The sequence below is a fragment of the Microbacterium phycohabitans genome (assembly GCF_032464935.1).
GTDB lineage: Bacteria > Actinomycetota > Actinomycetes > Actinomycetales > Microbacteriaceae > Microbacterium > Microbacterium phycohabitans.
In genome coordinates, this window is record NZ_JAWDIT010000003.1 from 399,504 (window position 1) to 454,521 (window position 55,018).

The 55,018-nt window shown below is 70.9% G+C and carries 57 protein-coding genes and 2 tRNA genes (1 of these 59 running past the window's edge); 19 read left to right on the forward strand and 40 right to left on the reverse strand.

Translation table 11 applies throughout. The features are described from left to right. Positions 1-46: 46 nt before the first annotated feature. Both RWH44_RS10500 and RWH44_RS10505 read right to left on the reverse strand, forming a co-directional pair. The gene (locus RWH44_RS10500; RefSeq protein ID WP_316004529.1) at positions 47-556 is read right to left on the reverse strand and encodes a DUF6993 domain-containing protein; all 510 of its coding nucleotides are present in this window, start codon (positions 554-556) and stop codon (positions 47-49) included. 62 nt (positions 557-618) lie between these two features. Continuing rightward, a complete protein-coding gene (locus tag RWH44_RS10505; protein ID WP_316004530.1) occupies positions 619-1,164 on the reverse strand; it encodes a single-stranded DNA-binding protein in 546 nt (181 codons plus the stop codon). A 217-nt stretch (positions 1,165-1,381) separates the two neighbouring features. Between RWH44_RS10505 and RWH44_RS10510 the strand changes: the two genes are divergently transcribed. Then, positions 1,382-1,639, forward strand: coding sequence for a hypothetical protein (locus tag RWH44_RS10510; RefSeq protein WP_298872418.1), 258 nt, complete (start codon positions 1,382-1,384; stop codon positions 1,637-1,639). Between the two features lie 52 nt (positions 1,640-1,691). Here RWH44_RS10510 and yczR read toward each other — a convergent pair whose 3' ends face one another. Beyond that, complete coding sequence (yczR, locus tag RWH44_RS10515; protein WP_316004531.1) at positions 1,692-3,110, reverse strand: MocR-like transcription factor YczR; 1,419 nt, start codon at positions 3,108-3,110, stop codon at positions 1,692-1,694. A 61-nt stretch (positions 3,111-3,171) separates the two neighbouring features. Between yczR and yczE the strand changes: the two genes are divergently transcribed. Next, on the forward strand, positions 3,172-3,780 hold the full coding sequence (gene yczE, locus RWH44_RS10520) for a membrane protein YczE (protein ID WP_316004532.1): 609 nt from the start codon (positions 3,172-3,174) through the stop codon (positions 3,778-3,780). A 50-nt stretch (positions 3,781-3,830) separates the two neighbouring features. On the opposite strand, the gene RWH44_RS10525 is transcribed toward yczE, so the two are convergent. Further along, positions 3,831-4,040 carry a methyltransferase gene (locus RWH44_RS10525; protein WP_315995558.1) on the reverse strand — a complete coding sequence of 70 codons (210 nt, stop codon included), beginning with the start codon at positions 4,038-4,040 and terminating at the stop codon, positions 3,831-3,833. A gap of 104 nt (positions 4,041-4,144) precedes the next feature. On the opposite strand from RWH44_RS10525, the gene RWH44_RS10530 reads away from it, so the two are divergent. From RWH44_RS10530 to RWH44_RS10555, 6 genes are all read left to right on the forward strand, one after another. Then, positions 4,145-4,220 (forward strand) — tRNA-Arg (locus tag RWH44_RS10530). Between the two features lie 35 nt (positions 4,221-4,255). After that, positions 4,256-4,882, forward strand: a complete 627-nt coding sequence (gene orn, locus RWH44_RS10535; RefSeq protein WP_298872407.1) for an oligoribonuclease — start codon at positions 4,256-4,258, stop codon at positions 4,880-4,882. Between the two features lie 36 nt (positions 4,883-4,918). Beyond that, positions 4,919-4,994: transfer RNA gene (locus RWH44_RS10540), tRNA-His, on the forward strand. A 171-nt stretch (positions 4,995-5,165) separates the two neighbouring features. Then, positions 5,166-5,513 carry a metallopeptidase family protein gene (locus RWH44_RS10545; RefSeq protein WP_316004646.1) on the forward strand — a complete coding sequence of 116 codons (348 nt, stop codon included), beginning with the start codon at positions 5,166-5,168 and terminating at the stop codon, positions 5,511-5,513. Further along, positions 5,510-5,812: an ATP-dependent Clp protease adapter ClpS gene (gene clpS, locus RWH44_RS10550; protein ID WP_437127284.1), complete on the forward strand. Its 303-nt coding sequence runs from the start codon at positions 5,510-5,512 to the stop codon at positions 5,810-5,812. Before RWH44_RS10545 ends, clpS begins: the two co-directional genes overlap by 4 nt. Beyond that, positions 5,809-6,291, forward strand: coding sequence for a DUF2017 family protein (locus RWH44_RS10555; RefSeq protein WP_316004534.1), 483 nt, complete (start codon positions 5,809-5,811; stop codon positions 6,289-6,291). Before clpS ends, RWH44_RS10555 begins: the two co-directional genes overlap by 4 nt. A 71-nt stretch (positions 6,292-6,362) precedes the next feature. Here RWH44_RS10555 and RWH44_RS10560 read toward each other — a convergent pair whose 3' ends face one another. From RWH44_RS10560 to gatC, 6 genes are all read right to left on the reverse strand, one after another. After that, positions 6,363-6,956: a nucleoside/nucleotide kinase family protein gene (locus RWH44_RS10560; protein WP_316004535.1), complete on the reverse strand. Its 594-nt coding sequence runs from the start codon at positions 6,954-6,956 to the stop codon at positions 6,363-6,365. Beyond that, positions 6,931-7,251 (reverse strand): hypothetical protein, encoded by a 321-nt coding sequence (locus RWH44_RS10565; RefSeq protein WP_076675934.1) that lies wholly within the window; start codon positions 7,249-7,251, stop codon positions 6,931-6,933. Before RWH44_RS10565 ends, RWH44_RS10560 begins: the two co-directional genes overlap by 26 nt. A 63-nt stretch (positions 7,252-7,314) precedes the next feature. Then, a complete protein-coding gene (locus RWH44_RS10570; RefSeq protein ID WP_316004536.1) occupies positions 7,315-8,571 on the reverse strand; it encodes a DNA polymerase IV in 1,257 nt (418 codons plus the stop codon). Positions 8,572-8,812: 241 nt separating this feature from the next. After that, a complete protein-coding gene (gatB, locus tag RWH44_RS10575) occupies positions 8,813-10,330 on the reverse strand; it encodes an Asp-tRNA(Asn)/Glu-tRNA(Gln) amidotransferase subunit GatB (protein ID WP_316004537.1) in 1,518 nt (505 codons plus the stop codon). Beyond that, complete coding sequence (gene gatA, locus RWH44_RS10580) at positions 10,330-11,850, reverse strand: Asp-tRNA(Asn)/Glu-tRNA(Gln) amidotransferase subunit GatA (RefSeq protein ID WP_316004538.1); 1,521 nt, start codon at positions 11,848-11,850, stop codon at positions 10,330-10,332. Before gatA ends, gatB begins: the two co-directional genes overlap by 1 nt. Continuing rightward, positions 11,847-12,146, reverse strand: a complete 300-nt coding sequence (gene gatC / locus RWH44_RS10585; RefSeq protein ID WP_298872388.1) for an Asp-tRNA(Asn)/Glu-tRNA(Gln) amidotransferase subunit GatC — start codon at positions 12,144-12,146, stop codon at positions 11,847-11,849. Before gatC ends, gatA begins: the two co-directional genes overlap by 4 nt. Positions 12,147-12,228: 82 nt before the next feature. On the opposite strand from gatC, the gene RWH44_RS10590 reads away from it, so the two are divergent. Then, positions 12,229-13,908: a long-chain-fatty-acid--CoA ligase gene (locus RWH44_RS10590; protein ID WP_316004539.1), complete on the forward strand. Its 1,680-nt coding sequence runs from the start codon at positions 12,229-12,231 to the stop codon at positions 13,906-13,908. 211 nt (positions 13,909-14,119) lie between these two features. On the opposite strand, the gene ligA is transcribed toward RWH44_RS10590, so the two are convergent. From ligA to RWH44_RS10605, 3 genes are all read right to left on the reverse strand, one after another. Further along, positions 14,120-16,609 carry an NAD-dependent DNA ligase LigA gene (ligA, locus tag RWH44_RS10595; protein ID WP_437127285.1) on the reverse strand — a complete coding sequence of 830 codons (2,490 nt, stop codon included), beginning with the start codon at positions 16,607-16,609 and terminating at the stop codon, positions 14,120-14,122. Between the two features lie 122 nt (positions 16,610-16,731). Further along, positions 16,732-17,829 carry a tRNA 2-thiouridine(34) synthase MnmA gene (gene mnmA / locus RWH44_RS10600; protein ID WP_316004541.1) on the reverse strand — a complete coding sequence of 366 codons (1,098 nt, stop codon included), beginning with the start codon at positions 17,827-17,829 and terminating at the stop codon, positions 16,732-16,734. Positions 17,830-17,838: 9 nt separating this feature from the next. Beyond that, the gene (locus tag RWH44_RS10605) at positions 17,839-19,050 is read right to left on the reverse strand and encodes a cysteine desulfurase family protein (RefSeq protein WP_316004542.1); all 1,212 of its coding nucleotides are present in this window, start codon (positions 19,048-19,050) and stop codon (positions 17,839-17,841) included. A 47-nt stretch (positions 19,051-19,097) separates the two neighbouring features. Between RWH44_RS10605 and glgX the strand changes: the two genes are divergently transcribed. The 3 genes from glgX (at position 19,098) to glgB (ending at position 25,485) form a co-directional block, all read left to right on the forward strand. After that, complete coding sequence (gene glgX, locus RWH44_RS10610; protein WP_316004543.1) at positions 19,098-21,197, forward strand: glycogen debranching protein GlgX; 2,100 nt, start codon at positions 19,098-19,100, stop codon at positions 21,195-21,197. A 185-nt stretch (positions 21,198-21,382) separates the two neighbouring features. Beyond that, positions 21,383-23,350: an alpha-1,4-glucan--maltose-1-phosphate maltosyltransferase gene (locus RWH44_RS10615; protein WP_316004647.1), complete on the forward strand. Its 1,968-nt coding sequence runs from the start codon at positions 21,383-21,385 to the stop codon at positions 23,348-23,350. Further along, positions 23,347-25,485 carry a 1,4-alpha-glucan branching protein GlgB gene (gene glgB, locus RWH44_RS10620; protein ID WP_316004544.1) on the forward strand — a complete coding sequence of 713 codons (2,139 nt, stop codon included), beginning with the start codon at positions 23,347-23,349 and terminating at the stop codon, positions 25,483-25,485. The genes RWH44_RS10615 and glgB overlap by 4 nt, the downstream gene beginning before the upstream one ends. 146 nt (positions 25,486-25,631) lie before the next feature. On the opposite strand, the gene RWH44_RS10625 is transcribed toward glgB, so the two are convergent. Then, a complete protein-coding gene (locus tag RWH44_RS10625; protein ID WP_316004545.1) occupies positions 25,632-26,582 on the reverse strand; it encodes a tetratricopeptide repeat protein in 951 nt (316 codons plus the stop codon). Continuing rightward, positions 26,579-28,384: a DUF8094 domain-containing protein gene (locus RWH44_RS10630; protein ID WP_316004546.1), complete on the reverse strand. Its 1,806-nt coding sequence runs from the start codon at positions 28,382-28,384 to the stop codon at positions 26,579-26,581. The genes RWH44_RS10625 and RWH44_RS10630 overlap by 4 nt, the downstream gene beginning before the upstream one ends. A gap of 174 nt (positions 28,385-28,558) precedes the next feature. Between RWH44_RS10630 and RWH44_RS10635 the strand changes: the two genes are divergently transcribed. Next, a complete protein-coding gene (locus RWH44_RS10635; protein ID WP_316004547.1) occupies positions 28,559-29,635 on the forward strand; it encodes an AI-2E family transporter in 1,077 nt (358 codons plus the stop codon). A 2-nt stretch (positions 29,636-29,637) separates the two neighbouring features. On the opposite strand, the gene RWH44_RS10640 is transcribed toward RWH44_RS10635, so the two are convergent. The 9 genes from RWH44_RS10640 to rpsB form a co-directional block, all read right to left on the reverse strand. Further along, the gene (locus RWH44_RS10640; protein ID WP_316004548.1) at positions 29,638-30,360 is read right to left on the reverse strand and encodes an alpha/beta hydrolase; all 723 of its coding nucleotides are present in this window, start codon (positions 30,358-30,360) and stop codon (positions 29,638-29,640) included. Then, positions 30,360-30,647: an Rv1322 family protein gene (locus RWH44_RS10645; protein WP_298872361.1), complete on the reverse strand. Its 288-nt coding sequence runs from the start codon at positions 30,645-30,647 to the stop codon at positions 30,360-30,362. The genes RWH44_RS10640 and RWH44_RS10645 overlap by 1 nt, the downstream gene beginning before the upstream one ends. A gap of 9 nt (positions 30,648-30,656) precedes the next feature. Continuing rightward, the gene (locus RWH44_RS10650) at positions 30,657-31,385 is read right to left on the reverse strand and encodes an aggregation-promoting factor C-terminal-like domain-containing protein (protein WP_316004549.1); all 729 of its coding nucleotides are present in this window, start codon (positions 31,383-31,385) and stop codon (positions 30,657-30,659) included. 49 nt (positions 31,386-31,434) lie between these two features. Continuing rightward, positions 31,435-32,010: a DivIVA domain-containing protein gene (locus RWH44_RS10655; RefSeq protein WP_298872358.1), complete on the reverse strand. Its 576-nt coding sequence runs from the start codon at positions 32,008-32,010 to the stop codon at positions 31,435-31,437. Next, a complete protein-coding gene (locus RWH44_RS10660; RefSeq protein ID WP_316004550.1) occupies positions 32,007-33,053 on the reverse strand; it encodes a phosphatidate cytidylyltransferase in 1,047 nt (348 codons plus the stop codon). Before RWH44_RS10660 ends, RWH44_RS10655 begins: the two co-directional genes overlap by 4 nt. Before the next feature lie 5 nt (positions 33,054-33,058). After that, on the reverse strand, positions 33,059-33,613 hold the full coding sequence (gene frr, locus RWH44_RS10665) for a ribosome recycling factor (protein WP_076675969.1): 555 nt from the start codon (positions 33,611-33,613) through the stop codon (positions 33,059-33,061). 75 nt (positions 33,614-33,688) lie between these two features. Next, positions 33,689-34,408, reverse strand: a complete 720-nt coding sequence (gene pyrH, locus RWH44_RS10670) for a UMP kinase (protein WP_298872351.1) — start codon at positions 34,406-34,408, stop codon at positions 33,689-33,691. Positions 34,409-34,545: 137 nt separating this feature from the next. Then, positions 34,546-35,373 (reverse strand): translation elongation factor Ts, encoded by an 828-nt coding sequence (tsf, locus tag RWH44_RS10675; RefSeq protein ID WP_298872348.1) that lies wholly within the window; start codon positions 35,371-35,373, stop codon positions 34,546-34,548. A 149-nt stretch (positions 35,374-35,522) separates the two neighbouring features. Further along, complete coding sequence (gene rpsB / locus RWH44_RS10680; protein WP_316004551.1) at positions 35,523-36,416, reverse strand: 30S ribosomal protein S2; 894 nt, start codon at positions 36,414-36,416, stop codon at positions 35,523-35,525. A 315-nt stretch (positions 36,417-36,731) separates the two neighbouring features. Between rpsB and RWH44_RS10685 the strand changes: the two genes are divergently transcribed. Continuing rightward, the gene (locus tag RWH44_RS10685; RefSeq protein ID WP_316004552.1) at positions 36,732-37,247 is read left to right on the forward strand and encodes a murein hydrolase activator EnvC family protein; all 516 of its coding nucleotides are present in this window, start codon (positions 36,732-36,734) and stop codon (positions 37,245-37,247) included. A gap of 110 nt (positions 37,248-37,357) precedes the next feature. Here the strand turns inward: RWH44_RS10685 and RWH44_RS10690 are convergent, their stop codons facing one another. From RWH44_RS10690 to RWH44_RS10735, 10 genes are all read right to left on the reverse strand, one after another. Continuing rightward, positions 37,358-37,999: a DUF3060 domain-containing protein gene (locus tag RWH44_RS10690; RefSeq protein ID WP_316004553.1), complete on the reverse strand. Its 642-nt coding sequence runs from the start codon at positions 37,997-37,999 to the stop codon at positions 37,358-37,360. A 332-nt stretch (positions 38,000-38,331) separates the two neighbouring features. After that, positions 38,332-39,354, reverse strand: coding sequence for a tyrosine recombinase XerC (locus RWH44_RS10695; protein WP_316004554.1), 1,023 nt, complete (start codon positions 39,352-39,354; stop codon positions 38,332-38,334). Positions 39,355-39,502: 148 nt separating this feature from the next. Next, a complete protein-coding gene (dprA, locus tag RWH44_RS10700) occupies positions 39,503-40,687 on the reverse strand; it encodes a DNA-processing protein DprA (RefSeq protein WP_316004555.1) in 1,185 nt (394 codons plus the stop codon). Beyond that, on the reverse strand, positions 40,684-42,210 hold the full coding sequence (locus tag RWH44_RS10705; protein WP_298872333.1) for a YifB family Mg chelatase-like AAA ATPase: 1,527 nt from the start codon (positions 42,208-42,210) through the stop codon (positions 40,684-40,686). Before RWH44_RS10705 ends, dprA begins: the two co-directional genes overlap by 4 nt. Beyond that, the gene (locus tag RWH44_RS10710) at positions 42,207-42,569 is read right to left on the reverse strand and encodes a YraN family protein (RefSeq protein WP_316004556.1); all 363 of its coding nucleotides are present in this window, start codon (positions 42,567-42,569) and stop codon (positions 42,207-42,209) included. The genes RWH44_RS10705 and RWH44_RS10710 overlap by 4 nt, the downstream gene beginning before the upstream one ends. A 93-nt stretch (positions 42,570-42,662) precedes the next feature. Next, positions 42,663-42,986, reverse strand: a complete 324-nt coding sequence (locus RWH44_RS10715) for a DUF2469 family protein (protein WP_055836674.1) — start codon at positions 42,984-42,986, stop codon at positions 42,663-42,665. 246 nt (positions 42,987-43,232) lie between these two features. Then, positions 43,233-43,886, reverse strand: coding sequence for a ribonuclease HII (gene rnhB / locus RWH44_RS10720; protein WP_316004557.1), 654 nt, complete (start codon positions 43,884-43,886; stop codon positions 43,233-43,235). Further along, positions 43,883-44,656, reverse strand: a complete 774-nt coding sequence (gene lepB / locus RWH44_RS10725; RefSeq protein WP_316004558.1) for a signal peptidase I — start codon at positions 44,654-44,656, stop codon at positions 43,883-43,885. The genes rnhB and lepB overlap by 4 nt, the downstream gene beginning before the upstream one ends. A gap of 139 nt (positions 44,657-44,795) precedes the next feature. After that, complete coding sequence (gene rplS, locus RWH44_RS10730) at positions 44,796-45,143, reverse strand: 50S ribosomal protein L19 (RefSeq protein ID WP_058231655.1); 348 nt, start codon at positions 45,141-45,143, stop codon at positions 44,796-44,798. Between the two features lie 184 nt (positions 45,144-45,327). Then, entirely contained in the window at positions 45,328-45,831 is a 504-nt protein-coding gene (locus RWH44_RS10735) for an MFS transporter permease (protein WP_316004559.1), read from the reverse strand. Between the two features lie 111 nt (positions 45,832-45,942). On the opposite strand from RWH44_RS10735, the gene map reads away from it, so the two are divergent. After that, complete coding sequence (map, locus tag RWH44_RS10740) at positions 45,943-46,725, forward strand: type I methionyl aminopeptidase (protein WP_298872320.1); 783 nt, start codon at positions 45,943-45,945, stop codon at positions 46,723-46,725. Between the two features lie 298 nt (positions 46,726-47,023). Here map and trmD read toward each other — a convergent pair whose 3' ends face one another. Genes trmD through rpsP form a run of 4 tightly spaced genes read right to left on the reverse strand, consistent with a single transcriptional unit; the run spans position 47,024 to position 49,008 of the window. Continuing rightward, on the reverse strand, positions 47,024-47,713 hold the full coding sequence (gene trmD / locus RWH44_RS10745; protein WP_298872318.1) for a tRNA (guanosine(37)-N1)-methyltransferase TrmD: 690 nt from the start codon (positions 47,711-47,713) through the stop codon (positions 47,024-47,026). 1 nt (position 47,714) lies between these two features. Continuing rightward, complete coding sequence (gene rimM / locus RWH44_RS10750) at positions 47,715-48,359, reverse strand: ribosome maturation factor RimM (RefSeq protein ID WP_298872316.1); 645 nt, start codon at positions 48,357-48,359, stop codon at positions 47,715-47,717. Next, positions 48,359-48,589: an RNA-binding protein gene (locus RWH44_RS10755; protein WP_056230892.1), complete on the reverse strand. Its 231-nt coding sequence runs from the start codon at positions 48,587-48,589 to the stop codon at positions 48,359-48,361. Before RWH44_RS10755 ends, rimM begins: the two co-directional genes overlap by 1 nt. 5 nt (positions 48,590-48,594) lie before the next feature. After that, entirely contained in the window at positions 48,595-49,008 is a 414-nt protein-coding gene (rpsP, locus tag RWH44_RS10760) for a 30S ribosomal protein S16 (protein ID WP_115917985.1), read from the reverse strand. A gap of 232 nt (positions 49,009-49,240) precedes the next feature. Here rpsP and RWH44_RS10765 point away from each other — a divergent pair, with 232 nt between their 5' ends. Together RWH44_RS10765 and RWH44_RS10770 are read left to right on the forward strand one after the other, a co-directional pair. After that, positions 49,241-50,404 carry a glutamate--cysteine ligase gene (locus RWH44_RS10765; protein WP_298872307.1) on the forward strand — a complete coding sequence of 388 codons (1,164 nt, stop codon included), beginning with the start codon at positions 49,241-49,243 and terminating at the stop codon, positions 50,402-50,404. 49 nt (positions 50,405-50,453) lie between these two features. Further along, positions 50,454-51,197 (forward strand): SGNH/GDSL hydrolase family protein, encoded by a 744-nt coding sequence (locus RWH44_RS10770; RefSeq protein WP_316004560.1) that lies wholly within the window; start codon positions 50,454-50,456, stop codon positions 51,195-51,197. A 109-nt stretch (positions 51,198-51,306) separates the two neighbouring features. On the opposite strand, the gene ffh is transcribed toward RWH44_RS10770, so the two are convergent. After that, the gene (gene ffh, locus RWH44_RS10775; protein WP_316004561.1) at positions 51,307-52,851 is read right to left on the reverse strand and encodes a signal recognition particle protein; all 1,545 of its coding nucleotides are present in this window, start codon (positions 52,849-52,851) and stop codon (positions 51,307-51,309) included. Positions 52,852-52,980: 129 nt separating this feature from the next. Beyond that, entirely contained in the window at positions 52,981-53,526 is a 546-nt protein-coding gene (locus RWH44_RS10780; protein ID WP_298872299.1) for a TetR/AcrR family transcriptional regulator, read from the reverse strand. Positions 53,527-53,589: 63 nt separating this feature from the next. Between RWH44_RS10780 and lipB the strand changes: the two genes are divergently transcribed. Both lipB and lipA read left to right on the forward strand, forming a co-directional pair. Continuing rightward, positions 53,590-54,228: a lipoyl(octanoyl) transferase LipB gene (lipB, locus tag RWH44_RS10785; RefSeq protein WP_316004562.1), complete on the forward strand. Its 639-nt coding sequence runs from the start codon at positions 53,590-53,592 to the stop codon at positions 54,226-54,228. After that, positions 54,225-55,018, forward strand: the 5' portion of a protein-coding gene (gene lipA, locus RWH44_RS10790; RefSeq protein ID WP_316004563.1) for a lipoyl synthase. It continues 241 nt past the right edge of the window; 794 of the gene's 1,035 nt are visible here — the first part of the coding sequence; it begins with the start codon at positions 54,225-54,227; its stop codon lies off the right edge, out of view. The genes lipB and lipA overlap by 4 nt, the downstream gene beginning before the upstream one ends.

The following is a 55,018-nucleotide window of genomic DNA, read 5'->3' on the forward strand; positions in this document are numbered from 1 at the left end:
GACCCCGCGGACCGACGTGACGATGGCGCAGCGGCCGCTGCCGGGTTCACCAATCGATGGCGCGGGTTCGCCCGATGAGGCAGCCGCCGGAGCTCAACCCGGGCAGAACCGTCGTCACGGGATCGCCGATCGAAGGGCCCACCTGCCCGACGAGGCACTCCTCGCCCACCCGCACGGCGAATTCGATGCTCTCCGCCGCGTTGCCGATGGTGGACTCATCGGAGGTGACCTGCATCGCGGCCTTGTCGAAGCCGGCCGCCACCAGGGCATCGATGTATGCGCGTCCCGACGCGGGGTTCGACCCCGTCCACACCGACGCCACGGTCTGCGAGAACAGCGGGAGGCGCTGCGCGGCCTCGCCCGCGGAGGAGGCCGCCGGGGTCGACGAGGCGTCGGCCGCGGGGGCGGTCGCCTCACCGCGCGGAGCTGCCGTCGGGGACGACTCGCCACTGCCCGTGTCGGTTCCCGGAGCGGGCGTACCGTCCGTGCACCCCGCGAGGCCGAACGCGGCCACGAGCGTCAGAGCGGCGAGGGATCGTCCGAGGAAGCGAGACACGCCGTCGAGTCTACGGACCCGCCCCGCGCGCTCCCGGTGGATCGGCCTCTCCGCCTCGAGGTTCAGAACGGAGCAGCGTCCGCGGGCACCTCGACGCCGCCGAGCTCCCCCGCGCCCACGACGAGCTCCGACCGTGCGGGCTCGGTTCCCCGGTCCGCGATGACGGCAGGCGCCTCGAGGGGAGCCCCCGGTACGGTCCATCCCCCACCGTCCCTCTCGTCGCGCGGCGCGGGTTCGGCCGTCTGCTGCGGCTTCGCGGCGCGTTGGAACACCGATACGCCCCAGCGCAGATCGTGGCCGATGGCATCCGCGACGACGTCGGCGCTCACGCCGCGCTTGCTCTCGGTCTCCCACTCCCGGAGACGCAGTCGGCCGCTCAGGATCACTCGCTCGCCTTTCTGGAACGAGCGCAGAGCGTGGGCGCCGAGATCGCCGAAGACCGAGATGGCGTAGAAGTTCGTGTGCCCGTCCACCCATTCGCCCTTCTCGCGGTCGAACCTCCTCTCGCCCACGGCGAGGCGGAAGGCGGCGACCGGTCCGCCCCCGCGGGTGGTGCGCTGCTCGAGGTCGCCGACGATGTTGCCGACCAGGGTGATGTGATCGCTCATGATGTGTCCTCTCGATGGGGCATTCCGATGTGTCGTGACGCTCCGGCATCCGTGTGCCCGACGGATGCCGGAGCCGTGCTCAGCGTCCCGCGATGGGGAGGGACGGCGGGGGCGCCATCACCGGTTCGGTGGATGGATGCCGCATCGGACGCACTGGGGAGGACGGGTGGCGTTCCCGCGCCGGGGCGATGTCGGAGGTCGGTCGTACCGTGTCCGCATGAGCACCGCACTGTGGAACGACCTCGCTCCGGCACCGCGCTCGGCCGGGTGGGGCGCGGCGACGCACGTCGCCGCCGGTCTGTGGCGCATCGCCGACCCGCGAGGCATCGTGGTGGGCCACATCCGTGCCATCGCGGCCGACGGCGGATGGCGCTACACGGCCGAGCGCTTCCACACCGCGTCGGGGAGTTTCCGGCGGCTCGGGGAGTTCTGGTCGTCGAGCGACGCCGTCGAGTGCCTGCGCTACGCGCGATGAGCCGCATGGCGGCGCTCGGGGGCACCCCGGGGGCGACGAGGCCGCAGCCCGGTCACACCACCGTGGCGAAGTCCTCCCGTGCGGGCACCGTGCGCCCTCCCCGCACGTCGTCCCACGCCGCGCGGAGGATCTCCACGGCGCGTTCGAGCGTGGCGGGCGGAGCGGTGAAGGGGACGCGCAGGCGACGGTCGTGTCCGCCTTCGACCGCGAAGCGGGAGCCGGCCGAGAGAGCCAGCCCGCGCGAACGCGCGTTCATGACCAGCGGGGTGCTCAGCGGCTCCCCGATGCCGACCCACACCGATACGCCGCCGCTCACCCGGGGGACGTCCCACTCCGGGAACGTATCGATCAGCGCGGTCCGCAGGGCGTCGCGTCCCGCACGCAGCAGTTCTCCCCGCTGCCGGGCGATCTCATCGAGCCGCGGCACCAGGCGCGTCGCGATGGCCTGCTCGAGCTCCGGCGTTCCGAGATCGTGCACGGGGCGCCCGCTCGCGAGGCGGCGGATGATGTCGGGAGCGGCGCGCACCCATCCCACGCGCAGACCGCCCCAGACCGTCTTCCCCAGCGACGCGACGCGGATGATGCGCTCGTCGTCCGGGAAGGGTGCGGCATCCCCCTGGCGGTCGATGTCGAGCTGTCCCGTGGTCTCGTCGAGCACGAGGAGCGTTCCGGCACTGCGGGCTCCCGACACGAACGCGTCGACCTCGCGCTCGTCCATCGAGCGTCCGGTCGGATTGTGGAAGTCGGGCATGAGGTAGGCCAGCGACGGCAGGGCCCGCGCGAAGCTCTGCTCGGCACGCTCGACGTCCCATCCGTCATCCGAGTCGACGGGCACCCCGATCAGGCGTGCTCCGACCCGACGGAAGGCGTCGGCCGCGTGGGGGTAGGTCGGCGTCTCGAGCATGACCCGGTCGGCCCGACCGATGAGCACGGAGGCGATCAGGTGGATGGCGCTCTGCGCGCCCGTCGTGACGAGGATCTGGTCCGGTGAGGTCGCGAGCCCTCGATCCGCGTAGTGATCCGCGATGGCCGCGCGCAGTGTGGGATCGCCCACGACGTCGTATCCGATTCGGGAAACCAGCGCGGGGGCCTGGGCTGCGGCCTCGGCGATGACGGCGGGAAGCCCCGGCCATGCCGCGGGACTGGCCTGTTGCAGGTCGATGCTGTCGGCATCCGCGTCGAGTCGGCCGGGGTCGCTCCGCCGGAGCGGGAGGGTCACGCTGCCGCTGCCGCGGAGGCTCGCGATGTGGCCCGTCTCGCGCAGACTCCGATAGGCCGCGGCCACCGTGGTGCGACTGAGCGACAGCGCGGCGGCGAGCTCCCGCTCGGCCGGCAGGGCGGTCGAGGGGGCGAGACGATTGTCCAGGCACAGCAGGCGCACGCCGTCGGCCAGCGCCTCGTAGGCCGGGCCGCTTCCGCGCCAGCCGCCCAGGGCCGCTGCGAGGGCGCGGGCGGAGATGCGGGAGTCCATGCGGCCACCGTAGCGCAATTGGCCTCTACGCCAAAGTCCAATCCGATGATTGGATTGCCACATGTTCTCCCGCGTCACCCGCCTCCTCGTCGGACTCGTCCTCTACGGCACCGGAGCCGCCTTCACCGTCGCCGCCGGCCTCGGCGTCGACCCCTGGACCGTCTTCGCCCAGGGCATCTCGCGAGTGACGGGCGTCGGCATCGGATGGGTCACGAACATCGTCGGGCTCGGCGTCCTGCTCCTGTGGATCCCCCTGCGCCAGAAGCCGGGCGTCGGCACGATCGCGAACATCCTGCTGGTCGGAACCAGCCTGCAGCTGGCCCTCGCCCTCCTGCCGCACCCCGATGTCCTCTGGCTCCAAGCCCTCATGCTCGTCACCGGCGTGGTGCTGGTGGCGGTGGCATCCGGGCTCTACATCGGAGCGAACTTCGGCCCCGGACCCCGAGACGGACTGATGACCGGACTGCACGGGCGCTTCGGGTGGCCGATCTGGGCGTGCCGGCTCACCGTCGAGGGCACGGTGTTCGTGCTGGGGTGGCTCCTGGGCGGCACCGTGGGCATCGGCACCGTGATCTTCGCGCTGGGCATCGGGCCCCTCGTTCACATCGCGATGCCGCTGCTGGCGACTCCCCGTCCCGCGCCGCGCCTGCGGCCCGACGCACGGGTCTGAGACGAGCGCCCCGCCCGCGGCGGATGCCGAGCGGGCGGGGCGTCGCGCGGTCAGTGCTCCCGGAACTCCGGGCGGTCGCTGCCGGGCTTGAGGTGCGCATGCAGCGCGCTCTTGGCGATGTCCATCGACGGGTAGACGCCCAGCCTCTCGTCCTTGCCCGTCATGTGGACGCTGTAGCCCTCGGCATCCTTCTGGATGGTTCCGACGACACCCACCGGGCCGTAGGCCACCCAGAGTCGTCGCGTCGCGGTGTCTGACATGAGTGCTCCTTCGCTCTCGTTCGCCCGGAGGCTACGCCCGCTCGAGCGCCCGCGCCAGGGGCTGGTGCGACGTCGAGGGTGCGACCGATATCCTGGATCGACGACCCCCAGTAGCTCAGTGGATAGAGCAGCGGCCTTCTAATCCGCCGGTCACACGTTCGAATCGTGTCTGGGGGACCAGACCCGGTGTCGCACCCCCTCAGTAGGATGTGGGGATGGTAAACGCCTCCGAGAACGACCGGCTCGTCTGGATCGACTGCGAGATGACCGGGCTCGACCTCGGCGTCGACGAACTCGTCGAGATCGCCGTCGTCATCACCGACTTCGAGCTGAACGTGCTCGACCCGGGCTTCCAGATCGTCATCAAGCCCGACGATTCCGCTCTGGCCAACATGGGCGAGTTCGTCACCGAGATGCACCGGTCGTCGGGGCTCCTCGACGAGATCCCGAACGGCGTCAGCCTCGCGGATGCCGAGTTCCAGACGCTCGAATACATTCAGCGCTTCGCGCCGGTCGAGGGCAAGGCGCCGCTCGCCGGCAACACCATCGGCACCGACCGCATGTTCCTCGCGAAGTACATGCCCCGCGTCGACCGTTGGCTGCACTACCGCAACGTCGACGTGTCGAGCATCAAGGAGCTCTCGCGCCGCTGGTATCCGCGCGCCTACTTCCAGGCCCCCGCGAAGAACGGCGGCCACCGCGCCCTCGCCGACATCCGCGAGTCGATCCGCGAGCTCGCGTACTACCGCGCCGCCGTGTTCGTGCCCCAGCCCGGTCCCACCAGCGACGAGGCGAAGGCCGTCTCGGCGTCGGCCGTGTCGTCGTTCGCTCTCGACGTGTGACATAATCTTTCAGTTGTCTTCTTCCGAGGACACATGGTGGCTATAGCTCAGTTGGTAGAGCACCGCGTTGTGGTCGCGGGGGCCGCGGGTTCAAGTCCCGTTAGCCACCCCAACACCCACAGAAGCCCGGCCGAGATCGCGCCGGGCTTCTGTGTTTCCGGATGCCGGCTCCCCCGCGCCCGTAGAATCGTCGGGTGGACGCTGCCCGCGCGGATGCGGCATCCGCCCACCGCTTCGACCCCCGGGAGGCCACGTGAACGACGACGTCGATGCGCGTCCCGCGATGGTCATGACGCCCGACGCGTTCGAGCAGCTCGTCGTCGATGAGCTCGACCGGCTTCCGGATGACATGGTCGAAGGCCTCGACAACGTCGTGTTCGTCGTCGAGGACCGCCCCGAGGACGGCTCGCTCGACCTGCTGGGGCTCTACGACGGGTGGGCGCTCACCGAGCGCGACCGATACGGCGTCGGAGAACTGCCCGACCGCATCATCGTCTACCGCGAGTCGCACCTCGCCGCCTGCGCCGACGAGGACGAACTGCGCGACGAGATCCACACCACACTCGTGCACGAGATCGCGCACTTCTACGGCATCGACGACGACCGCCTGCACGAACTCGGGTGGGCATGATGGCGCACACCGCCTCTCCCGACCTCGACGTCGATCACGAACGAAGCCTCGACGCGCAACCGCCGTCCTCCTGGCAGACGGTCGTCTGGAACGACCCCGTCAATCTCATGAGCTACGTGTCCCACGTCTTCCGCACGTACTTCGGCTTCGACGCCGCGACCGCCCACCGCCTCATGATGGCCGTGCACCACGACGGGCACGCCGTGGTCGCGCGCGGCCCGCGCGAGGTCATGGAGGCCCACACGCAGGCCATGCACGATTACGGCCTCTGGGCCACCGTCAGGAAGGACCCCTCGTGAGCGAGCGGATCGTCGTCCTCGAGATCAGCGGTCTCGAAGCCCTCCACCTCGCCGGGATCGTCGGGCAGTTCCGCGACCTTCTCGCCGACTCCCGCACCGACGACGACCCGGCCGTGGCCCGGCTCATGCCCGACGCGTATCCCGACGACGAGGCCGCCAGCCGCGAGTTCCGCAGGCTCACCGGGGGCGATCTGATCGAGCGGCGTTCGCAGGATGCCGCGACCGTGCTGCAGACGCTGGGGGCCGACGGCGGTGAACCGACGCCCGCGGGCGATCCGGACGCGACCATTGCCGTCGCCCTAGGCGAAGGCGAAGCCCTCGCGTGGATGCGCACGCTGTCGGCGGTGCGCCTCGTGCTCGCCACGAGACTCGGCATCCGCGACGAGGACCACCACCAGCCCGATGACCCGCGCTTCGGGGTGTACGACTGGATCGGCTACCGCCTCGACGGACTCATCGCCGCTCTCGAACGTCCCTGAGCCGCTGTCGGTGCCGGTGCCGGTGCCGAGACAGGCGCCGGTGCACGTGGGGCGCCGGTGTCGGCGCGGGATCAGGGGATGCGCACGCGCACGTCAGCGCGTTCGGCGGGGCTGTGTTCCTCGATGTGGGCGTCCTCCTGGAGCGCCCATCGCTGCCAGTGCGGACGGTACGTGTCGCCGTCGCGTGACAGTGCCCGGTGCCGGCGCGAGGGCGTCGGCGCTTCGACCCAAACCGACACGTCGACGAGCCGCGCCACCTCCGGTGTGAGAATCCCCGCTCCCTCGACGACCAGCGGGAGCGAGGGGTCCACCGCGTACGCCTCGGCACGCGTCCCGGCCTCCCAGTCCCAGCGCTGCCACACCCCGAGGAGTCCTCGGGCGTGCGGCAGCAGGATCGTCTCGCGCGCGTAGTGCACTCCCTCGGCGAGGCCGTCCCATCCCGGGTAGACGTCGTCGAGAGCGACGAGCTGCACCCGACCGCGCCCGGGCCACGCCGAGACGAGCCGCCGCGCGAGCGAACTCTTCCCCGCCCCGCTGCGCCCGTCGATGACGACCGCGGGGTTCGACGCGCCGACCGCGACGATACGCGCCGTCACCGCGGCGACCGCCGCGGCGAGGGCCTGGTCGACCGGGTCCGCGTTACTTCTTGAGGGCGCGGATGACACGGCTGAGCGCGCGACCGGCGACCCACACGAACGGGATGCCGACGGCGAGCAGCGAGACGAGGTTGGGGTCGAACCGGAGGTCGTCGCCGCGGCGGATGTAGGCGCCGAGCGGGAGTGTGTAGCCGCCTCCGCCACCTCCGCCGTTGCCCTGCTCGTCCGAGCCGCCGCCGTAGCCGGCCCAGGTGAGCGCGACGGGGACGATGCGCACACCGTCGACGTCCTGCTGCTCCCCGTACGCGGAGGTGACGCCGAAGCTGGTGGCCTGCTTGCCGAGTTCCAATGCGATGTTGGGCATGAGCCCACCGTAGCCGCCCGCGCGGCCGCGCCGCAGGGGCGTTGCGCGCGCCGGACGAGCGTGTCAGTGGTCGTACGACGGGCGCGGGTTGGTCGGCAGCGCGCCTCCCCCGCGAGAGGGCCCCAGCAGCGAGCCCCGCGTCACGGCCCCGCGACCGAAGCGTGCGGCCGCCCCGTCGAGGGCACCCTCCACGCGACGCCATTCCGCATCGTCGTCCCAGAGCGTCGCGGCCATCGCGGCAGGCTTGAGCTTCTCGCCGCGAACTCCCACGAGCCGCACCGCCTGCCGCCGATCGATCGAGTCGAACAGTTCGATCGCGGCATCCCCGATGCGCTGGCCAACGGAGGTCGGCTCGGTCAGGGTGCGCGAGCGGCTGAGCGTGGTGAAGTCGGAGAAACGCACCTTGATCGAGATCGTCGACGCCTCGTACTGCTGCGCGCGCAGACGCGCGCCGACCCGGTCGGCGAGACGCCGGAGCTCCACGTGCAGCGTGCGGGTGTCGGAGATGTCGGAGTGGAAGGTCTCCTCGTGGCCGACGCTCTTCTCGGAGCGGCCGGTATGGACCTCTCGCGCGTCGATCCCCCGCGACAGATGCCAGATGCGCTCCCCCATCGCCGTCCCCAGGACCTGATCGAGAGCGTGGCGCGGGGTGTCGAGGATGTCGGAGATGAGGCGGATGCCACGCGACTCCAGCGCCTCCGCCGCCTTCGGCCCCACGCCCCACAGCGCGCGCACCGACCGGGGCCGGAGGAACTTCTCGGTGTCGGCCGCGGCCACGATGAGCAGCCCGTCGGGCTTGGAGATCGTGGATGCCATCTTCGCGACGTGCTTAGTGGCGGCGACGCCGATGCTGCAGGTGAGACCCGTCTCGGCCTTGACCCGGGCGCGGAGATCGCGGGCGATCGTCCCGGGACTCCCCCACAGGCGCCGCGCGCCTCGCACGTCGAGGAACGCCTCGTCGATCGAAAGGGGCTCGACCAGCGGCGTGACGTCGTGGAAGATCGCCATGACCTGACGCGACATCTCGGTGTACCGGTGGTACGGCGGATTGACCACGATCGCCGTGGGACACAGGCGCAGCGCGATCGCCACCGGCATCGCGGACTTCACGCCGTAGCGGCGCGCCTCGTACGACGCACTCGAGACGACGCCGCGCCCCTCGGACCCGCCGATGATCAGGGGCTTACCGGCGAGCGAGGGGTCGTCGAGCACGGCGACCGAAGCGAAGAACGCGTCCATGTCGACATGCAGGATGCCGGTCCCGGTGTCGTCGGCGTCGGGGCGCGAGACGATGCGCCCCGTGCCGTCTCCGCGTCCCATGGCATCCATTCTCCCCCGGACCTCCGACATCGAGCCCGCCCGCGACGCCACCCCGCGCACAACCTCCGCGATGCGCACATCCTCCGCCGGAACCGCACGAACCCGACGGAGCTTGCGCGCATCGCTGACCTCGCGCGCGCCCCGCCGCGCTTCGCCCGACGGTCGGAGGAACCGGCCGGATACGACGGATGCCACGACCCCGGCGGCGCGGAACCGCCGGGGTCGTGGCATCCGGTATCGACTACTGCGCGGCGGCGCGCTCCAGCACCAGCTCGCGCACGCGGGCGGCGTCGGCCTGGCCCTTCATGGCCTTCATGACCGCGCCGATGACGGCGCCGGCGGCCTGGACCTTGCCGTCGCGGATCTTCGCGAGCACGTCGGGCTGGGCGGCCAGCGCGTCGTCGATCGCGGCGATGAGCGCTCCGTCGTCCGAGACGACGGCGAGACCACGGGCGTCGACGACCTCCTGCGGGGTGCCCTCACCGGCGATGACGCCCTCGAGCACCTGGCGCGCGAGCTTGTCGGTCAGCGTCCCGGCATCCACCAGCTTCTGCAGCGCGGCCACGTTCTCGGGCGAGACGAGGTCGGCGGCGTCGCGCTCCTGCGCGTTGGCGACGCGGGTGATCTCACCCGTCCACCACTTGCGGGCGGAGGCGGGCGCGGCCCCGGCGGCGATCGTGTCGGCGACCGCGTCGAGCAGTCCGCCGTTGGCGACGTCCTGGAACTCCAGGTCGGTGAAGCCCCACTCGGACTTCAGCCGGCGACGGCGCGCGGCCGGCGGCTCGGGGAGCGCGGCGCGCAACTCCTCGATCAGTTCGGGCGCGGGGACGACCGGGAGCAGATCGGGCTCGGGGAAGTAGCGGTAGTCGTCGGCATCCGACTTCGGACGACCCGGCGAGGTGCGCCCGGTGTCTTCGTGCCAGTGCCGCGTCTCCTGCGTGATGGTGCCGCCCTTCGCGAGGATCGCGGCCTGACGCTGGATCTCGTACCGCACCGCGCGTTCGACCGAACGCATCGAGTTGACGTTCTTGGTCTCGGTGCGGGTGCCGAGCTTCTCCTGGCCACGGGGACGCAGCGAGACGTTCGCGTCACAGCGGAGGTTTCCGCGCTCGAGCTTGGCCTCGGAGATTCCGAGGCCGCGCACGATGTCGCGGATCGTCGCAACGTACGCCTTCGCGAGCGCGGGGGCGGAGTGCTCCGCACCGAAGATCGGCTTGGTCACGATCTCGACGAGAGGAACGCCGGCGCGGTTGTAGTCGACGAGCGAGTACTCCGCACCCTGGATGCGACCGGTCGCCCCACCCATGTGGGTGAGCTTGCCGGCGTCTTCTTCCATGTGCGCGCGCTCGATCGGGACAGTCACGATCGTGCCGTCCTCGAGCTCGACCTCGACCGAACCCTCGAAGGCGATCGGCTCGTCGTACTGCGAGATCTGATAGTTCTTGCCGAGGTCGGGGTAGAAGTAGTTCTTCCGCGCGAAACGGCTGGACGGCGCGATGGAGCAGCCGAGGGCGAGGCCCAGGCTGATCGAAGAACGGATCGCCTCGGCGTTGACCACCGGGAGGGCGCCCGGCAGCCCCATATCGACCGGCGCGACAAGGGTGTTGGGTTCTGCGCCGTGGTTCGCCTCGTTGGCGGGGTTGGGCGCCGCGGAGAACATCTTGGTGGCGGTGTTCAACTCGACGTGCACCTCGAAACCGAGGACGGGCTCGAACATCTCGAGCGCCTCGTCGAAGTCCATGAGTGCGTCTTTGGCCATTAGAGCGACGCTCCGTTCGTGAGAGAGGGCGCCTTGTCGAGCAGCGGACCGCCCCACTGGTCGATCAGCACCGCTTCGAGGGCCGCCCCGACCCGGTAGAGCCGGGCATCCTCGCGGGCGGGGGCGAGGAACTGGATGCCGACCGGCAGGCCGTCCTCCTCGGCGAGGCCGCTCGGGATCGAGATGCCCGGGACGCCCGCGAGGTTCGCGGGGATCGTCGTGACGTCGTTGAGGTACATCTGCAGCGGGTCGTCGATCTTCTCGCCGAGACGGAACGCGGTGGTCGGCGCCGACGGCGTGGCGATGACGTCGACGTGCGCGAAGGCGGCGTCGAAGTCCTGCTGGATGAGCGTGCGCACCTTCTGGGCGCTGCCGTAGTAGGCGTCGTAGTACCCGGCCGACAGGGCGTAGGTGCCGAGGATGATGCGGCGCTTGACCTCGGGGCCGAAGCCGGCGTCGCGCGTCGCGGCCATGACGTTCTCGACCGTCGGGGTGCCCTGCGGAGTGACCCGGAGGCCGAAGCGCACCGAGTCGAACTTGGCCAGGTTGCTCGACGCCTCGGCGGGGAGGATCAGGTAGTACGCGGCGACGCCGTACTCGAAGTGCGGGGCGCTGATCTCGACGATCTCGGCACCCTGCGCCTGCATGGCCGCCAGCGAGGCGCGGAAGGAGTCCGACACGCCCTTCTGGAAGCCGCGGTCGTCGAGCTCGCGGATGACGCCGACCTTGAGACCCTTGAGGACCTCGCCGGTCGCCCCTTCGCGGGCGGCGGCGGCGAACGAGGGCCACGCGTCGGAGAGCGAGGTGGAATCGTTCGCGTCGTGCCCGCCGATCACGTCGTGCAGCAGACCGGCGTCGAGCACCGTGCGGGTGACGGGACCGACCTGGTCGAGGCTGGATGCCAGGGCGATCGCGCCGTAGCGGCTGACCCCGCCGTACGTGGGCTTGACGCCCACCGTGCCGGTGACGTGGGCGGGCTGACGGATCGAGCCACCCGTGTCGGAGCCGAGGGCGAGCGGCGCCTCGAAGGCGGCGACGGCCGCGGCCGACCCGCCACCGGAGCCACCGGGGATTCGGTCGAGGTCCCAGGGGTTGCGGGTCGGGCCGTAGGCGGAGAACTCGGTCGAGGAGCCCATCGCGAACTCGTCCATGTTGGTCTTGCCCAGCGGCACGAGGCCGGCAGCACGCGAGCGCGCGACGACGGTGGCGTCGTAGGGCGACATGTACCCCTCGAGGATCTTCGATCCGCTCGTGGAGGGCATGTCGGTGGTGACGAGAACGTCCTTGACCGCGAGCGGGACGCCGGCGAGTTCGTGCAGCTGCTCGCCCGCGGCGCGGCGGCGGTCGATGTCGGCCGCGACCTCGAGGGCGCGATCGCTCACGTGGAGGAACGCGTGCACGTCGCCGTCGACGGCGGCGATGCGATCGAGGTGCGCCTGGGTCGCCTCGACGCTCGACACCTCGGACGAGGCGAGCTTGGCGGCCAGGTCGGCGGCGGTGAGGCGGGTGAGATCGGTCACTGCTCTTCTCCCAGGATCGCGGTCACGCGGAATCGTCCGTCGGCCTGGTCGGGTGCGTTCTGCAGCACCTGCTCACGCGTCAGCTGCTGCTGCACGACGTCGGGGCGGAAGACGTTCTCGAGCGGGATCGGGTGGCTCGTGGCCGCCACGTCGGGCGTCGCCACCTCGGACACCTTCGCGATGTTGTCGACGATGGCATCCAGCTGGCCGGTGAGGCTCTGGACCTCCTCGTCGTTCAACTGGATCCGGGCGAGCACACCGAGATGGCGCACGAGATCAGGAGTGATTTCAGACACCCCCCGAGTCTAGTTCGCACACGGTCTCCTCCCCGTCGCGCGTCGCCTGGCCCCGACCGGAGCACCGTCCTAGGCTGGCCGGGTGACGAGCTTCGATCCGCCGCGCCCCTGGACCTCGAGCTATGCCGCGGGGGTGCCCGAGGATCTGGAGCCCCAGACGGGCTCGCTCCTCGACATCGTCGACGCGTCCACCCGCGACTACCCCGATGCCCCGGCCCTGCAGTTCTTCGGACGCGAGACCACCTACGCCGAAATGTCGGAGCAGATCTCTCGCGCCGCCGCGGCCCTCTCCGCACACGGCGTGCGCGCGGGCGATCCGGTGGCCCTCGTGCTGCCCAACTGCCCCCAGCACATCGTGGCGTTCTATGCGGTGCTGCGTCTCGGGGCGGTCGTCGTCGAGCACAACCCGCTCTACACCCCTCGCGAGCTGCGCAAGCAGTTCGAAGACCACGGGGCGAAGCACGCGGTCGTGTGGAGCAAGGTCGTCCCGACCGTGCAGGAGTTCCCCGCCGACCTGCGCCTGACCACCCTCATCTCCGTCGACGTGACCCGCGCGATGCCGTGGACCACGCGGCTCGCTCTGCGTCTGCCCGTCGCGAAAGCCCGCGAGTCCCGTGCCGCCCTGCACGCCCCCACCAAGGGCGCGGTGCAGTGGGACGACGTCGTGCGCCACGCCCCGCTCGCCGCCTCGCATCCGCGTCCCGTCGCCTCGGACCTCGCGATCATCCAGTACACCAGCGGCACCACCGGCACTCCCAAGGGCGCCATGCTCACCCATGCCAATCTGCTGGCCAACGCCGCGCAGGCGCGGGCATGGGTTCCGCAGATCGTGCGCGGCGAGGGGTGCGTCGTCTACGCGGTGCTGCCGATGTTCCACGCCTACGGCCTCACGCTCTGCCTCACCTTCGCGATGTCGATGGGCGCGCGGCTCGTGCTGTTCCCGAAATTCGACGCCGATCTCGTGCTCGCGGTGACCAAGAAACACCCGGCGACGTTCCTGCCCCTCGTTCCCCCCATCGCGGAGCGGCTGCTCGCCGCGGCCGAGGCCCAAGGCGTCTCCCTCGAAGGAACCGACGTCGCGATCTCGGGCGCCATGGCTCTGCCGCACGACCTCGTCGTCCCGTTCGAGAAGGCCACCGGCGGCTACCTCGTCGAGGGGTACGGCCTGAGCGAGTGCTCCCCCGTCCTGATGGCGAACCCCGTTGCCGACAACCGCGTCGCCGGAACGGTCGGTCTGCCGCTGCCCGGTACCGAATGCCGCGTCGTCGACCCCGACGACCCCCGCACCGATGTCGAGCGAGGCGAGCTCGTCGTGCGCGGACCCCAGGTGTTCTCCGGCTACTACGGCAAGCCCGAGGAGACCGAGGCGGTGTTCGTCGACGGCTGGTTCCGCACCGGCGACATCGTCACGATCGACGAGGACGGCTTCGTCCGCATCGTCGACCGCATCAAGGAGCTCATCATCACGGGCGGCTTCAACGTCGCCCCCACCGAGGTCGAGAACGTGCTGCGACAGCACCCCGGTGTCGCCGACGTCGCCGTCGTGGGTCTGCCGAGCGAGCACTCCGGTGAGGAGGTCGTCGCGGCCGTCGTGCCGACCGTGGCCGGCGAGCTCGACGTCGAAGCGGTCCGGGCGTTCGCGCGTGGCATCCTGACGCCGTACAAGGTGCCCCGTCGCATCATCGTCGTCGACGACCTGCCGCGCTCGCTCATCGGCAAAGTCCTGCGCCGCCAGGTGCGGGAGCAGTTGCTCGCGGACTGAATCGCGCTCACCTCGCCCCCGCCCGCGGCGCGCGCCCGGACCACGAGGCGGCGTCGTGCGGACGACGTCGTCGGTTATGGCATGCGCCGACTGGTGTGCCAGGAGGGGCGCGGCGCGGTCGGTGATCCGAGAACAAGGGATAGCCGCAGCGCCCGCCGTGCGACCGCACGCCGCCCGACCGCCTGAGGCGAGGGGCCCCGCCCGCCGCGCGTCACGCGGTCGGCGGGGCCTCCCCCTCGCCGCTCGCCGTCGGAGTGCCGGCGGGCGGGCCGTCGCCCGACTCCGTATCGCCGGCCTCCGCACCGTCGAGCGCCGCGGGCCCCTGTTCGACGAGGATCTTGAACTGCGCCGCATCCAGGATGCGCAGCCCCAGGTCCTCGGCCTTCGCGAGCTTCGAGCCGGCACCCGGGCCGGCGGCGACGAAGTCGGTCTTCTTCGACACGCTCGACGCCGCCTTGCCGCCGGCCGAGATGATCGCCTCCTGGGCCCCCTCGCGCGTGTAGCCGTCGAGGGAACCGGTCGCGACGACCGTGAGTCCGGCGAGGACGCCTCCCGCAGCGGCCGCAGCGCCGGGCCCCGGGTGACCGGGAGTCGCGAAGCGCACGCCGGCGGCCTGCCAGCGTTCCACGATCGCGCGATGCCAGTCCACCTCGAACCAGTCGATCACCGCGTCGGCGATGATGCCCCCGACCCCTTCGACGGCCGCGAGCTCCTCGCGCGAAGCTGCCCGGATGGCATCCAGCGATCCGAACCACTGCGCGAGCGCCCGCGCGGCGACCGGACCCACGTGACGGATGTTCAGCGAGACGAGCAGGCGCCACAGGTCTTTCGTCTTGGCCTTCTCGAGCTCGGCCACCAGCTTGGTCGCCTGCTCCGAGGGCCGCACCTCGCGGAAGTCCTTCCGGATGCCGCGTCGCCGGCGCTCCGCGGGATCGAGGTCTTCGGTACCCGGGGGGTAGGTGGCTGGTCCGAGCTTCTGGAACGGGGCACGCCGCACGAGCTCGCCCGTGTCGGGGTCGACCTTGCGCTCGCCCGTCTCGGAGTCGCGGACGACGACCTCGATGGGCACCAGCTCGTCGATGGTGAGGGCGAACAGCCCGGCTTCGGTGTCGAGGGGCGGGTGCTCGGGGACCTCGGGCTGCGTGAGGGCGGCGGCCGTGACCTCGCCGAGCGCCTCGATGTCGAGGGCACCGCGCGAGCCGATGTGCTCGACGCGGCCGCGCACCTGCGCGGGGCACGATCGCGCGTTCGGGCACCGCAGGTCGATGTCGCCCTCTTTCGCCGGGCGCAGCGGCGTGCCGCACTCGGGGCAGTCGGCGGGCATGACGAAGGCCCGCTCGCTGCCGTCGCGCAGCTCGACGACGGGACCGAGAACCTCGGGGATGACGTCGCCCGCCTTGCGCAGCACGACCGTGTCGCCGATGAGCACGCCCTTGACCTTCACGACGTCCTGGTTGTGGAGCGTCGCCTGCCGCACGACGCTGCCGGCCACCTTCGCGGGCTCCATCACGGCGAACGGGGTCGCGCGACCGGTGCGGCCCACCGACACGACGATGTCGAGCAGCTTCGTGTTGACCTGCTCGGGCGGGTACTTGTACGCGATGGCCCAGCGCGGGGCGCGGCTCGTGGCGCCGAGCTCGTCGTGGAGGGCCAACTCGTCGACCTTGACGACGACGCCGTCGATCTCGTGCTCCACGTCGTGGCGGTGCTCACCGTGGTGCGCGACGAACTCGAGCACTCCCTCGATCGAGGTCTCGACCCGGCTGTACGGCGAGGTCGGCAGTCCCCACCCCTTCAGCAGGTCGTAGATCTCGCTCTGCGCCGCCACCGGCGGGTCGGGCCATGCGCCGATGCCGTGGACGTACAGGGCGAGGGACGCGATACGGGCGAGCCCCGCTTCGAGTTCGAGCCCGGTCTTCTTCTCGATCTGCTGCCGCAAGCCGCCGCTCGCCGCGTTGCGCGGGTTGGCGAAGGCCGGGAATCGACGCGCGGCCGCCAGCTCGGCCTTCTCTTCGTCGAACGCCCGCCCCCCACGTCGTCCCGCGGAACGCTCGCGCGCTTCGGCGATCGCTCGCTCGCGGTACTCCCCCTGCAGTCGGTTGAGGTTCTCGAAGGCGGCGACGGGGATGAACACCTCGCCGCGCACCTCGACGAGGGGCGGATGCCCCTCACCCGACAGCTCGCGAGGGATTCCCGCCACCCGCAGCGCGTTGTCGGTCACGATCTCGCCGACACGACCGTCGCCGCGGGTCGCCGCCGAGGTCAAAACCCCGTTCTCGTAGCGCAGGTTGATCGCGAGACCGTCGATCTTCAGTTCACTCAACCACTGCACAGGCCGCGCGGCCGAGGCCTGCGTCTTCACCGCCCAGTCGCGCAGTTCGTCGGGCGAGAACACGTTGTCGAGGCTCAGCATGCGCTCGGCGTGCTCGATCGTCACGAGATCGGTCGCCTCGGCCGCGCCGACGGACTGCGTCGGGCTGTCCTGCCCCTGCAACTGCGGATAGCGACGCTCCAGCGCCTCGAGCCGATACATCCACCCGTCGTACGTGGCGTCGTCGACGAGTTCGGCGTCACGCCCGTAGTACGCGTCGCGCGCGTCGAGCACGCGCTGGGCCAGATCGGTCCATTCTTCTCGCGCCGCGTCGAGGGAGAGATCGGGGAGCTCAGTCACGGCATCCAGCTTAGGGAGGGGCTCCGACATCGCCCGCGGACTTGCCCCCGGCGGATCCGCGCGTCATGGGCAGGGGCGCCCCCGGCTGCGGGAACCCCCGCTCCGCGCGGACCGACACCCGTCGAAACGCGCAGAAGCGTCGCCTGCGGACATCAGACCTCGACCGGAACCGCCGACACCGTCCGGTCGATCGTGAACTGGCCGATCACGCGCGTCCCGTCGTACAGCACGGCGGTCTGCCCCGGCGCGACGCCGTCAAACGGCGTCTCGGGTCGCACCGTCAGCACGCCCTCGGCCAGCACGGCCTCGGCGGGCACGGGGTCGGCGTGGGCGCGGATCTGCACGTGGCACGCGAACGTCGTCGCCGACGGCGCTCGACCCGCCCACGTGAAGCGCTCCCCCGCGATCTCGCTGCAGGCCAGGGCCTCCTTCGGCCCGACGACGACCGTGTTGTTCACGGGACGCACCTCGAGCACGAAGCGCGGCTTGCCGTCGGATGCCGGGACCCCCAGCTGCAGCCCGCGTCGCTGCCCCACGGTGAAGGCGTGCGCGCCCTCGTGCGTGCCCACGACGGCACCCGTGCGGTCGAGGATGTCGCCGCGCTCGGCGCCGACCTTGTCGGCGAGCCAGCCGCGCGTGTCACCGTCGGGGATGAAGCAGATGTCGTGGCTGTCGGGCTTGTGCGCGACGGTGAGTCCCCGCGCCTCGGCCTCCGCCCGCACGACCGCCTTCGAGGGGGTCGACCCGAGCGGGAAGTACGTGTGCGCGAGCTGCTCGGCCGTCAGAACGCCGAGCACGTATGACTGATCCTTCGCGGCATCCGAGGCCCGATGCAGCTCGCGCCCCTCGGGCGTGTCGACGAGCGTGGCGTAGTGGCCGGTGCAGACCGCGTCGAAGCCGAGTTCGATCGCCCGCTCGAGAAGGGCGGCGAATTTGATCTTCTCGTTGCACCGCATGCAGGGATTGGGGGTGCGCCCTGCGCGGTACTCCGCCACGAAGTCGTCGATCACGTCGTCGCGGAAGCGCTCCGAGAAGTCCCAGACGTAGAACGGCATCCCGAGCTTGTCGGCGGCGCGACGCGCGTCCATCGCGTCCTCGATCGTGCAGCAGCCGCGGCTGCCCGCGCGCAGCGTTCCCCCGGCCCGCGAGAGCGCGAGGTGCACGCCGACCACGTCGTGACCGGCCTCCACCGCGCGGGCCGCGGCCACCGCGGAGTCGACGCCACCGCTCATCGCCGCCAGAACTCGCATGGTCCCAGTCTACGAACGCCCCGCTGAGCGGGCGCTCGATGTGCCCGACCCCGACCGGGCGCCGGATGCCACGGCCCGCGCGTAGGCGTCGGGAAGCCGGGCGAGCACGGCCTCGACGTCGTCGAGCGTGGAGGTGTGTCCAAGGGTGAAACGCAGCACGGATCGCGCCGCGCGGTCGTCGAGGCCGAGGGCGAGGACCACGTGCGACGGCTCCGCCACCCCGGCCTGGCAGGCCGACCCTGTCGATACCGCGACCCCCGCCATGTCGAGCAGGAACAGCAGCGTCTCACCAGCGGCATCCGGGAAGAGCACGTGCGCGTTGCCGGGCAGCCGGTTCGCGGGGTCTCCCAGGAGGCGCGCGGCGGGGATGGCGTCGCGGATGCCGCGCACCAGGCGGTCGCGCAGAGCCGCGAGACGCACGCTCTCGCTCTCGCGTTCCGCCTCGGCCGCCCGTGCGGCGGCGGCGAAGGCCGCCGCACCCGCGACGTCCTGCGTGCCCGCGCGGAGCCCTCGCTGCTGACCTCCGCCGTGCAGGAGCGGGGTCGGCGCGGCGTGCCGCGAGACGACAGCGGCCCCCACGCCGACGGGACCCCCGACCTTGTGCGCCGACACCGACAGCGCGACCAGTCCCCCGCCGGCCGAACCGGGCCCGCGCCAGGCCGCGAAGTCGACCGGCACCTGCCCGAGCGCCGACACCGCGTCGAGGTGCAGGGGGACTCCGGCGGCGGATGCCGCGGCGGCCAGGCCCGCGGCATCCTGGATTGTTCCGACCTCGTTGTTGGCCACGAGGGCGGTCGCCAGAGCAGCGCCCGGCAGGGCGTCGGCGAAGGCGTCGGGGGCGATGCGCCCGAGGGAGTCCAACGGCACGGCGCGGACGTCGGCGTCCTGCGTCGAGGAGAGCCATCCGACGACGTCGAGGGTCGCGTGGTGCTCGCCATCGGGCAGCACCACCGCGCGGGTACCGTGCGCGCGCGCCCACCAGAGGCCCTTCAGAGCGAGGTTGGCTGCCTCCGTGCCGCCCGAGGTGAGCACCACCTCGATGCTCTGGCATCCGAGGATCTCGGCGAGGCCGTCACGCGCGTCTTCGAGAAGGCGACGCGCGTCCTGACCGGCGCCGTGGATCGACGAGGGGTTGCCGAGCACCTCGTGTGCGGCGAGCCAGGCCTCCCGCGCTTCTGCGCGAAGAGGCGTCGTCGCTGCGTGATCGAGGTAGACCCGCATCCGCCACCCTCCCGGTTCCGCCGTCCGTCTTCACTACCCTAAGACGCATGGTCCGACCCGAGACTGTCCTGCCCGCCCGCCGCCCCGCCCGCCCGGGGCTGCTGAGTCCCACCCTCGACGACCTCGGCGTGCGCCTCGGTCCCGACGGCGGAACCCTGCGCGTGTGGTCGGGAGCCGCCGACGCGATGCAGCTGCTCGTCTTCGACGACGTCGACCTCGACTGGGCCACCGAGACCATCACGATGACCCCCGTGGGCGGCGGTGTCTTCGAGGCGTCGACGCCGCTGCTTCGACCGGGGGCGCGGTATGCCATCCGCGTCGGCGGACCGCACGGTCCGGGACACACCTTCAACCCGCAGTCGCTGCTCATCGAGCCGTACTCGCGCGGTCTCGTCTCGGGCAGCTTCGGCGACTGGCGCTCGGTCGTCGTCGACGGGTCGTTCGATTGGGGCTCCTCGGCGAAGCCCCGGGTGCCGATGGACCGCACGGTGATCTACGAGGGACACGTGAAGGGCCTGACGAAACGGCATCCCTTCATCCCTCCCGCCCTGCACGGCACTTACGCGGGACTCGCGCATCCCGCCATGATCGATCACCTGCTCTCGCTCGGTGTCACCAGCGTCGAGCTGCTGCCCGTGCACGCCTTCGCCACCGAGCCGCGCCTGCTGCAGCTGGGCCTGACGAACTACTGGGGTTACAACTCCCTGAACTTCTTCACCCCGCACGCGCCGTACGCGACGGCCGCCAGCCGCGCCGAGGGCCCCGACGCGGTGCTGCGCGAGTTCAAGGGCATGGTCAAGCTGCTGCACGAGGCCGGACTCGAGGTGCTGCTCGACGTCGTCTACAACCACACCGCCGAGGAGGGCATCGGCGGACCCCGCACGAGCCTGCGCGGTATCGACAACCGCGCCTACTACCGCCAGACCGCCGAGGGCGTCTACATCGACGAGACCGGCTGCGGCAACGCGGTGAACACCTCGACGGATGCCGCGGCCCGGCTCGTGCTGGACTCCCTGCGCTACTGGGCGGAAGACGTGCAGATCGACGGGTTCCGCTTCGATCTCGCCGTGACGCTGGGTCGCGACGCGCAGCACTCCTTCACTCCCGATCACCCGCTGCTCACGGCCATCCGCGACGACGAGCGGCTGGCGGGCACGAAGCTCATCGCCGAGCCGTGGGATGTCGGCATGGGCGGGTGGCAGACGGGCAACTTCGGCCCGGGATGGCTCGAGTGGAACGACCGCTACCGCGATCGCGTGCGCAACTTCTGGCTCAGCGACATCGACTACGCGCGCCGGGCCGACACCGCCCCGGTCGGCGTCGGCGGATTCGCCACACGCCTCGCGGGCTCGTCGAACACGTTCAGCGAGGAGCGCGGGCCGCTCGCCAGCGTCAACTTCGTCACGGCCCACGACGGCTTCACGCTGCGCGACCTGGTGTCGTACGACGTCAAGCACAACCTCGGCAACGGCGAGCAGAACCGCGACGGCGCCGACACCAACCGCTCCTTCAATCACGGCGCCGAAGGTCGTACGGACGACGAGCGCGTGCTCGCCACGCGGCGCAAGGCCATGCGCAATCTGATGGGCACCCTCCTCCTGTCGGCCGGCGTACCCATGATCACGGCCGGAGACGAGATGGGACGGACGCAGCGCGGCAACAACAACGCCTACTGCCACGACTCCGCCCTGACCTGGCTGTCGTGGGACCTCGCACCGTGGCAACGCGACCTGTTCGCCCACACGCGGCGTCTGCTCCAGGTGCGACGGGAGAATCCGGCCCTGCGCCCGCGGCGCTTCGCCCGGCTCGGAGAGCGGATCCCCTCGGCATCCGTCATGGAGTGGTTCGACGAGCGCGGCGAGACGATGTCGAGCGAGCGGTGGAACGACCCCGCCCACCGCACGCTGCAGTACCTCGCGACCTCGACCCCCGAGGACGAGGAGCCGAACCGCGTGCTGCTCGTGGTGCACGGCACCGAGAAGGACATCGAGATCGTGCTGCCGCAGATCGACGGCGAGCCCGACATCGCCTACGTCGCACTGTGGTCCAGCGCCGACGACGCCCCCGACACCGCCGAGGCGCGGTTCGCCCCGGGCGATGCCGTCGCCGTGACGGGCGCGTCGATGCTGCTGTTCCGCATCGAGTAACCGGCGCGCGCTGTCAAGGCCGCGCGAAACGATGCGGCAACGTCGGTGGCCCGCGGTAGGTTCGGACCGTGGCCACCACGACGACTCCTTCGCCCGAGCTGCCCTGGCGCAGCGCCGCCTCGATTCCCGTGCGTCCGGTCAAGCCGACGCCCACCGCGCGCAGCGTGGTCACGCCGCGCATCCCGATGGCGCTGCCGCACCCCAGCGTTCCGGGCGGACGATTCCGTCCGTCGGCGTTCGTCGGCGAAGCCGTGCCCTTCACCGTCACGGCCTTCCGCGAGGGGCACGACCGCATCGGCGTGCAGGTGCGTTTGTTCTCGCCCTCGGGCGACGAGTCGCTGCACCGTCTGAGCCCCCTCAACGACGGATTCGACCGCTGGTCCGTGCTCATCGCCCCTCTCGAGCAGGGCGTGTGGCGGTTCCGGTTCGAGTCGTTCGCCGACGACTTCGCCACGTGGGAGCACGCGGCCGACCTCAAGATCGCCGCGGGCGTCGACGCCGCACTCATGCGCGAGATGGGCGCCCAGCTGTTCGACCGCGCGCGAGGCGAGAAGAAGCGCCCCGGCAGCGACAAGGACCGCCTCTACGACGCCGCCCGGGCCCTGCGCGACCCGGAGGTGCACGACGACACCGCCCTGCAGATCGTGCGCGATCCCGAGATCGCCGCCCTGTTCGAGGCGCGGCCGATGATGGGTCTGGTCTCCGTCGGCAAGGATGCCGAGCTGCTGGTCGAGCGCGAGCGCGCCGGCGTCGGCGCCTGGTACGAGTTCTTCCCGCGGTCCGAGGGCGCCACGCGCGGCGACGACGGGACCGTCGTCAGCGGAACGTTCCGCACCGCGGTCCACCGCCTCCCCGGCGTCGCCGACATGGGCTTCGACGTGCTCTACCTCCCGCCGATCCACCCCATCGGGGTGACCAACCGCAAGGGTCCGAACAACACGCTGGTCACGCAGCCGGGCGACCCGGGATCCCCGTGGGCGATCGGTGCCGCGGAGGGCGGGCACGACACCGTGCACCCCGACCTCGGCACGCTCGACGACTTCCGCGCCTTCGTCGCCGCCGCGCGCGAGAACGGCATCGAGGTGGCGCTCGACCTCGCGCTGCAGGCCTCCCCCGACCACCCGTGGGTCGCCGAGCACCCCGAGTGGTTCACGACGCTGCCCGACGGGTCGATCGCGTTCGCCGAGAACCCGCCGAAGAAGTACCAGGACATCTACCCGGTCAACTTCGACAACGACCCCGAGGGCATCCGCGCCGAGGTGCTGCGCATCGTGCGTCACTGGATCGCGCAGGGCGTCACCATCTTCCGCGTCGACAACCCACACACCAAGCCGCTGCAGTTCTGGGAGTGGCTCATCGCCACGGTGAGCGCGGAGGAGCCCGACGCCGTCTTCCTGGCCGAGGCCTTCACCCGCCCGGCTCCGCTGCAGGGCCTGGCGATGGCCGGTTTCCAGCAGAGCTACACCTACTTCACCTGGCGCAACACGAAGGAGGAGCTCGAGGAGTTCCTCGGCGGCCTCGCGCACGACACCGCCGACTTCCTGCGTCCCAACCTCTTCGTCAACACCCCCGACATCCTCACGGAGTACCTTCAGTTCGGCGGGCGCCCGGCGTACAAGATCCGCGCCGCGATCGCCGCGACGGCTGCCCCCACCTACGGCGTCTACGCCGGGTACGAGCTCTTCGAGAACATCGCGCGGCCGGGTTCCGAAGAGAACATCGACAACGAGAAGTACGAGTACAAGTTCCGCGACTGGGCGGGCGCCGAGGCGGCGGGCGATTCGCTCGCCCCCTACCTGCGCATGCTCAACGCCGCGCGCCGCGCCCATCCCGCCCTCCGGCAGCTGCGCAACCTCGAGGTGCACTGGAGCGACGACGACGCGATCCTCGTGTACTCCAAGCACCTCGATGCGGCCCTCAGCCCCACGGGCGCCTCCGACACGGTGATCGTGGTCGCCAACGTCGACCCGCACTCCGCCCGTGAGACCACCGTCCACCTCGACACGACCGTGTTCGGCGTCGAACCCGGCGCGTCGTACGACGTCGAAGACCTCGTGACCGGCCAAGTCTGGACCTGGGCCGACCACAACTTCGTCCGCCTCGACGCCTTCAGCGAGCCCGTGCACATCCTGCACGTCAAGGAGAACCGATGACCTCCCTCTCCCCCGAGATCCTGGATGCCGTCGCCCACGGCGCCCACCACGACCCGCACAGCGTGCTGGGCGTGCACCAGACCGGCGACGGATGGGTCATCCGTTCGCGGCGGCCCCTCGCGGCGACCGTCGTCGCCGAGCTCGCCGACGGCACGTCGGTTCCGCTGGAGCACGTTCGCGGCGGTATCTGGGAGGCGGCCGTCGAGGCCCATCCCGGCGCCTACATCGTGCGCGCGTCGTATGACGGGTCCGAGCACGTGGCCGACGACGGCTACCGCCACGTTCCGTCGATCGGCGAGCTCGACCTGCACCTCATCACGGAGGGGCGCCACGAAGAGCTCTGGCGCGTGCTCGGAGCGCATGTCCGCGATCTCGACGGGTCGTCGGGCACGGCGTTCACCGTCTGGGCACCCGACGCGCGCGCCCTGCGCGTGATCGGCGACTTCAACGGCTGGGACGGCTCGGGCAGCGCGATGCGCTCGATGGGCGGGAGCGGCGTCTGGGAGCTCTTCGTCCCGGGGATCGGGGCCGGCACCCGCTACAAGTTCGAGATCCTCACCCGCGCGGGCCAGTGGATCCAGAAGGCCGACCCGATGGCCCGCCTGGCGGAGGTGCCACCCGCGACGGCATCCGTCGTCACCGACTCGGAGTACGCCTGGGCCGACGACGCCTGGATCGACGAACGCTCCCGCACCGCGCCGATCGATCGCCCGATGTCGATCTACGAGCTGCACCTCGGTTCGTGGAAGCAGGGTCTGTCGTACCGCGACGCGGCCGACGAGATCATCGACTACGTCGGCGCTCAGGGCTTCACCCACGTCGAGTTCCTCCCCCTCGCGGAGCACCCGTTCGGCGGCTCGTGGGGCTACCAGGTATCGGGCTACTACGCCCCCACGAGCCGGTTCGGCTCCCCCGACGATCTGCGCTACCTCATCGACCGGCTCCACCAGGCCGGCATCGGCGTCATCATGGACTGGGTCCCCGGGCACTTCCCCAAAGACGACTTCGCCCTCGCCCGCTTCGACGGCGAGGCGCTCTACGAGCACCCCGACCCCCGCCGCGGCGAGCACAAGGACTGGGGCACGCTCATCTTCGACTACGGCCGCAACGAGGTGCGCAACTTCCTCGTCGCGAACGCCCTGTACTGGTTCGAGGAGTTCCACGTCGACGGTCTGCGCGTGGATGCCGTGGCATCCATGCTCTACCTCGACTACTCCCGCAACGACGGCGAATGGGCGCCGAACCAATTCGGCGGACGCGAGAACCTCGAGGCGATCCGCTTCCTGCAGGAGGTCAACGCGACCTCGTACAAGCGCTACCCGGGCATCGCGCTCATCGCCGAGGAGTCCACGAGCTTCCCCGGCGTCACCGCCCCGACCTCGCACGCGGGCCTCGGCTTCGGCTTCAAGTGGAACATGGGGTGGATGAACGACTCGCTGCAGTACATCGGTCGCGACCCGATGTACCGCTCGCACCACGAGGGCGAGCTGTCGTTCTCGTTCGTCTACGCCTTCAGCGAGAACTTCATCCTGCCCATCAGCCACGACGAGGTCGTGCACGGCAAGGGGAGCCTCTTCGGGCGGATGCCGGGAGACCACTGGCAGAAGCTGGCGAACATGCGCGCGTTCCTGGCGTACATGTGGGGCCACCCGGGCAAGCAGCTGCTGTTCATGGGCCAGGAGTTCGGCCAGATGTCGGAGTGGTCCGAATCGCGCAGCCTCGACTGGTGGATGCTCGACCAGCCGGCGCACCGACAGCTGCACAACTTCGTCGGCGAGCTCAATCGCGTGTACAAGGATCAGGCGGCGCTGTGGTCGCGCGATCACGACGGAGCGGCGTTCTCCCGGCTGGGTGCACCCGCGTGGAACCCCAACGTCCTCGCCTTCGCCCGCCGCGACCACCACGGCAACACGGTCGCGGTCGTCTGCAACTTCTCGGGTGTCCCCCTCACCGACTTCCCCCTCGACCTGCCCGAATCCGGGTCGTGGTCGGAGGTGCTCAACAGCGACGCCGAAGCGTTCGGCGGCTCGGGCCAGGGCAACTTCGGCACGGTCACGACCGACGCTCGCGGGAGCGCGACACTCACCCTCCCGCCGCTCGGGGTGCTGTGGCTGCACCACCGCGCCGGATCCTGACCCGTTGACGCCGCAACGCCCCGCCCCTCACACGGGGGCGGGGCGTTCCGGTTCCCGGTGGTCCTCCCCGGCGCCGCGGTGATCCCCTCCCGACGAACGACGGCCCGGTCCCTCGGGAGGAACCGGGCCGTCGTTCGTCGATCGGATCAGAAGAGAAGGGATGCCAGACGCGCGCGAGCCCGCACCACGCGGGCGTCGTCGTCGCCCACGATGCCGAACAGCTCGAGCAGGCGCTCGCGGACCGGGGCGCGCTCGTCGACGGGCAGGGCCGCGAAGAGGTCGAGCAGACGGCCGAAGGCGTCGTCGACGTGTCCGCCCACGACGTCGAGGTCGGCGACGACGAACTGGGCCTCGACGCCCGAGGGGTCGGCTGCGGCCGCGGCGCGGGCCGCCTGCAGATCGGCACCCTGAACACGGTCGAGCAGTCGCACCTGGCCGAGGCCGGCGCGCGCGTCGGCGTCGCGCGGGTTCTCGGCGAGGGCCTTCTCGTAGGCCGTTATCGCCCGGGCGTAGTCGCCCTCCTCGATCGCGGCGAACGCCTCGGCGTGCAGCGGCGGCAGCGGGGGCTCCTCGGCGGGAGCCGTATCGGTCGCGTCGCCGACGGGCACGGTGCCGGTCACGCCGTGCTGGGCCGCGAGCTGCAGCAGCTGCGCGAACACGTCGCGCACCTGCTGCTCGGGCACCGCCCCGGTGAACAGCGGCACGGGCTGGCCCGCGACGAGCGCGAGCACCATCGGAATCGACTGCGCCCGGAAGCCCTGAGCGAGCTGCGGGTTGGCGTCGACGTCGACCTTCGCGAGCACGAGGCGGCCGCCCAGTTCGGTGACGACCTTCTCGAGCACGGGGCTCAGCTGCTTGCAGGGGCCGCACCACTCGGCCCACAGGTCGATGACGACGGGGACCGTGCGCGAGAGCTCGAGCACCTCGCCGAACGTCGCGTCGGTGACGTCGAACACCAGGGGCAGAGCGCCGGTGGGCGCTGCGCCGTCGGCGGGAGTCCCGGATGCCGCGGGCGCGGCGGGGGCGGCGGGGCGGTTGCGCAGCGACGAGAGGTCGACGGCGCCGCGCATCACGGAGCCGGGGGCGGGAGTGCTCACGGGGACACCTTCGCTTCGAGGAGGCTGGAACGGTAGCCGAGCAGGCGGATCTTCTCGTCGGAGCCCTGGCTGGGCACGTAGAAGAACACCTGGTCGGAATAGGTCGTGGTGAAGCCTGTCGCGGACTGGTCGACACCGGTCAGGGCCTTGACGGCCGGGTTGTTGTCGAGCTTGATGACGGCGTCGGCGTTGGTGGGCTTCGCCGTGTCGCTCTCGTAGACGTTCACGGCGACGATCGCGCCGGTGTCCAGCGTCGCGAGAGCGATGGGGGCGGCGGGCCCCGCCGAGGCGGCGAAGCTGATCTCCGCGGTTCCGGCACCCGTCTGGTTGAGCTCGTCGGTGCGCTTGGTCTTGTTGTCCTGGATCGCCGAGAGCAGCAGATCGTTCGCGGTGTCGAACAGCGCGGCCGACGTGCTGTTCTCGCCGTTGTTGATGATGTCGGCGTACGCCGCCGCGACCTTCTCGGGAGCGAGGGTGAGGAATGAGGAGTCCGGCGGCACCTGCGTTGCACCCACGTACGGCGCCGCAAGCTCGGGCAGGTTGGTGGATGCCTCGAGGTTGCCCACGTACGACGCCTTGTAGTCGTCCCACGGGGTCTGCTGGGTCATCATCATGATGGTCGTGGTCGGGGTCGCGGCATCCGCCGATTCCACCACCGTCATGAGCGTGCGCGGCCAGGCTCCCGTGGTCTGCGGCAGGGTGATCTGCACGGGCTCCGCGGGGATCGCCGGCAGGGCGGGGCGGTCGGGCAGCGCCGCGCGCAGCGTGTAGTTCGTCGCGCGCTCCGCCAGCGCGGGTCCCGACAGGCGCTCGGCGGCGGCGTTCTGGTCGAGGGCTGCATCGGCGGAGGCGACCGTGCTCGACACGCGCGAAACGATCCGCTCGGCCTGGGCCTCGGTCACCGCGGGCGGGAACTGCCCCTCGGGCACGACGACCGTGGGGGTCGGGCTCGGAGTCTCGGATGCCGCGAACTGCGGCCATGCGTCTGCCGAGCATCCCGCGAGCAACGCGACCGAGACGCCGAGGGCGGGTATCGCAACTAGAGCGCGTCGTCCACGGGAGCCGGTCGTGCGGCGTGCGGGGCTCTCGCTGACGACACCCTTCGACGCGGCGTCAGCAGCGGCGTCCGACTCGGCGATCGAGATCGGCTCGGTGACCGGCAGGGGCAGCCCCTTACGACGCGGACGCCGCGAGCGACGCACGTGCCGGATGCCGAGCAGGTAGAGGACCAGGCCCGCCAGCAGGGCGATACCGCCACCGACGATGAGGGGGCCCGCCCAGGGGGTCGAGTCGTCGATCGGCCACGTGACGCTGACGTTCGAAGGGGCGGGGGCCGTGCCGTCGGAGGCCACGAGCACGCTCATGTCGCTGGGCAGCTGCAGGGTCGTCGACAGCGATCCGGTCTGCTCGAACTCGTCCAGCCAGAGGTCGTTGTCGATCGGGCTCCGCCCCGCGGCGGCATCGGAGGTGGGCGTCACGGTCGGCGCCTGGTCGGTGGTCTGCACCGCACCCTCACCGTCGACGGTCACCGAGGTGTAGTCGACGTCGGCGAGCCAGGCCTTCAGGTCGGCGGTGCGTCCGTACGAGACGAACACCTCCCCGTCGCCCTCGACGCGCAGCGTCTGCGCCCCCGGCACGCTCGTGAGCACCGAACCGTCGATCAGCGTGTACGCCGCGGTCCCCTCGGTCTGCACCGTCTTCGAGGTCTCGGAGGGACCTTGGAAGACCGTGCGCTGTGCGATCCCGGCACCGATCATGGCGGCGGCGATGACGAACGCCACCACGGCCCAAACGAATCTCACGCTTCACACCATCCCCACCGGCAGCTCGGGCGCCACCGAAGAATCGACGTTTCAGACTATCCGAGGGCGGCTGAAAGTTCGCGGCGAGGCTCGCGCCTTGCCGATGCGGCCCCGCGCGGTCACTATCCTGACCAGACGGGCGTGCTTGCCCGGCTGAGGCGGGAGTCGTTCGGCATGAAGATCCACAATCCCTTCCGGGTGGCGCTGCTGGCGACACTCGGCGTCGGCGTCGGCCTGCTGCTCATCGGCAGCGTGCAGAACCTGTCCACGATCCTGCTCTACGTCGGAACGGCGCTGTTCCTGTCGCTGGGTCTCGACCCCGTGGTGTCGTTCCTCGAGCGCCGCGGCCTGCCGCGCTGGGCGGCGGTGCTGCTGACGATCCTCGCCGTGCTCGGGGTGTTCGCCGGCATCGTCTTCATGGTCGTGCCCGTCATCGTCAGTCAGATCGCTCAGCTGGTCTCCCAGATCGAGCAGTTGCTCCAACCGGGCCGCTGGAACGAGATCGTCGCGCAGGTGCAGCAGTGGGCGTCCGAGACGCTCCCGTGGCTGAAGATCGACGAGCTGTGGCTCGGCGTCCAGCACTGGTTCAGCACGCTCGACGTCGGATCGATCTCCACCATCGTGGGCAACAGCCTCCTCACCGGCGCGGGCGCCGTGGCGGCGGGCCTGGGCGGCGCCTTCATCGTGCTGATCCTCACGATCTACTTCACGGCATCCACTCCGTCGCTCAAGTCGGCCGTGTATCAGCTCGTACCGGCCTCGAAGAGGGCGCGCTTCATCGAACTCGCCGAGAAGATCACCGACTCCGTCGGGTACTACGTCATGGGGCAGGTGAGCCTCGGCGTGATCAACGGTGTGCTGAGCGCGATCCTCCTGTCGATCATCGGAGCGCCCTTCCCGGCCGTCCTCGCGGTGATCGCGTTCTTCTTCTCCCTCATCCCGCTGGTCGGCACACTGACGGGCTCGACGATCATCGTGCTCGCGTGCCTCATCCCCGGTCTCGGGACGCCCCCGTGGGCGGTCCTCGTGGCGGCGATCTACTACCTCGTATACATGCAGATCGAGGCCTACGTCATCTCCCCGCGCATCATGAACCGCGCCGTCTCGGTGCCGGGATCGGTCGTGGTCATCTCGGCCCTGGCCGGTGGGGCGCTGCTGAACCTGCTCGGCGCCCTCATCGCGATCCCGGTGGCCGCGAGCATCCTCATCATCTACCGCGAGGTCATCATCCCGCGGCAGAACGAACGCTGAGCTCAGCTCTCGGCGTCGTCGTCCCACTCCGTGGGCAGCGGCAGGGCGTCGGGGTTGACCGCCGCGACGATCTCCGTGAGCACACGGCGCGTCTGGGTCTCGCCGACCCACAGGTGCTTGCCGCCCTCGACCGCGATGAGCGTGGCATCCGGAACCGACGAGAAGCGCTCACGAGCCTCGGCGGGGCGCAGGTAGTCGTCGAACTCGGGCACGAGGATCACCATCCGGCGGCGGTCCGCCGACCACCCGGCGACCTCGTCCGCGGTCGCGCGGTGAAGCGGGGGCGAGAGCAGGATGACGCCCTCGATGTCGTGATCGCGGCCGTACTTCAGCGCGAGCTCGGTGCCGAACGACCAGCCGACCAGCCACGGGCGAGGAAGCCCGCGCTCGCGGACGAGGTCCATCGCCGCGGCGACGTCGAAGCACTCGTTCGCGCCGCCGTCGAACGTGCCCTCGCTCGTTCCCCGCGGGGAGGTCGTGCCACGGGTGTTGAAGCGGAGCACGGCGAGGTCGGCCAGGGCAGGCAGCCGCCCGGCGGCCTTCCGCAGGATGTGCGAGTCCATGAACCCGCCGGCCGTGGGCAGCGGATGCAACGTCACGAGCGTCGCCACGGGATCGCGATCGAGAGGGAGCGCCAGCTCGCCGACGAGCGTCAGGTCGTCGACCGTGCGCAGTTCGATGTCCTCCCGGCGGGCGGGGAGCACAACGGGTCCGCGAATCTCCATCAGGCGATCCTCCAACAGTGCGTGTGCCAGTGCCGCCGAGCGGCGAGGTCAGCGGCGTCGCCGAGCACGCCGTCGGCGCGCCAGACGACGAGGTGGGCGGTGCCGGCGCTGACGGTGCGTCCGCACCCGGGGCAGATGTAGTCCTTCACGGCCTGCGGCCCCGAGATCGGTTGCACCGTCCACTCGGCGCCGCGCTTGAACTCGGTGCGCTTCCACCCGGCGATCAGACGATCGAGCGAATCGTCGCCGCGACCCGGATCGGGGCGGCGTCTACGGGAGCGGGGCATGGATGCCGCTCACCACCAGTGGTTGCTCGTCCAGAACGCGTACGCGCCCGCCCAGCTGCCGTAGCGGCCCGTGGCGTACCCGGTCGCCCAGCGCAGGTTGTCGACGGGGTCGTAGCCGTTGCCGGGGACCTTGCTGCAGGGCAGGGCCTGCACGAGACCGCACGCGCCCGAGGAACGGTTCGTGGCGTTCGGGTTCCAGCCGCTCTCGCGGCTGACGATGTAGTCGACGTAGCCCATGTCGGCATCCGAGATGCCGGCGGCCGCCATCCACTCCGCGGGCGCTCCCCCACCGGAGTAGTACAGCGGTCCGCCACCACCGCTGCTGCCGCTCTCGCCGGCCGACGAGCCCGAATCGCGGCTGCGGGTCTGCGTGGGAGTCGGCGTCGGCGTGGGCTTCGGCTTGACGTAGACGTTGTAGCTCGAGCGCTGGAGATCGGGGGCCTGCTTCTCGCCCGACGTCGACACGGCCTGCGCGTCGTCGAGACCCTCGGCGTACAGAGTGACGGTGTGCGGCTCCTCGGCCTGCGCCGGCGAGAGCGCGGCGCCCATCGGCCCGACGTAGGCGGCGGCGAACAGCACCGCCGCGCACGCCCCGAACACGCCCACCACGCCCCGACGACGGGACCAGCGCGGTGCCGAGCGGCGCGGAAGAGCCGGGGGGATCACGTCGACCGACCCGACGCCCCGACGGGCGACGCGGTCCGACGATCTACGCGAGAGTTCCGAGCCAGCAGTCACAGTGCGGCCGAGTCTACCGACGAGTCGACGCGGGTGTCATCCTGAGGCCTCATCCGACGGCGAGCATGACCTCGACGACGGCGTCGAGCACCGCGTCGACCTGCGTCTCGCGGTATCCGCCCCGCTGCATGCGGAACGCGACGGCGCGCACCTGGTCGGGCGTCACGGGATCGCCCGCGGCGAGGTAGCGCGCGACGCGGTCGGCCACGACGTCGACCTCGTCGACCCGGTAGCCGTAGTGCAGCAGCGAGACCCGCTCGAAGCGCTGTCGGCGCGGCCGTCCGAGACGGTCGAGCACCACCTGCGCGGTGTCGCGCGTCTCGGCGACCCAGGCGCGCGCACCGAGTCGCGAGAGCGCGTGTTCGCGCTCGCGCGCGGCGAACGCGTCTTCGACCCGGCCCAGGGCCGCATCGACGGATGCCACGGCGTAGCCGCCCCTCACCAGGGGGAACGACACCGCCCGAACCTCCGACGACCGCAGGACGCCGGCCTCATCGGCCTCGAAGGCGTCCCGCGCGCGAGCGAGGAAGGCGTCGACGGCACGCTTCTCGTACCCCTTGGTGCGCCCCGACGCCTCGGGGAACGGGGTCGCGGCGACCTCGTCGTGGATCGGGGTCTCGGTCATGACACTCCCAACGGGGCGAGCAGATAGAACATCACCAGGGCGGCGGTCGCCGACGGCAGGATCGAGTCGAGCCGATCGAGCACTCCCCCGTGTCCGGGGAGCCAGGAGCTCATGTCCTTGATGCCGAGGTCGCGCTTGACCATGGACTCGCCGAGGTCGCCCACGGTGGCTGTCGCGAGGACGACGGCGCCGAAGATGAGCCCGGCCCACCACGGCACCTGCAGCATGAACACGGCCAGGAGCGCCCCGGCGACGAGAGCCGCGACGCACGCGCCGGCGAAGCCCTCCCACGTCTTCTTCGGGCTGATGCGAGGAGCCATCGGATGCCGCCCACCCCGGCCGAACGTGAGGCCCGAGATGTAGGCCCCCGTGTCAGCGGCGACGGCGAGGATGAGGAACGCGAGCACCCACCACTCCCCGCGCGGCTGAGCGAGCAGGATCATGGCGACGCTGGTGAGGAACGGGACGTAGAGCTGCACGAAACCGGCGACGAGGACGTCGCCGATCACGTCGATCCGCGTTCGCCCGTCGCCCGCGAACAGCTGCGCCACGAGCCGCCACACCACGACGACGACGACCGCGGCCAGAACGGCGATCCAGTGCACCCAGGCGCCGAGGAAGAACCCGCTCAGCAGCAGCACGAATCCCATGACCAGCTGCGGGACGACGTCGACCCGACGGCCGGCCACCTGCAGGGCGCGACTGAACTCGACCACACCCAGCACCATCGCCGCCGCGGCGAAGAGGACGAAGGCCCACTTCACGAAGATCAGCGAGGCGATCACGATCGCGCCGATCGCGACGCCGATGAGCGTGGCGACGATCAGGTCGCGCCCCGTGCGCTGCTTCAGGCGCTCGTTGGCCTGGTCGAATTCCGCACGCGCGTGCGCGATGTGCTGCTCGGCATCCGATCGCATGGCGCGAAGCTGCGACTCGATGGCCGTGACCCCTTCGCCCGTCGTCGGACGGCGCGCCGAATCGACCCGACCGAGGTCGGGCGGGTCGACCGGCTCGGCGTCGCCGATCTCAGGGGCGTCGGGCATTCGGATCAGACCTCGAGGAGCTCGGCCTCTTTGCGCTTGAGCGCCTCGTCGATCAGATCGACGTGCGTGCGCGTGACGGCGTCGAGCTCCTTCTCGGCCCGGACGAGTTCGTCCTCGCCGACATCGCTCTTGAGCGCGTCGAGGTCGTCCTTCGCCTTGCGGCGGAGGTTGCGCACCTGCACCTTGGCGTCTTCGCCCTTGCCGCGCACGATCTTCACGTACTCCTTGCGGCGGTCCTGGGTGAGCTCCGGCATGGTGACGCGGACGATGGTGCCGTCGTTGGTGGGGTTGACGCCCAGGTTCGGCATGTCGCGGATCGCCTGCTCGATGGCCTTCAACGCGGACTTGTCGTAGGGGTTGATGACGAGGGTGCGCGCCTCGGGGTTGTTCAGCGACGCGAGCTGGGCGAGAGGAGTGGGCGACCCGTAGTAGTCGACCAGGACCTTCTGGAACATCTGGGGGTTCGCGCGTCCGGTGCGGACGGTCGCGAAGTCCTCCTTGGCGGCCTCCACGGCGCGATCCATACGCGCTCCGGCATCGGCGAGGACATCGGCGATCACGGTGACTCCATTCGTTGGAACTGACTTCCCACTCTAGTCGCGCGCGGGCCCGGCTCCCCGGGCCCGCGCGGCGCGTCACGCGGTGACGAGCGTTCCCATCTCGTCGCCGAGCAGGGCGCGGGTGACGTTGCCGGCCGGCTCCATGCCGAACACGCGCATGTCGATGCCGTTGTCCATGCAGAGGCTGAACGCGGTCGAGTCGACGACCTTGAGGCCCTTCTGGAGCGCGTCGTTGTAGGTGAGGTGGTCGAGCTTGGTCGCGTCGGGGTCCACGCGCGGGTCCGCCGTGTAGACGCCGTCGACGCCGTTCTTGGCGACCAGCACCTCGGTGGCCCCGATCTCGAGCGCGCGCTGGGCTGCGACCGTGTCGGTGGAGAAGTAGGGCAGTCCGGCACCCGCACCGAAGATCACGACGCGCCCCTTCTCGAGGTGGCGCACCGCGCGGCGCGGGATGTAGGGCTCGGCGACCTGGGTCATCGAGATCGCGGACTGCACGCGCGTGGCGGCTCCCGCCTGCTCGAGGAAGTCCTGGAGGGCGAGGGAGTTCATCACCGTTCCGAGCATGCCCATGTAGTCGGCGCGACCGCGGTCCATTCCGCGCTGGCTGAGCTCGGCGCCGCGGAAGAAGTTGCCCCCGCCGACCACGATCGCGATCTCGACCCGGTCCACCGCCTCGGCGATCTCCCGGGCGATCTGGCTGACCACGTCGGGGTTGACACCCAACTGGCCCCCGCCGAACGCCTCCCCCGACAGCTTCAGCAGAACTCGGCGGCGCTTGGTGGCTTCATCGATCACGTGTGGTGTCCTCTCGTCTTGAACAAACTATCCCCCGCGCGTTTCCGGCGCGCGTCCGAAGCGACGCCGGGCAGGGAAAAGGCCCGGGATGCCGTGGCATCCCGGGCCTGATGACGGGCCCTGAGCCTGTCTGAGTGTTACGCGCCGACCTTGAAGCGGGCGAAGTCGGTCAGGGTGAGACCGGCGTCGGACGCGACCTTGGCGACGGACAGCTTGTTGTCCTTCGCGTAGTCCTGGTCGAGCAGGGCGACCTGCTTGAAGAACGCGTTCACGCGGCCCTCGACGATCTTCGGCAGGGCGGCCTCGGGCTTGCCCTCGTTGCGGGAGATCTCGGTGACGATCTCGCGCTCCTTCTCGACGTCGGCCTCGGGCACGGCGTCGCGGGTGAGGTACGAGGGGTTCGCGAACGAGATGTGCTGCGCGATGCTGCGAGCGGTCTCGGCGTCGTCACCGGTGTAGGCGAGCACGACACCGACCTGCGGGGGCAGGTCCTTGCTGGTCTTGTGCAGGTAGACCTCGAACTTGTCGCCCGAGATGGTGCGCACGCGACGCAGTTCGACCTTCTCGCCGATGATCGCGGCCTCGTCGGAGATGAGCTGCTCGACGGACGTGCCCTCGGCGTCGGCGGCCAGAGCGGCCTCGACCGAGTCGGCACCGGCGGCGGCGGCCGCGTCGACGACCTTGTCGGCCAGAGCGATGAAGCGCTCGTTCTTGGCGACGAAGTCGGTCTCGCAGGCGAGCTCGAGCAGCGTGACCGAGCCGGCGTTCTCGCGAGCGACCACGAGGCCCTCGCTCGTCGAACGGTCGGCGCGCTTGGCGTTGCCCTTCGCACCCTTGAGACGCAGGATCTCGACGGCCTTCTCGACGTCGCCGTCAGCCTCTTCGAGCGCCTTCTTGGTGTCGACCATGCCGGTGCCGAGCTGCTCGCGCAGCGCCTTGATGTCGGCGATCGTGAAGTTTGCCATGGTGTGGCGGTCTCCTTGTCGTTTGCGTTCTAGATGTGAGCCCGGCGGGGCCGTGTCATCGTCCCATGGAGGGACGGTCACGACCCCGCCGGATCGTAGCCTGTGCGGGTGACGCGTGTGCCACCCGGAGGTGTCGCGCGTCGCGCGGCTTACTTGCTGTCGGTGGCCTCGGCGTCGGCGACCTCGGTCGCGGACTCGCCCGACTCGGCGGCGACGGCCTCGTCGTGGGCCTCGGCGCCGGCCTCGTCGTCAGCCGACTCGGTCGCAGCCTCGGTGGTCTCGGCGGGGGTCTCGAGCAGCTCGCGCTCCCACTCGGCGAGGGGCTCGGCGGCCTCTTCCTCACCGGCGGGCTGGTGGCGCTGGATCAGGCCCTCGGCCGCGGCGTCGGCGATGATGCGCGTGAGCAGGCTCACCGAACGGATCGCGTCGTCGTTGCCGGGGATCGGGTACTGGAACTCGTCGGGGTCGGCGTTCGTGTCGAGGATGCCGATCACGGGGATGCCGAGCTTCTTGGCCTCGTCGACCGCGAGGTGCTCGCGCTTGGCGTCGACGACCCAGATGGCCGACGGGGTCTTCTGCAGGTTGCGGATACCACCGAGCGACTTGTGCAGCTTGTCGAGCTCGCGCTTCTTGAGCAGGAGCTCCTTCTTGGTGAAGCCGCTCTCGGCCGGGTTCTCGTAGTCGAGCTCCTCGAGCTCCTTCATACGGGCGAGGCGCTTCGACACCGTCTGGAAGTTGGTGAGGAGGCCACCGAGCCAGCGCTGGTTGACGTAGGGCTGGCCCACGCGGGTCGCCTGCTCGGCGAGGACTTCCTGCGCCTGCTTCTTGGTGCCGACGAAGAGGATCGTGCCGCCGTGCGCGACCGTCTCCTTGACGAACTCGTACGCCTTGTCGATGTAGCCGAGCGACTGCTGCAGGTCGATGATGTGGATGCCCGAGCGCTCGGTCAGGATGAAGCGCTTCACCTTCGGGTTCCACCGGCGGGTCTGGTGTCCGAAGTGAACGCCGCTGTCGAGCAGCTGGCGGATGGTGACGACGGCCATGGTCGTACTCCTGTTTCTGGGCGCTTTCACGCCGTGGTTGTGGTTGTTCGCGCCAGACGGACCGTCTGACGAGCCTGGTACCCGGCGCACACCCGCCACCCGCCGGAGCGGAGGACCATGGGGTGTGGATGCCGCGCGGTGCGCCGATCCGCAGATCGACGCGGTGCGCAATGGGCACGCGGAGTCATCCCGACATGCGGGATGCACCCCCTAGCATACAGGACGCCTCCTCCCCACCGCGCGCGCGGACGCGACCGTCCCCATCTCGGCCGTCGCCGCCTCGCCGGCCTCGCCCGAAGGACCAGACTCCCGGGCATGGCCCTCCCCTTCGCGCGGCGCGCTCTCGACGTGATCGTGGTGATCCTGACGTTCGGCGCAGTGCTCGTCGGCGCCGCGGCCCCGGCGCGCGGGGTGGGCGCGGATCCGCTCGCCGACAGCGGATGGCTGTGGCCGGTCACCCCGGTGCGCATCGTGCGCGGATGGGAGGCGCCCGCGCGGCCCTACGGTCCGGGCCACCGGGGCATCGACCTCGCGGGCGCGGAGGTTCGCTCGCCCGCTGACGGGACCGTGGCCTTCGTCGGGCCTGTCGCCGGACGGGGTGTGCTGACCGTCGACTTCGGCGGGGGCCTCGTGGGCTCGGTCGAACCGGTCTCCTCGGACCTGAAGGTCGGCGATCGGGTCACCCGGGGTCAGCGGATCGCGACGGTCACCGAGGGCGGTCACACCCCGTCGGGAGCGGTGCACCTGGGCGTCCGCCTCGACGGCGAGTACGTCAACCCGCTGCGCCTCCTGGGCGGCGTACCCCGGGCCGTGCTGCTTCCATGCTGCTGAATCGCGGCCGGCGTCTCAGGGGCGCGTTGCAGGATGCCGCAGCCAGCCCCTGCGACGACTGCTCGTGGGCGCCGCCGAACGACGGGACCCGCACCCCGTGAGCGCGGGCGTCACCCGATCTGGTTGCCGCGGCCCTCGACCGTCGTCGTTCCGACGCCACCGGGGGCGCGCACGACGTTGTCCTGCCCGCGGACCGTGACCGCTGCGATCGCTCCCGCCGCCTGCACCGTCGTACGGTCACCGCTGAGGTCGACGCTCCCGACCCCACCCGAGGATTCGACGGAGCCGTCGTTGCCCTGCACGACCAGCATGTCGATCCCGGCGGCGACGACGCGCGCGCGGTCGCCCGAGACGCGGAGCGTCCCGATGGTCGCGCCGGAGGCATCCACGGTGACAGCCGAGCCCGACACGGTCAGTTCGGCGCATGTGCCCGTCACGCGCACGGACTGCTCGGCGCCGGAGACGCTCTGGCTCCCCCCGTCTCCGCACGAGAGCGCACCCGGGTCGACCCCGGGGGTCGAGGGCGAGGGAACGACGGTGACCAGCGGTGCGGACGTCGCGTCCGCGTCGGGCGTCGGCGAGAGCGTCACGACCGTGGGCGACGGGACGGATGCCGTCGGGGACGCGCTCGACGCGTCGTACCCGGGCGGAAGTCGCGTCTCGACCGGTTGCGGCTGCATCGCGCAGGCCGTGAGCACACCGCAGACGACCAATGCACCTGCCGCGGCGGCGGCGATTCGACGGGACGACACGCACCCACGGTACGGGCTGCGCGGCTGCACACGCCAGCCGACGCGATCGAGGGCAGCCACTGCTGACACGCGGCACCGACTGCCAGACCGGCCGACCGGCGCGAGCGGAGGGCACTCATGGCTGACGCGTGACGTCGACCGCCCTGAACCCGGACCAGCTCGGCGGATCACGCGCGCCGCTCACGGCTCGCTCTGACGGCCGGCCGCACCGGCCGGAGCGAGCGGAGGGCACGCACCGCTGACGCGCACGCCGCCCGCACGCCGCCCGCCTGGCACGCCGCCCGCCCGCCACACCGCCCGCCGGGGCACGCCGGGCGCCCGGCTTACCGCGCTCACGCGCGAGGGTGCGCCAGACGATACGCCTCGCGCAGCCTCTCCGCCGAGACGTGGGTGTAGATCTGCGTCGTTCCAAGACTCGCGTGGCCGAGGATCTCCTGCACGGCCCTCAGGTCTGCGCCGCCGTCGAGCAGGTGGGTGGCGGCGGAGTGCCGGAGCGCGTGCGGACCCAGCACCTCCGCTCCCAATCGCGGACCCACCGTGCGCGACACGAGCGCGTGGACGGCGCGAGGACCCAGACGCGCACCCTTCGCTCCGAGGAACACGGCCCGTGCGTCCCGGCCCGTGCGGGTGGACGTTCCGCCCCTGACGGACCGGGCGGACACGTCGCCATCACCGTGGCCTCTCGTCGTGTCGGCACGTCCCGGGTGCGTGCGGGAACCCTCCCCGGACTCCCGCGCGTCCTGTCGCGCGCGAAGAACCGGTCGACCGCGGACGAGGTAGGCCTGGAGGGCGCGTTCCGCGGGCAGGCCGAACGGAACCACGCGCTCCTTGTCGCCCTTGCCCCGCAGTCGGAGCGTGCGCCGTTCATGATCGATGTCGTCGAGATCGAGTCCGCAGGCCTCCGAGACGCGCGCCCCCGACCCGTAGAGAAGCTCGAGGAGGGCGTGATCCCGGAGGGCGATGGCGTCGCCCTCCTTCGCCGACGCGGCCGCGGCGTCGAGCACCTCCGCGAGGGCGTCGCGCGTGGCCACCGCGGGGAGCGTGCGCCCGCGCTTGGGCGAGACGAGGCGCTGCGAGGGGTCGACGGTGACGAGGCCGACCTCGCCCGCCCAGGCGAACATCCCGCGTACCGTCGAGGTGCGGCGGGCAGCGGTGGCTCTGCTCTTCCCCGCCTGCGCGGCACGCCATTGCCATTCGCGGAGATGGTCGACCTCGATGTCGGAGATCGGCGGATCGTCCAGAGCCCGCACCAGGTCTTCGAGATCGGAGCGATAAGCCCGCACGGTGGCGGGCGAGAGTCGGCGCACGTCCGCGAGGTGGGACAGATATCCCTCGACCACCGCGGATGTGCGCACGCTCCCACTCTGGCCCCCGCCCACCTCGAGCCGCGGCGGACGCGCGGGGAGCGTCCGAGCCCGGGTCGCGACCGGGCGGCCCGTCGTCGAGGATGCTCTCCACCCCGGTCCGGCGCATCCGCGCGGCTGCGCCGTGTCGACCCCCATGTCACGGACGACCACTCCCCCGCGTCACCGACCGCCATGCGCCGTCGTCGTCGCGTACGGCACGGCCCTCCAGCTCGGCGAATCCGAGCAGGACGGCGGCGTCGTCACGCGCGAGCCCGCTTCGTCGGGCGACGTCCTCGACCGATCTCGCCGACCGCGGGGACAGCGCATCGAACAGCCTCGTGGTGTCATCCGTCTTCGCGCCGTCGACCGGGCTCTCGCCGGCGCTCTCGGGGGGAACGTCCGCGCCGAGCATCTCGAGGACGTCCGCCGCCGAGGTCACGCACACGCCGTCGAATTCGCGCAGCACCCGGTGGCATCCCGCCGACGCGGCGCTGGTGATCGGGCCGGGCACCGCTCCGAGCCGTCTGCCGAGCATCGCGGCATGACCGGCCGTGTTCAGGGACCCGCTTCGCCAGCCGGCCTCGATGACGACCACGGCGTCGGCCATCGCCGCGATGAGACGGTTGCGGCTGAGGAACCGCCATTTCGTCGGCGCCGCCCCGCACGGGGTCTCGCTCCAGACGGCCCCGGTCGTCGCGATCCGTTCCAGCAGGCCCTCGTGTCCACGGGGATACGGGCGGTCGACCCCACCGGCGAGGAATGCCACCGTCCCGCCCCCGGTCGAGAGAGCGCCGCGGTGGCATGCGCCATCGATGCCGTACGCGGCGCCGGAGATCACCACGGCACCCGTCGCCGCCAGCTCGGCGGCGAGATCGACTGCGACGCCCTCGCCGTATGCGGTCGCGGCACGCGCCCCCACGAGCGCCACCGCGGGGGCATCCGGAGGTGTCCCGCGCCCACGCCTCCACAGAGCGACCGGCGCGTGCGCCTCGAGATCGTCGATGCGGGAGGGCCACGCGTCGTCTCCCGGGACCACGAGGCGAGCTCCGCACCGCCGAGCCGCGTCGAGAGCGGCGGCGACAGCCGACGGCTGGAGTCTCGGCATCCATCTCGATCGCGCTCGATCCAAGGCGTCACCGCCGCCCGCCATCACGACACGCAGAGCCGCGGCGGCTCCGACGGCCGCGATCAGGACCCCCGCCTCGCTGTCGCCGGGCTCGACCAGCACGCTCCACACCGCTCGCGCGTAGACCTCGACCGGATCGGAGACGACGCCCCCGCCGCCGCGCAGACCCTCGATCGCTTCGCGAGCGGACCCCTCGGACAGATCCAGCGTGCTCATGAAGCGCTCGCTCCCCGTCGCAGATAGAGCGCTCGACCGACGTCGGACGCCTCCAAACGGTCATGTCCGGCGATGTCTGCGACCGTCCAGGCCACCCTCATGAGGCGGTCGTACCCGCGCAACGTCAACGCGCCTCGCCGCAGGGCGAGATCGAGTGGGGCGAGCACGTCGGAGCTCGGCGCGGCGGGTCCACGCAGCCAGGTGCCGGGGACGTCTGCGTTCCGACGCCACGGGGTCTCCTTCCAGCGCCGCGCAGCGCGGGCGCGCGCTTCCGCCACCACCGACCGGGCGTGAGCCGTCGTCACGATCGCCCCCGCGTCGTCTCGGCGCACCGACGAGACGCGCTGCAGACGGAGGTCGATGTCGATGCGGTCCAGCAGCGGCCCGGACAGGCGCCGCGTGTAGCGTCGGATGGCCTGCGGGGCGCACTCGCACGTCCCTCCCGGGACGCCGTACTGCCCGCATGGGCAGGGATTGGTCGCCACCACCAGTTGAAACCGCGCCGGGTAGGTCGCCGCCACGCCGGAGCGATGCACCTGGATCACTCCGCTCTCGAGAGGCTGACGGAGGGCGTCCAGAACCGAGGCCGGAAACTCCCCGCCCTCATCCAGGAACAGAACGCCCTCGCTGGCCCTCGCGATCGCGCCCGGGCGGATCACGCCGGAGCCCCCACCGATGAGCGCCGCAGCCGTCGCCCCGTGGTGGGGGCTCTCGAACGGCGGAACGCGCGAGAGACGGGTCACGGTCTCGCCGGAGAGCGAACGCACCGACGCCACGGAGAGCGCCGCATCGTCGTCGAGGGGCGGGAGGATGCCGGGCAGCCGACGAGCGAGCATGGTCTTGCCGGCACCCGGCGGCCCGCTCATGAGGATGTGGTGTCCGCCCGCTGCCGCCACGACGAGGGCGTCGACCGCCTCACGCTGGCCCACGACGTCCGCCAGCTCGAGGGCGACGTCGGCCGGCTCGGCCGCCCCGGGCAGGTCGACGGCGGGGAGATCGGGCGCTTCGCTGCGGCCGCCGTGCCACCGCACCACATCGGCGAGACAGACGGCCGCGAACACCTCCAGCCCGTCCACCAGAGCGGCCTCGGCCGCGTTCGCCGTCGGGACGACCACACGTGTGCGCCCGGCGGCGCGAGCGGCCACGACAGCGGGGAGAACCCCGGCGACGGGGCGCAACCGCCCGTCGAGCCCGAGCTCGCCGATGTGAACCGTGTCGGCGACATGGGCGGCATCCATCCGCACGGAGGTGGCGAGGGCCGCGACGGCGATCGCGACGTCGAAGCCCGAGCCGCGTTTGGGCAGGCTCGCCGGGGAGAGGTTCACGGTGATCCGCCGTTTGGGCAGGTCGAGACCGCGATTGGTGCACGCGTTGCGCACCCGGCGGCCGGCCTCGCCCAGCGCTTTGTCGGCCAGGCCGATGATCGCGAACTCGGGCGTCTGCGACGACACGTCGGCCTCCACCTCGACGAGGTCGCCACGCAGTCCCGTCAGTGCCACGGCCCACGTCCGCGCGACGGTCACAGGGCGTCCTCGAGATGTTCGAGGCGCGCGTGAGCGGGATCGTCACCAACGAGACCGATCACGTCGACACGCAGCCGTCGCCCCCGCGCGTGCTGCGGATGCGCGGAGAGCCAGGCCATCGACAACCGCCACAGGCGCTCGGCCTTGCGCCTGTCGACCGCCTCGAACGGGTGACCGTAATTCTCGCTGCGTCGGGTCTTCACCTCGACCACGACGAGGGTCCCGTCGCGCTCAGCGACGACGTCGATCTCGCCGTGCGGGCATCGCCAGTTGCGCGCCAGGATGCGGTAGCCGTCGCCGATCAGGTACGCGACGGCGCGGTCTTCTCCGGCTCTGCCGAGGTCGTCTTTCGCTGCCATGCCCGAGAGCGTGGCACTCGGCTCATCCTGCCCGTAGAGCTCGACGCCTCATCGGTGGAGAGATCGCGTCGCAGCGGCGCTGGGGAGGAGCCGTCAGTTGTCGAGCGACAGTTCGTCGGGCAGCTGGAAGTCATGGCGCGAGAGCTCCTCGACATTGACGTCTTTGAACGTCAGCACGCGCACCGACTTGACGAAGCGGTCGGCGCGGTAGATGTCCCACACCCACACGTCGGTCATCGAGATCTCGAAGTAGAAGTCGTGCTCGGTGTCGCGGCGCACGACGTTCACGTCGTTCGCGAGGTAGAACCGACGCTCGGTTTCGATCACGTAGGTGAATTGGCGCACGACATCGCGGTACTCGCGGTACAGGGCCAGCTCGAGTTCGCGGTCGTAGTCCTCGAAGACGTCGTCATCCATGGTCCTCCCATCCTAGGCGCGGGACGCGCGGGCAGCAGCACAGCGCCGATCGCCCGGGCGCGTCCGTCCGCCGGAGCACGCTCGAGGGGCGCAGCCCGAAGGGCCCGGTCCGAAACAGCCCAGGCCGAGACAGCCCACGCTCCGACAGAGCGGTCCCGGCCGCGGCGCGGACACCGACGGTGCGGGCCGCACAGCGCGGGTCTCGCGACAGCCCGGGCCCAAAGGTGCGAGGTGCAACGGCGCTGGTCAGAACAGCGTCGGCGCCGCCGCGATCGCCCACGAATGGCGGTGGTGCATGCTCATCCCGTGCACCGAGATGGCTTCGCGGTGGTCGAGGCTCGCGTAGCCCTTGTTCCGCGCCCACCCGTACGCGGGCAGGTCGTCGTGAAGCCCCGTCATGAGGGTGTCGCGGGCGACCTTCGCGATGACGGATGCCGCGGCGGCACTCGCGCAGTCGCGGTCGGCCTTGATGACCGGACGGACGGTCAATCCGGACTCCCCCGCGGGCGTGATGTAGTCGTGGTTGCCGTCGAGGATGACGAGGGCCTCCTCGGGCACGACGCCGTGCGCACGCAGATCCGCGATCGCGCGGACGGCCGCGAGCCCCAAGGCGCGGATGATGCCGATCTCGTCCACCTCGACCGAGCTCGCCCACCCGACCGCGCTGTGCTGCACGAACGCCGCCGCGCGGGCGGCCACCTCCGGGCGCCGTGCCTCGGGCACGAGCTTCGAGTCCCGCAGTCCCGCAGGTACCCGCTTACGGGATCGGGCCGGGTCGATCACGGCCGCGCCGACGGCCACGGGACCCGCCAACGCCCCGCGACCGACCTCGTCGCACGCGATGATGACCGCGTGCTGCTTGAGCAGCCGGCGCTCGAGGGTGAGGGTGGGTTCAATCACTGCTCCCCCGGCGCGGGAACCCCCGCGAACACCTCGTGGTGGAAGTCGATCAGCCCGAACCGGTCGAAGGGCCAGGTGATGACGAAGGCACGGCCGACCACGTTGTCGATCGGCACGAAGCCCTGCCCCGGCTGCGCCTGATTGAAGCGGGAGTCGCGCGAACTGTTGCGGTTGTCGCCGAGCACCCACAGGGAGTCGTCCGGCACGGTGACGTCGTATGGCACCGGCTCCGGAGCGGTCGCCCCGGGAGACAGTCGCACGTAGGTCTCGTCGATCGGGACGCCGTTCACCGACGTCTGACCGAGGGCGTTGCAGCAGACGACGTGGTCACCGGGCGTCCCGATCACCCGCTTGATGAGATGGTCGTCGCTGTCGGGCGCGGCGAGGCCGAAGAGGGACAGGACCCAGTCGACGACCTCCACGAAGGGCGACCGCTCCTGTGCCGGTGCGTTGTCGAGCCATCCGCCCGGGTCGCGGAAGACCACGACGTCACCGCGCGAATACTCCCCGAACTTCGGGGTGAGCTCATCGACCAGGATCCGGTCCTTGATCATCAGCGTGTTCTCCATCGACGCCGACGGGATGTAGAACGACCGCACGACGAAGGTCTTGACCAGGAACGACACCAGCAGCGCGATGACGACGATCACGACGAGGTCGCGGAGGAACGAGCCCCAGCCCCGGCGACGAGGCTCGGAGGATGCGCGGGAACGGGATGCGCGGGAGCGGGATGGCATGGCATCCGGGGTCGAGGCGGTCTGGTCGCTCATGTTTCCTTCACCGGTTCCCCGCACGCCGGAGAACCGCAGCAACAAGGGTCGCACACCCGCGCGCCGCCCCGTGACCGCGTCGCCGCGAAAACGCCGAACGCCCCGGGGTGAAATCCCCGGGGCGTTCGAGAGAGTCGACTCAGCGGTCGCGCTTCTCCTTGATCTTGGCCTTCTTGCCGCGCAGGCTGCGCAGGTAGTAGAGCTTCGCGCGACGCACGTCACCGCGCGTGACGACCTCGATGTGGTCGATCACGGGGCTGTGGACGGGGAAGGTGCGCTCGACGCCGACCTGGAAGCTGACCTTGCGGACGCAGAAGGTCTCGCGCACGCCGTCGCCCGAGCGGCCGATGACGACGCCCTGGAACACCTGGATGCGCGAGCGGTTGCCTTCGGTGATGTTGACGTGCACCTTGACGGTGTCGCCGGGGGCGAAGGCGGGGATGTCGGAGCGGAGCGAAGCCGCGTCGACGGAGTCGAGGATCTGCATGATCATCACTTCCTGCGACCGCCACAGGTCGATCGCACGATAAAAGGGGAAAAGGTGAGGCGTGCCCGAGCCGCGGATGCGGCGGACTCCCCTGAGGCAGAGCCGGTCAGGGCACAAAGGATCATTCTGCCACGTCGAGACGCAGCGGCCAAAACGCGGGTCCGCCGGGCGGCGGCCCCCCGGGTCATTCCGTGCGCCGCGACTCCGAAACGACGATGACGTCGCCGTCGACCCGCGGCTGCGGACGCTGCTGCGCGCTCTCCTGCGGCGCGGGGATGTACGCCGTGCCATCGGTGGCGTGCAGCACCGTCACGGCCCCACGGGCCTCGTTCCACACCTGCGCGAGCGACGACCAGAAGAGCACGAGCGCACCGGCGATCGACAGCACGAGGAGGGGGAAGAACACCCGCGAGTCGAACAGACCGAGCGCGACGATGACGAGGTGCCAGAGCCCGATGCCGATCGCGTCGCGCCACGACACCGCGCGGGACTCGCGGACGCTCACCCGGGCGCGGACGAGCAGCGAGAGCAGCAGCTGCGAGACGAAAACGGCGGGGATGGCGACGAACAGCCAGAGCAGCGCCCATCCGCTGCCGCCGGAGAAGACGATCCAGCCGACGAACAGCCACAGCGGCAGCACGAAAGCGGCCGGGAACATCCAGCGGAAGAACAGACGGCGCAGCACCATGAGCCGATGCTAGGGCGCGACCATGTGCGGCACCTTTGAGAACCCCATGGCCCGAGCCCACGGCATCCGCATCCATCGGAGAGAATGGAGACTCGACGAAAGGGAACCACCATGATCGAACTGCGTACGCCGGCCGAGATCGACGCGATGCGCCCCGCGGGCCGCTTCGTCGCGGAGGTGCTCGCCACGCTGCGCGACGAGACCAAGGTGGGCACCAACCTCCTGCACCTCGACCGTCGCGCGCACGACATGATCCGTGCGGCGGGGGCGGAGTCCTGCTACATCGACTACCACCCGTCGTTCGGCGCGAGCCCGTTCGGCAAGGTCCTGTGCACCTCGATCAACGACGCCGTCCTGCACGGCCTCCCCCACGACTACGTCCTGCGCGACGGCGACCTCGTCTCGCTCGACTTCGCGGCCTCCGTCGACGGCTGGGTCGCCGATTCCGCCGTCTCGTTCGTCGTCGGCTCCCCCCGCGACGAAGACCTCGCCCTCATCGACACCACGCAGCGCGCCCTCGCCGCGGCGATCGACGCCGCGACCGTCGGCCACAAGATCGGCGACATCTCCGCCGCCGTCGCGGCCGTGGCGCACGCCGAGGGCTTGAGCATCAACACCGACTTCGGCGGCCACGGCGTCGGGCGCACGATGCACGGCGACCCGCACGTCGCCAACGACGGCAAGGCGGGACGCGGGTATCCCCTCCGCGACGGCCTGGTCGTCGCCCTCGAGCCGTGGTTCCTGCAGACGACCGATGAGCTCGTCACCGACCCCGACGGCTGGACGCTGCGCAGCGCCGACGGCTCGCGCGGAGCGCACTCCGAGCACACCGTCGCAATCACCGCCGCCGGTCCGATCGTGCTGACCGACCGCTCTTTCCTCGGCGTCGACTGAGTCCGCATCACGGATGCCGCGGCCGTGCGGTCGCGGCGTCCGCCATGTCCGGGAGCGTCATCGCACAGGGCCGCACGCACCTCGCAGGCCCAGCGCCACAGCGCGCGAGGTTCGAGTCGATCGGCGAACCGGCGACCGCGAACCGCAACCGGATGCCGCAGCCCGGGGTCCTCGGCATCCGTCACATCCCGGCGCTGCACCGCGGACACCTCGCGGAACCCCGCCCCGGCATGCGCGACTGCGCCGACCTGCGAACTCGGCGAGCGGGCGGGACGTGAAAGGCCGCCGGCGCCGGCGCTCAGTCCGCGAGCAGGTCGGGACGACGTGCGCGGGTGCGTTCGAGCTGCTGCTCGCGGCGCCAGCGCGCGACGGCGCCGTGGTTGCCGCTCAGCAGCACCGGCGGCACCTCGCGATCGCGCCACAGCGCGGGCTTGGTGAACGACGGGTACTCGAGCAGCCCGTCTTCGTGCGACTCCTCGACGAGGCTCTCCGGGTTGCCGACGACGCCCGGGACGAGCCGGCCGATGGCCTCGACCATCGCCATGACCGCGACCTCGCCGCCGTTGAGCACGTAGTCGCCGAGCGAGAGCAGACGCACGTCGCCGAGCTCGGACGCGTAGTCGAACACGCGCTCGTCGATGCCCTCGTACCGGCCGCATCCGAAGACCAGGCGCGGCGCCGTCGACAGCTCGCGGGCGATCGCCTGGGTGAAGCGCTCCCCCGCCGGAGAGGGGAAGACGATGACGGGACGCGGATCGGCGTCGCCGACGACGGCGTCGAGGGCCTCGCCCCAGGGCTCGGGCTTCATCACCATTCCGGCGCCGCCGCCGTAGGGCGTGTCGTCGACCGTGCGGTGACGGTCGTGGGTGAAGTCGCGGAGGTCGTGCACCTGGACGTCGAGAAGACCGCTCTGCCGGGCCTTGCCCAGGAGGGAGACCTCGAGCGCGTCGAAGATCGTCGGGAAGATCGACACGACGTCGATGCGCACGTCAGTCCTCGCGGTCGGTGGGAACGTCGTCGGCGGCCGCCTGCTCGTCGGCGGGCGCCTGCTCGTCATCGGGCTCCGGGGGCAGGTCTTCGAACAGACCGGCCGGGGGCGTGACGACGACACGACCGCCCGCGATGTCGACCTCGGGCACGATCGCGCTCACGAAGGGGACGAGCACCTCGCGGTCGTCGCCGGACTGCGTGACGATCAGCAGATCCTGCGCGGGGAAGTGGTCGACGCGCGAGACGCGGCCGATGACCGTGCCGTCGCGGACGACGTCGAGACCGACGAGCTGGTGGTCGTACCACGCGTCGTCTTCGGCGGGGGCCTCAGAGGTGTCCTGGTCGATCCAGAGGATGGCCTTGACGAGCTCCTCCGCCGCCGTGCGGTCGTCGACGCCCTCGAAGAAGGCCACCGGGTGGGAGTTCATCCAGCGGAACTCGCGGACCGTCAACTCGCGGCCATGCCACGGCGACGATTCCGGAACCTGAAGGGTGAACGTGCTCCCCGGCGCGAAGCGCCCGTCGGGATCGTCGGTGTACAGCTCGAGCTTGAACGCACCCTTGAGGCCGTGGGCCTTCACGAGCCGTCCGACGCGGAGCTGGGTCTTGGCGGGCTGGGCGCCCGCGGTGTCGCCGTTCGCCATCAGTCGTCGGCGACGTCGACGCGCACACGGCGGCCGTCGGCGAGAGCCGACACCACCGTGCGCAGTGCCTTGGCGGTGCGTCCGCCGCGCCCGATCACGCGACCCCGGTCATCGGGGTGCACGCGAACCTCCAGCACGTCGCCACGCGGCGACGAGCTGGAACGGATGGTCACGGCATCCGGGTGATCGACGATCCCCTTGACGACGTGTTCGAGCGCGGCGGAAAGCACGGGGATTACTCGGCCGAGGTCTCGGCGGCGTCCTCAGCGGGCGCCTCCGCGGGGGCTTCGGCCTTCTTCTCGGCCTTGGGCTTGACGACGGACTTCTTCGAGGCATCGGCCTCGAACGCGGCCTTGGGCTCGCGGACCTTGACGGTCGACACGGCGTCCTTGTCGCCCTTGAACTTGCCCCAGTCGCCCGTGAGCTTGAGGATGGCGGCGACCTGCTCGGTGGGCTGAGCGCCGACCGAGAGCCAGTACTGGGCACGCTCCGAGTCAACCTCGATGAACGAGGGCTCCTCGGTCGGGTGGTACTTGCCGATCTCCTCGATGACACGACCGTCGCGCTTGGTGCGCGAGTCGGCGACGACGATGCGGTAGTAGGGCGCGCGGATCTTTCCGAGGCGCTTGAGACGGATCTTGACAGCCACGATGACTCCTGATGATGAAAACGAACGAACCGGACGCCTGGAGCGTGGGGTGCACACCCGGCGGAAGCTCAAAAGGGTGGACCGAAACTGGATAGAGGGTCGAGTAACGGGTCCAGCCCTCTATTCTGCCAGATCCCCCGACCCCGACGTGACAGATGGCGGAGAACGACACGCGGCGTCGCGGAGCGTAGCGCAGAGACGGTGCGCCGGGGCTGCGTGTCAGACTGACCGCATGAGGCTCCCGTTCGCTGAATCGACCCGCTCGTCCGTGGGCCTGGAGTGGGAGCTCATGCTCGCCGACCGCGAGACGGGCGATCTGGTCCCCCGCGCGCCCGAGGTGCTCGAGGAGCTCGAGGAGAAGTCGGCGCTCGAGCGTTTCACGGTCACCGGCGAGCTGCTCACCAACACCGTCGAGGTCACCAGCGGCGTCGGTCACACCGTCGCCGAGGCCGTCGATGACATCGGCGACGCTATTTGCGCGCTTCGGGAGGAGACCGAGCCCCGCGGGGTCGAGCTGCTGTGCGCCGGCAGCCACCCCTTCGCGCAGTGGTTCGATCAGCAGGTCACCGACAAGACGCGGTACCACACCCTCATCGAGCGCACCCAGTGGTGGGGCCGCAACATGATGATCTGGGGCATCCACGTGCACATCGGCGTCGACGACGTCGACAAGGTCATCCCCATCGTCAACGCCCTCACCGTCTTCCTCCCCCACCTCCAGGCGCTGTCGGCCTCGAGCCCGTTCTGGGCCGGTGAACGCACGGGCTACGCCTCCAACCGCGCCCTGGTGTTCCAGCAGCTGCCCACCGCGGGACTCCCCTGGCAGCTCGGGACCTGGGACGACTTCGAGGGCTACCTCGACGACATGGTGCGCACGGGAGTCATGGCGGATGCCAGCGAGGTGCGCTGGGACATCCGTCCGGCGCCCAAGTGGGGCACGGTCGAGATCCGCGCGTGCGACGGGATGTCGACCCTGCCCGAGCTCGCCGCCGTGGCGGCACTCGCGCAGACGCTCGTCGAGCATTTCTCGCGCCTGCTCGACGAGGGGCGCGAGCTGCCCGGCATCCCGCCCTGGTACGCCCGTGAGAACAAGTGGCGAGCCGCCCGATACGGCCTCGACGCCCGGGTGATCGTCGACCGCGAGGGCACCCAGCGCCCCGTGGTGGAGCACCTGCGCGAGACCATGGAGGAGCTCGCCGAGGTCGCGGTGGAGCTCAAGTGCGCGCGCGAGTTCGCCAGCCTCGAGACGATCCTCGCGACAGGCGGCAGCTCCGCGCGGCAGGTCGCGGTGGCCGACGCCGCCGACGGCGACCTCCGCGAGGTCGTGCAGCATCTGATCCGCGAGTTCCGGGGCGGTCCGACGCTGCGCGAACATCTCGCCGCGCTTCGCGTCTAGAGGGCGATCTCCGCGCGCGTTCATAGGCGGCCGATCCTAGGATCGCGTCATGGATTCCGCACGCCGCGCATGGGCGATCTCGCTGATGGCCCTGTGCGCCGGGGCGACGACACTGCTCGCCGGGTGCGCTGCAGAGTCGGTCGACGCGGCCCCGGTGCCCTCGTTCGCGGCCCCGCGGCTGCCCGCGCCGACGGCGACGGCATCCGCTGCGCCCGCTCCCGCGATCACGCCCGCACCGTTGCGCACCGTCGCCCTGGGCGACTCGCTCATGTCGGGCTTCGGCCTCGATCCCGACGAGGCGTGGCCGGTCATGCTGGCCGCGCGCGGCGAGGTGACGATGACCAACCTCGCGTGCGCCGGAATGGGCTTCGTCGTGCAGGGCGACTGCGGAACCACCTACGCGGGCTTCGTGCCGGCGGTCGCCGCGCTGCAGCCGCAGCTGCTGATCGTCGAGTCCTCGAGCAACGACTTCTGGGAGGACCCCGACGAGATCCGCGTCGACACCCAGGACACGGTGACCGAGCTGCACGACGCCGCCCCCGACGCGCACATCGTCGGACTCAGTACCATCTGGAACGACGAGGACGACGTCCCCGACGACACGGCCGTCACCTCCGAGGCGTTGCGCGACGCCGTCGACGCGGTGGGCGGGACCTACCTCGACCTCGGCCAGCCGCTCCGCGGCCACCCCGAGTGGATGCAGGAGGACGACGTCCACCCCACGCCCCGAGGGCAGCGGGCGATCGAGCAGACGGTGATGTCGGCGCTCCAGGACGCCGGCATCCTCCCCTGAGGGCGTTCACCCTCAAGGCGCGCGCTCCGCAGACGCTGACCCTGAAGGCGTGCGGCCCCTCAGGCGGTTGCCCCTGGGCGCTCGCCCTGAAGGCGCTCGTCGGGAGGGCTCAGCCCCGGCCGAGCATCTTCTGCAGCTCGGCGAGGTCGGCCTCGCTCGGGGCGTTCTGCCCACCGAGGCCGAAGCCCGAGCCGGTGGGCGCGGTGGAGGCCGCGATCCCGGCGTTCTCGGCGGCGCGCTTGGCCGGGTTCCCCGAGCGCGAGCCCTTCGCCTTCTGCTGCTTGCCGCGCTTCGACGACGCGCCGGGCTTGCCGCCGACCGGACCCATGCCGGGGATGTTGGGCACGCCGCCGCGCGCCACCGTCTTCATCATCTTCGCGGCCTGGTCGAAGCGCTGGACGAGCTGGTTGACGTCGGTGACGGTCATGCCCGAACCGCGGGCGATGCGAAGGCGACGCGAGCCGTTGAGGATCTTGGGGTTGCGGCGCTCCGCGAGCGTCATCGACCGGATGATCGCCTCGGTGCGGTCGATCTCGCGCTCGTCGAAGTCCTCGAGCTGTTGCTTCATGTTGCCCATGCCCGGGAGCATCCCGAGCATCTTCTTCATGGAGCCCATCTTCTTCATCTGCTGCATCTGCTCGAGGAAGTCCTCGAGCGTGAAGGTCTCGGTCGCGAGCTTCTCGGCGACCTTCATCGCCTCGGCCTCGTCGAAGGCCTGCTGCGCCTGCTCGATGAGGGTGAGGATGTCACCGAGGTCGAGGATGCGGGATGCCATGCGGTCGGGGTGGAAGGGCTCGACGTCGTCGAGGCCCTCACCGGTCGACGCGAAGATGATCGGGCGCCCGGTCACCGAGGCGACCGACAGGGCGGCACCACCGCGGGCGTCGCCGTCGAGCTTGGACAGCACGACGCCGGTGAAGTCGACGCCGTCCTGGAACGCCTTGGCCGTGTTGACGGCATCCTGACCGATCATCGCGTCGATGACGAAGAGCACCTCGTCGGGCTGCGTGGCCGTGCGGATGTCGGCGGCCTGCTTCATCAGCTCGGCGTCGACGCCGAGGCGACCGGCCGTGTCGATGATGACGATGTCGTGCTGCTGGCGCGTGGCGTAGGCGACGCCGTCGCGAGCGACCTTGACCGGGTCGCCGACACCGTTGCCCGGCTCGGGCGCGTAGATCGTGGCACCGGCGCGCTCGGCCACGACCTGGAGCTGGTTGACGGCGTTGGGGCGCTGGAGGTCGCACGCGACGAGGAGGGGCGTGTGCCCGTCTTTCTCGAGCATATTGGCGAGCTTGCCGGCGAAGGTCGTCTTGCCCGAGCCCTGCAGGCCCGCGAGCATGATGACGGTCGGCGGGTTCTTGGCGAACTGCAGACGACGCTGCTGACCGCCCAGGATGCCGATGAGCTCGTCGTTGACGATTTGCACGACCTGCTGTGCGGGGTTCAGCGCGCGGTTGACCTCGTCGCCGAGGGCGCGCTCGCGCACGGCGGCGGTGAACTCCTTGACCACGGGGAGCGCGACGTCGGCGTCGAGCAGGGCGCGGCGGATCTCGCGCACCGTCCCGTCGACGTCGGCGGGCGTGAGCTGGCCCTTCTTCCGGAGATTGCGGAAGGTCTCTGTGAGCCGGTCGGAGAGGGTGCCGAAAGTCGCCATGATGAGTCGAGTTTACGCGGGGACGGCCGACACCGCCGCCGCAACCGGCCGTCGCGCCATCTCGCGGATCAGCAGAGCCTCACCGCCGACGACGCGGCGGCGCGCGAAGGGCTGACGGATGCCGAGCCCTCACGCCGCGGCCAGGGCCTCCGACAGCGTCTCGGTGAGCGAGCGCCCGGCGGTGTGATCCGCCCAGGCCCAGACCGCGGCGAGCACGGCCGCCGACAAAGCGCCCGCGCGCACCTGCGCGATCAGCGGCGCGGCGCCGTCGCGGACCAGCCGAGCGGCCGTCTCGCGCTGCAGCCGGAACTGCCGGATCGCGCGGTCGCGGTCGAGTTCGACGGCGATCCCCATGGCATCCGCGTTCACGATGGCCAACGCGAGGGCGTCGGGGGCGAGCCCGTCGCCGATCGCGGCGAGCACCCGCGAGGGCGTGCCGCCGTCGCGGAGGTCGGCCACCGCCGCATCGACGCGCGCGTCGAATCCCGACCACAGCACGTCGCTCTTGGCGGAGAAGTAGTTGAAGAAGCTCGAGCGGCTCACGCCGGCGCGGCGGGTGATGTCGGAGACCGACGTGGCGTCGTAGCCCTGCTCGAGGAAGAGCTCGCACGCGGCCTCCGACAGCACCTCGCGCGAGGAGGCGCGCGGTCGGCCGCTGCGGGGCTCGGAGGTCATCGCTCCACCCTACGGCGCTGGCCGAGATGTATTGTTGGACCCAATCCAACATCGGAGGGGTCGATGATCGACATCCACGACGCCGGCCTCGCGCCGCACTACGTCCCGTACCTCGACGGCTGGGCCCACCAGCGTCGCATCCACGCGGACGTCGTGGCCGGCACGCGCGCCGACACCCTGCTCCTGCTCGAGCACGAGGCCGTGTACACCGCGGGCAAGCGCACCGAGGCGCACGAGCGCCCCGACGACGGCACCCCCGTGATCGACGTCGACCGCGGGGGCAAGATCACCTGGCACGGGCCGGGGCAGCTCGTCGGCTATCCGATCGTGCGCCTGCCCGAGCCGATCGACGTCGTCGCTCACGTCCGTCGCCTCGAGGCCCTGCTCATCGACGCGCTCTCCGAGCACGGTGTCGACGGCTTCCGCGTGGAGGGACGCAGTGGCGTCTGGGTCCGACGCCCCCTCGGCGTCGACAAGATCGCGGCGATCGGTGTCCGCGTCGAGAAAGGAGTGACGATGCACGGCTTCGCCCTCAACTGCGACAACACCCTCGCGGGGTTCCGGCACATCGTGCCGTGCGGCATCTCGGATGCCGGGGTCACCACCGTCAGCGAGGTGGTCGGGGCCGACGTCTCCCCCGCCGATCTTCTGCCCGCGATCCAGCGGGTCTTCTGCGCCGAGTACGCGGCGGTCGCCGCGTGAGCGCCTGCGGGACCGGCAGCACCGGGGCTCCGGCATCCACCGCGCCCAACGGCCGCAAGCTGCTGCGCCTCGAGGTGCGCAACGCCGAGACGCCGATCGAGCGCAAGCCCGAGTGGATCAAGACGAAGGCCCGGATGGGGCCCGAGTACACGGCGCTGCAGAACCTGGTGAAGACCGAGGAGCTGCACACCGTGTGCCAGGAGGCCGGGTGCCCGAACATCTTCGAGTGCTGGGAGGATCGCGAGGCCACCTTCCTCATCGGCGGCTCCCAGTGCACGCGCCGCTGCGACTTCTGCCAGATCGACACCGGCAAGCCCGCCGACTACGACCGCGACGAACCGCGGCGTGTGGCCGAGAGCGTCACGCGCATGCAGCTGCGCTATGCCACGGTGACCGGTGTCGCGCGCGACGACCTCCCCGACGAGGGCGCCTGGCTGCACGCCGAGACGGTGCGTCGCATCCACGCGGAGAACCCCGGCACGGGCGTGGAGATCCTGGCCACCGACTTCTCGGGCAACCCCGCGCACCTCGACGAGGTCTTCTCGTCGAGGCCCGAGGTGTTCGCACACAACGTCGAGACCGTGCCGCGCATCTTCAAGCGCATCCGCCCGGCTTTCCGTTACGAGCGCTCGCTCGGTGTGCTCAGCGCCGCCCGCGACGCGGGGCTCATCACGAAGTCGAACCTCATCCTCGGCATGGGCGAGGAGCCCGAGGAGGTCGTGCAGGCGCTGGAAGACCTGCATGCGGCGGGCACCGACATCATCACCATCACCCAGTACCTCCGCCCCAC

Excerpts from the sequence above, each read along its gene's own strand:
- RWH44_RS10645 (WP_298872361.1), bottom strand. The coding sequence starts at position 30,647 with ATGCCCCGCTCCCGTAGACGCCGCCCCGATCCGGGTCGCGGCGACGAT.
- RWH44_RS10510 (WP_298872418.1), top strand. The coding sequence starts at position 1,382 with ATGAGCACCGCACTGTGGAACGACCTCGCTCCGGCACCGCGCTCGGCC.
- gatB (WP_316004537.1), bottom strand. The coding sequence starts at position 10,330 with ATGGCCAAAGACGCACTCATGGACTTCGACGAGGCGCTCGAGATGTTC.
- dprA (WP_316004555.1), bottom strand. The coding sequence starts at position 40,687 with ATGAGCACGCTGGATCTGTCCGAGGGGTCCGCTCGCGAAGCGATCGAG.
- RWH44_RS10615 (WP_316004647.1), top strand. The coding sequence starts at position 21,383 with ATGGCGCTGCCGCACCCCAGCGTTCCGGGCGGACGATTCCGTCCGTCG.
- RWH44_RS10660 (WP_316004550.1), bottom strand. The coding sequence starts at position 33,053 with ATGCCCGACGCCCCTGAGATCGGCGACGCCGAGCCGGTCGACCCGCCC.
- RWH44_RS10525 (WP_315995558.1), bottom strand. The coding sequence starts at position 4,040 with ATGTCAGACACCGCGACGCGACGACTCTGGGTGGCCTACGGCCCGGTG.
- RWH44_RS10570 (WP_316004536.1), bottom strand. The coding sequence starts at position 8,571 with ATGGGACGCGGAGACGGCACGGGGCGCATCGTCTCGCGCCCCGACGCC.
- lipB (WP_316004562.1), top strand. The coding sequence starts at position 53,590 with ATGATCGACATCCACGACGCCGGCCTCGCGCCGCACTACGTCCCGTAC.
- rimM (WP_298872316.1), bottom strand. The coding sequence starts at position 48,359 with ATGGCGAACGGCGACACCGCGGGCGCCCAGCCCGCCAAGACCCAGCTC.
- glgB (WP_316004544.1), top strand. The coding sequence starts at position 23,347 with ATGACCTCCCTCTCCCCCGAGATCCTGGATGCCGTCGCCCACGGCGCC.
- yczR (WP_316004531.1), bottom strand. The coding sequence starts at position 3,110 with ATGGACTCCCGCATCTCCGCCCGCGCCCTCGCAGCGGCCCTGGGCGGC.
- RWH44_RS10685 (WP_316004552.1), top strand. The coding sequence starts at position 36,732 with ATGGCCCTCCCCTTCGCGCGGCGCGCTCTCGACGTGATCGTGGTGATC.
- tsf (WP_298872348.1), bottom strand. The coding sequence starts at position 35,373 with ATGGCAAACTTCACGATCGCCGACATCAAGGCGCTGCGCGAGCAGCTC.
- RWH44_RS10710 (WP_316004556.1), bottom strand. The coding sequence starts at position 42,569 with ATGGCAGCGAAAGACGACCTCGGCAGAGCCGGAGAAGACCGCGCCGTC.
- map (WP_298872320.1), top strand. The coding sequence starts at position 45,943 with ATGATCGAACTGCGTACGCCGGCCGAGATCGACGCGATGCGCCCCGCG.
- mnmA (WP_316004541.1), bottom strand. The coding sequence starts at position 17,829 with ATGCGAGTTCTGGCGGCGATGAGCGGTGGCGTCGACTCCGCGGTGGCC.
- RWH44_RS10770 (WP_316004560.1), top strand. The coding sequence starts at position 50,454 with ATGGATTCCGCACGCCGCGCATGGGCGATCTCGCTGATGGCCCTGTGC.
- glgX (WP_316004543.1), top strand. The coding sequence starts at position 19,098 with ATGGTCCGACCCGAGACTGTCCTGCCCGCCCGCCGCCCCGCCCGCCCG.
- RWH44_RS10735 (WP_316004559.1), bottom strand. The coding sequence starts at position 45,831 with ATGGTGCTGCGCCGTCTGTTCTTCCGCTGGATGTTCCCGGCCGCTTTC.
- RWH44_RS10545 (WP_316004646.1), top strand. The coding sequence starts at position 5,166 with ATGGTCATGACGCCCGACGCGTTCGAGCAGCTCGTCGTCGATGAGCTC.
- RWH44_RS10765 (WP_298872307.1), top strand. The coding sequence starts at position 49,241 with ATGAGGCTCCCGTTCGCTGAATCGACCCGCTCGTCCGTGGGCCTGGAG.
- clpS (WP_437127284.1), top strand. The coding sequence starts at position 5,510 with ATGATGGCGCACACCGCCTCTCCCGACCTCGACGTCGATCACGAACGA.
- RWH44_RS10635 (WP_316004547.1), top strand. The coding sequence starts at position 28,559 with ATGAAGATCCACAATCCCTTCCGGGTGGCGCTGCTGGCGACACTCGGC.
- ligA (WP_437127285.1), bottom strand. The coding sequence starts at position 16,609 with ATGTCGGAGCCCCTCCCTAAGCTGGATGCCGTGACTGAGCTCCCCGAT.
- rpsB (WP_316004551.1), bottom strand. The coding sequence starts at position 36,416 with ATGGCCGTCGTCACCATCCGCCAGCTGCTCGACAGCGGCGTTCACTTC.
- RWH44_RS10655 (WP_298872358.1), bottom strand. The coding sequence starts at position 32,010 with ATGACCGAGACCCCGATCCACGACGAGGTCGCCGCGACCCCGTTCCCC.
- orn (WP_298872407.1), top strand. The coding sequence starts at position 4,256 with ATGGTAAACGCCTCCGAGAACGACCGGCTCGTCTGGATCGACTGCGAG.
- RWH44_RS10505 (WP_316004530.1), bottom strand. The coding sequence starts at position 1,164 with ATGAGCGATCACATCACCCTGGTCGGCAACATCGTCGGCGACCTCGAG.
- RWH44_RS10780 (WP_298872299.1), bottom strand. The coding sequence starts at position 53,526 with ATGACCTCCGAGCCCCGCAGCGGCCGACCGCGCGCCTCCTCGCGCGAG.
- yczE (WP_316004532.1), top strand. The coding sequence starts at position 3,172 with ATGTTCTCCCGCGTCACCCGCCTCCTCGTCGGACTCGTCCTCTACGGC.
- RWH44_RS10640 (WP_316004548.1), bottom strand. The coding sequence starts at position 30,360 with ATGGAGATTCGCGGACCCGTTGTGCTCCCCGCCCGCCGGGAGGACATC.
- lepB (WP_316004558.1), bottom strand. The coding sequence starts at position 44,656 with ATGAGCGACCAGACCGCCTCGACCCCGGATGCCATGCCATCCCGCTCC.
- ffh (WP_316004561.1), bottom strand. The coding sequence starts at position 52,851 with ATGGCGACTTTCGGCACCCTCTCCGACCGGCTCACAGAGACCTTCCGC.
- RWH44_RS10565 (WP_076675934.1), bottom strand. The coding sequence starts at position 7,251 with ATGCCCAACATCGCATTGGAACTCGGCAAGCAGGCCACCAGCTTCGGC.
- RWH44_RS10605 (WP_316004542.1), bottom strand. The coding sequence starts at position 19,050 with ATGCGGGTCTACCTCGATCACGCAGCGACGACGCCTCTTCGCGCAGAA.
- RWH44_RS10715 (WP_055836674.1), bottom strand. The coding sequence starts at position 42,986 with ATGGATGACGACGTCTTCGAGGACTACGACCGCGAACTCGAGCTGGCC.
- rplS (WP_058231655.1), bottom strand. The coding sequence starts at position 45,143 with ATGCAGATCCTCGACTCCGTCGACGCGGCTTCGCTCCGCTCCGACATC.